At 64.4% G+C, this 40827-nt stretch carries 35 protein-coding genes (1 of these 35 running past the window's edge); 17 read left to right on the top strand and 18 right to left on the bottom strand.

The annotated features are described in order from the left end of the window. Window positions 1-187: 187 nt before the first annotated feature. A complete protein-coding gene (gene metH, locus Q2M23_RS14865) occupies window positions 188-4042 on the bottom strand; it encodes a methionine synthase (RefSeq protein ID WP_316395969.1) in 3855 nt (1284 codons plus the stop codon). A 3-nt stretch (window positions 4043-4045) separates the two neighbouring features. Continuing rightward, window positions 4046-4960 (bottom strand): methylenetetrahydrofolate reductase [NAD(P)H], encoded by a 915-nt coding sequence (gene metF, locus Q2M23_RS14860; protein ID WP_057016102.1) that lies wholly within the window; start codon window positions 4958-4960, stop codon window positions 4046-4048. 391 nt (window positions 4961-5351) lie between these two features. Between metF and Q2M23_RS14855 the strand changes: the two genes are divergently transcribed. Then, window positions 5352-6371: an LLM class flavin-dependent oxidoreductase gene (locus Q2M23_RS14855; RefSeq protein WP_316395968.1), complete on the top strand. Its 1020-nt coding sequence runs from the start codon at window positions 5352-5354 to the stop codon at window positions 6369-6371. An 86-nt stretch (window positions 6372-6457) separates the two neighbouring features. Here Q2M23_RS14855 and Q2M23_RS14850 read toward each other — a convergent pair whose 3' ends face one another. After that, window positions 6458-7318, bottom strand: a complete 861-nt coding sequence (locus Q2M23_RS14850) for a prephenate dehydratase (protein WP_316395967.1) — start codon at window positions 7316-7318, stop codon at window positions 6458-6460. 21 nt (window positions 7319-7339) lie between these two features. Next, window positions 7340-8080, bottom strand: a complete 741-nt coding sequence (locus tag Q2M23_RS14845) for a 3-deoxy-manno-octulosonate cytidylyltransferase (protein ID WP_316395965.1) — start codon at window positions 8078-8080, stop codon at window positions 7340-7342. Window positions 8081-8280: 200 nt separating this feature from the next. On the opposite strand from Q2M23_RS14845, the gene Q2M23_RS14840 reads away from it, so the two are divergent. The 6 genes from Q2M23_RS14840 to Q2M23_RS14815 all read left to right on the top strand — a co-directional run bounded on the left by Q2M23_RS14840 (window position 8281) and on the right by Q2M23_RS14815 (window position 16772). Continuing rightward, a complete protein-coding gene (locus Q2M23_RS14840) occupies window positions 8281-8829 on the top strand; it encodes a c-type cytochrome (RefSeq protein ID WP_028342300.1) in 549 nt (182 codons plus the stop codon). 229 nt (window positions 8830-9058) lie between these two features. Continuing rightward, entirely contained in the window at window positions 9059-10960 is a 1902-nt protein-coding gene (locus tag Q2M23_RS14835) for an extracellular solute-binding protein (protein WP_316395964.1), read from the top strand. A 17-nt stretch (window positions 10961-10977) separates the two neighbouring features. Beyond that, window positions 10978-12846 carry an extracellular solute-binding protein gene (locus Q2M23_RS14830; protein ID WP_316395972.1) on the top strand — a complete coding sequence of 623 codons (1869 nt, stop codon included), beginning with the start codon at window positions 10978-10980 and terminating at the stop codon, window positions 12844-12846. Between the two features lie 3 nt (window positions 12847-12849). Then, window positions 12850-13959, top strand: a complete 1110-nt coding sequence (locus Q2M23_RS14825) for a microcin C ABC transporter permease YejB (protein ID WP_057016107.1) — start codon at window positions 12850-12852, stop codon at window positions 13957-13959. Continuing rightward, window positions 13959-15143 (top strand): ABC transporter permease, encoded by a 1185-nt coding sequence (locus Q2M23_RS14820; RefSeq protein ID WP_057016108.1) that lies wholly within the window; start codon window positions 13959-13961, stop codon window positions 15141-15143. Before Q2M23_RS14825 ends, Q2M23_RS14820 begins: the two co-directional genes overlap by 1 nt. Before the next feature lie 3 nt (window positions 15144-15146). Then, window positions 15147-16772, top strand: coding sequence for an ABC transporter ATP-binding protein (locus Q2M23_RS14815; RefSeq protein WP_316395963.1), 1626 nt, complete (start codon window positions 15147-15149; stop codon window positions 16770-16772). A 103-nt stretch (window positions 16773-16875) separates the two neighbouring features. Here the strand turns inward: Q2M23_RS14815 and Q2M23_RS14810 are convergent, their stop codons facing one another. Both Q2M23_RS14810 and Q2M23_RS14805 read right to left on the bottom strand, forming a co-directional pair. Then, window positions 16876-17718: a C40 family peptidase gene (locus Q2M23_RS14810; protein ID WP_316395962.1), complete on the bottom strand. Its 843-nt coding sequence runs from the start codon at window positions 17716-17718 to the stop codon at window positions 16876-16878. Further along, a complete protein-coding gene (locus tag Q2M23_RS14805) occupies window positions 17711-19087 on the bottom strand; it encodes a leucyl aminopeptidase family protein (protein ID WP_316395961.1) in 1377 nt (458 codons plus the stop codon). The genes Q2M23_RS14810 and Q2M23_RS14805 overlap by 8 nt, the downstream gene beginning before the upstream one ends. A gap of 203 nt (window positions 19088-19290) precedes the next feature. Here Q2M23_RS14805 and Q2M23_RS14800 point away from each other — a divergent pair, with 203 nt between their 5' ends. Next, window positions 19291-20088, top strand: coding sequence for a tetratricopeptide repeat protein (locus Q2M23_RS14800; RefSeq protein ID WP_057016112.1), 798 nt, complete (start codon window positions 19291-19293; stop codon window positions 20086-20088). Window positions 20089-20259: 171 nt separating this feature from the next. Here the strand turns inward: Q2M23_RS14800 and Q2M23_RS14795 are convergent, their stop codons facing one another. From Q2M23_RS14795 to Q2M23_RS14755, 9 genes are all read right to left on the bottom strand, one after another. Beyond that, a complete protein-coding gene (locus Q2M23_RS14795) occupies window positions 20260-21234 on the bottom strand; it encodes a type II secretion system F family protein (protein ID WP_038387579.1) in 975 nt (324 codons plus the stop codon). 9 nt (window positions 21235-21243) lie between these two features. Then, the gene (locus tag Q2M23_RS14790; RefSeq protein ID WP_057016113.1) at window positions 21244-22221 is read right to left on the bottom strand and encodes a type II secretion system F family protein; all 978 of its coding nucleotides are present in this window, start codon (window positions 22219-22221) and stop codon (window positions 21244-21246) included. Between the two features lie 11 nt (window positions 22222-22232). Continuing rightward, entirely contained in the window at window positions 22233-23696 is a 1464-nt protein-coding gene (locus Q2M23_RS14785; protein ID WP_057016114.1) for a CpaF family protein, read from the bottom strand. 24 nt (window positions 23697-23720) lie between these two features. Beyond that, on the bottom strand, window positions 23721-24989 hold the full coding sequence (locus Q2M23_RS14780) for a CpaE family protein (protein ID WP_018269598.1): 1269 nt from the start codon (window positions 24987-24989) through the stop codon (window positions 23721-23723). After that, window positions 24986-25738 carry a CpaD family pilus assembly protein gene (locus Q2M23_RS14775; protein ID WP_316395960.1) on the bottom strand — a complete coding sequence of 251 codons (753 nt, stop codon included), beginning with the start codon at window positions 25736-25738 and terminating at the stop codon, window positions 24986-24988. Before Q2M23_RS14775 ends, Q2M23_RS14780 begins: the two co-directional genes overlap by 4 nt. An 8-nt stretch (window positions 25739-25746) precedes the next feature. Next, complete coding sequence (locus Q2M23_RS14770) at window positions 25747-27225, bottom strand: type II and III secretion system protein family protein (RefSeq protein ID WP_141341582.1); 1479 nt, start codon at window positions 27223-27225, stop codon at window positions 25747-25749. A 2-nt stretch (window positions 27226-27227) separates the two neighbouring features. Continuing rightward, on the bottom strand, window positions 27228-28022 hold the full coding sequence (cpaB, locus tag Q2M23_RS14765) for a Flp pilus assembly protein CpaB (RefSeq protein WP_076824885.1): 795 nt from the start codon (window positions 28020-28022) through the stop codon (window positions 27228-27230). Between the two features lie 127 nt (window positions 28023-28149). Continuing rightward, window positions 28150-28674: a prepilin peptidase gene (locus tag Q2M23_RS14760; RefSeq protein WP_028334676.1), complete on the bottom strand. Its 525-nt coding sequence runs from the start codon at window positions 28672-28674 to the stop codon at window positions 28150-28152. Between the two features lie 172 nt (window positions 28675-28846). After that, window positions 28847-29011, bottom strand: a complete 165-nt coding sequence (locus Q2M23_RS14755; RefSeq protein WP_016842642.1) for a Flp family type IVb pilin — start codon at window positions 29009-29011, stop codon at window positions 28847-28849. Between the two features lie 280 nt (window positions 29012-29291). Between Q2M23_RS14755 and Q2M23_RS14750 the strand changes: the two genes are divergently transcribed. From Q2M23_RS14750 to Q2M23_RS14730, 5 genes are all read left to right on the top strand, one after another. After that, complete coding sequence (locus Q2M23_RS14750; RefSeq protein ID WP_316395959.1) at window positions 29292-30122, top strand: sterol desaturase family protein; 831 nt, start codon at window positions 29292-29294, stop codon at window positions 30120-30122. 15 nt (window positions 30123-30137) lie between these two features. Beyond that, window positions 30138-31583 carry a hypothetical protein gene (locus Q2M23_RS14745; RefSeq protein WP_316395958.1) on the top strand — a complete coding sequence of 482 codons (1446 nt, stop codon included), beginning with the start codon at window positions 30138-30140 and terminating at the stop codon, window positions 31581-31583. A 196-nt stretch (window positions 31584-31779) separates the two neighbouring features. Continuing rightward, window positions 31780-32286 carry a pilus assembly protein N-terminal domain-containing protein gene (locus tag Q2M23_RS14740; protein WP_057016118.1) on the top strand — a complete coding sequence of 169 codons (507 nt, stop codon included), beginning with the start codon at window positions 31780-31782 and terminating at the stop codon, window positions 32284-32286. A 171-nt stretch (window positions 32287-32457) separates the two neighbouring features. Continuing rightward, on the top strand, window positions 32458-33027 hold the full coding sequence (locus Q2M23_RS14735; protein WP_168858010.1) for a TadE/TadG family type IV pilus assembly protein: 570 nt from the start codon (window positions 32458-32460) through the stop codon (window positions 33025-33027). An 8-nt stretch (window positions 33028-33035) separates the two neighbouring features. Continuing rightward, on the top strand, window positions 33036-33665 hold the full coding sequence (locus Q2M23_RS14730) for a TadE/TadG family type IV pilus assembly protein (RefSeq protein ID WP_225645084.1): 630 nt from the start codon (window positions 33036-33038) through the stop codon (window positions 33663-33665). 119 nt (window positions 33666-33784) lie between these two features. On the opposite strand, the gene Q2M23_RS14725 is transcribed toward Q2M23_RS14730, so the two are convergent. The 3 genes from Q2M23_RS14725 to Q2M23_RS14715 all read right to left on the bottom strand — a co-directional run bounded on the left by Q2M23_RS14725 (window position 33785) and on the right by Q2M23_RS14715 (window position 36067). Continuing rightward, window positions 33785-33997 (bottom strand): cold-shock protein, encoded by a 213-nt coding sequence (locus tag Q2M23_RS14725; protein WP_016842648.1) that lies wholly within the window; start codon window positions 33995-33997, stop codon window positions 33785-33787. Window positions 33998-34276: 279 nt separating this feature from the next. Further along, entirely contained in the window at window positions 34277-34570 is a 294-nt protein-coding gene (gene infA, locus Q2M23_RS14720; RefSeq protein ID WP_016842649.1) for a translation initiation factor IF-1, read from the bottom strand. 24 nt (window positions 34571-34594) lie between these two features. Beyond that, a complete protein-coding gene (locus Q2M23_RS14715; protein WP_410469727.1) occupies window positions 34595-36067 on the bottom strand; it encodes a DEAD/DEAH box helicase in 1473 nt (490 codons plus the stop codon). A gap of 523 nt (window positions 36068-36590) precedes the next feature. Here Q2M23_RS14715 and urtA point away from each other — a divergent pair. The 4 genes from urtA to urtD form a co-directional block, all read left to right on the top strand. Next, window positions 36591-37886, top strand: a complete 1296-nt coding sequence (urtA, locus tag Q2M23_RS14710) for an urea ABC transporter substrate-binding protein (protein WP_371852088.1) — start codon at window positions 36591-36593, stop codon at window positions 37884-37886. A gap of 144 nt (window positions 37887-38030) precedes the next feature. After that, a complete protein-coding gene (gene urtB, locus Q2M23_RS14705) occupies window positions 38031-39629 on the top strand; it encodes an urea ABC transporter permease subunit UrtB (RefSeq protein WP_375167117.1) in 1599 nt (532 codons plus the stop codon). Then, window positions 39626-40795, top strand: a complete 1170-nt coding sequence (urtC, locus tag Q2M23_RS14700) for an urea ABC transporter permease subunit UrtC (RefSeq protein WP_310882011.1) — start codon at window positions 39626-39628, stop codon at window positions 40793-40795. The genes urtB and urtC overlap by 4 nt, the downstream gene beginning before the upstream one ends. 4 nt (window positions 40796-40799) lie before the next feature. Then, window positions 40800-40827: the 5' portion of an urea ABC transporter ATP-binding protein UrtD gene (gene urtD / locus Q2M23_RS14695; protein WP_016842654.1), read on the top strand. The gene runs 734 nt beyond the window's last position; only the first 28 of its 762 coding nucleotides appear in the window; the start codon lies at window positions 40800-40802; the stop codon falls past the right edge of the window.

Below are 40827 nucleotides of genomic sequence, written 5' to 3'. Positions count from 1 at the left end.
ACCAACAGGCCGCTCGCGAGCGCGCTTCCAAATTGCGCCGTAGCGAGCGGGCGGCCGGCCCGTTACCCCATCTACGGCACTCCAATACGTCATGCCCGGGCTTGACCCGGGCATCCATCAATCTTCGGAAGTGTTTTTGAAGATGGATCGCCGGGTCAACCCCGGCGATGACACGTGTCGAGGAGGCCTACCCAGCCCCCACCTTCTTCTTGCGCCAGGCGAGATGCACGGCGCAGGTGCAGCCCTGCGGATGCGAGGCCAGCTCCGCGTCGTTGGCGGGCGTCGCGGCGGGCGCGATCGCCGATCCCTTGGCGCCGTCCTGCGAGGGGATGTAGTTCAAGACCGGCGCCAGCCAGCGCTCGATCTCGGCGACCGTCATGGCCTTGCGCGTGGCGTAGTCCTCGACCTGGTCGCGCTCGATCTTGCCGACGCCGAAGTAGAAGCTTTCGGGATGCGAGAAGTAGAGGCCCGAGACCGACGAGCCCGGCCACATCGCAAAGCTCTCGGTCAGCTTCACGCCGGCGGTGTTCTCGGCATCGAGCAGCGCGAACAGCGTCCGCTTCTCGGTGTGGTCGGGCTGCGCCGGATAGCCCGGCGCCGGGCGGATGCCGTCATATTTCTCGAGGATCAGTTCGTCCGCCGACCAGGTCTCATCGGGCGCATAGGCCCAGAACTCCTTGCGCACGCGCTGGTGCATGCGTTCGGCGAAGGCTTCGGCCAGGCGATCGGCCAGCGCCTTGCACAGGATCGAGGAGTAGTCGTCATTGGCGTTCTTGAAGCGGTCGGCGACCGCATCCTCGCCGATCCCCGCGGTGACGACGAAGCCGCCGATATAGTCGGCGATGCCGGTTTCTTTCGGCGCGATGAAGTCGGACAGCGCGGCGTTGAAGCGGCCCTCGCGCTTCTCGAGCTGCTGGCGCAGCGTATGGAAGGTCGCGATCTTCTGCTTCCGCGTCTCGTCGGCATAGACCTCGATGTCGTCGCCGACGGCGTTCGCCGGCCAGAAGCCGACGGTGGCGCGGGCGGTGAACCACTTCTCCTTGATGATGGTGTTCAGCATCTTGCGCGCGTCGGCATAGAGCGAGCGCGCGACCTCGCCGACCTTGGGGTCGTCGAGGATCGCCGGGAAGCGGCCGGTCAGCTCCCAGGTCTGGAAGAACGGCGTCCAGTCGATGTAGTCGGCGAGCTCGGCAAGATCGTAGGCGTCGAAGCTCTTCAGCCCGAAGAAGGCCGGCTTTTTCGGCGGCGCCGCCGCAAAATCGATCGCGACCTTGTTGGCGCGGGCCTCGCCAAGCTTCAGCCGCTTCTTGTCGGCTTGGGCGCGGAAATGCGCCGTCGAGATTCTTGCGTATTCGGCGCGTACCTCGGCGGCGTAGGCCTGCCTCTTCTCGGCCGACAGCAGCGAGGAGGCAACGCCGACGGCACGGCTCGCGTCATTGACGTGCACGACCGGGCCGCCCGGATAGTTCGGGTCGATCTTCACGGCGGTGTGCACGCGGCTCGTGGTGGCGCCGCCGATCAAAAGCGGCAGGTTCATGCCCTGCCGTTGCAACTCGCCGGCGAGGAAGCTCATTTCGTCGAGCGAGGGCGTGATCAGGCCGGACAGGCCGATGATGTCGGCGCCTTCGGCCTTCGCGGTCTCGATGATCTTGTTGGCAGGCACCATGACGCCGAGGTCGATGACCTCGAAATTGTTGCATTGGAGCACGATGCCGACGATGTTCTTGCCGATGTCGTGGACGTCGCCCTTCACCGTCGCGAGCACGATCTTGCCCGCGGCGTTGCGGCCGCCGGTGATGCCGTTGGCGAGATTGCGGGCCTTCTCCTCCTCCATGAACGGCATCAGATAGGCGACCGCCTGCTTCATCACGCGGGCCGACTTCACGACTTGCGGCAGGAACATCTTGCCGTCGCCGAACAGGTCGCCGACCACGTTCATGCCGGCCATCAGCGGCCCCTCGATGACGTCGAGCGGACGGGACGCGTTCTGGCGGGCGGCCTCGGTGTCCTGCTCGATGAACTCGGTGATGCCGTGCACCAACGCGTGGGACAGCCGCTTCTCGACCGGCCATTCGCGCCAGGCGAGATCTTGCTCCTTGGTCTGCTTCTCCTTGCCGCGGAATTTCTCGGCCAGCGCCAAGAGCCGCTCGGAGGCGCCGGGATCGCGGTTGAGGATGACGTCCTCGCAGGTCTGGCGCAGCTCGGGATCGATGTCGTCGTAGACGATCATCTGCCCGGCATTGACGATGCCCATGTCCATGCCGGCATGGATCGCGTGATACAGGAACACCGAGTGCATCGCCTCGCGCACCGGTTCGTTGCCGCGGAACGAGAACGACAGGTTGGAGACGCCGCCGGAGATGTGGGCGCCCGGCAGGTTCGCCCGGATCCAGCGCGTCGCTTCGATGAAGTCGACGCCGTAATTGTTGTGCTCCTCGAGGCCGGTCGCGATCGCAAAAATATTTGGATCGAAGATGATGTCCTCGGGCGGGAAGTCGAGCCGGCCGACCAGGATGTCGTAGGCGCGCTTGCTGATCTCGGTCTTGCGCTTGAACGTGTCGGCCTGGCCGGTCTCGTCGAACGCCATCACCACCACGGCGGCGCCGTGGCGCTTGGCGACGGTCGCCTCATGGATGAACTTCTCCTCGCCTTCCTTGAGCGAGATCGAGTTCACGATCGGCTTGCCCTGGATGCATTTCAGGCCGGCCTCGATGACGTGGAATTTCGAGGAATCGACCATCACGGGCACGCGCGCGATGTCGGGCTCGGCGGCGACGAGGTTGAGGAACGTCACCATCGCCGCTTCGGAATCGAGCAGGCCCTCGTCCATGTTGACGTCGATGACCTGGGCGCCGTTCTCGACCTGGTCGCGCGCGACCTGCAGCGCGGCGGTGTAGTCGCCGGCGGTGATCAGCTTGCGGAAGCGCGCCGAGCCGGTGACGTTAGTGCGCTCGCCGACATTCACGAACGGGATCGCGTCGGTCAGCGTGAACGGCTCGAGGCCGGAGAGCCTGAGCCGCGGCGCGATCTCGGGCACCACGCGCGGCTTGTGCGGGGCGACCGCCTTGGCGATCGCCGCGATATGGTCGGGCGTGGTGCCGCAGCAGCCGCCGACGATGTTGACGAGGCCGGCGGCCGCGAATTCGCCGATCAGCCGCGCCATGTAGTCCGGCGTCTCGTCATACTGGCCGAATTCGTTGGGCAGGCCGGCGTTCGGGTATGCACACACGAGCGTGTCGGCGACGCGGCCGATATCGGCGATATGCGCGCGCAGATCCTCGGCGCCGAGCGCGCAGTTGAAGCCGATCGTGATCGGCCTTGCGTGCCGCACCGAATGCCAGAACGCCTCCGGCAACTGGCCGGAGAGCAGGCGGCCGGACTTGTCGGTGATGGTGCCGGAAATCATCACGGGCACGTCGATGCCGCGCTCCTCGATGATCTCGGAAATCGCGTACAGCGCCGCCTTGGCGTTCAGCGTGTCGAAGATGGTCTCGACCAGCAGCAGATCGGCGCCGCCGTCGAGCAGGCCCTTGGCCTGTTCGCCATAGGCCTTGCGCAGATCGTCGAAGGTCACCGCGCGATAGCCGGGATTGGAAACGTCGGGCGAGATCGAGGCGGTGCGGTTGGTCGGGCCGAGTGCGCCGGCGACAAAGCGCGGTTTGCCGTCCTCGGCGCTCACGCGCTCGGCGGCGGTGCGCGCCAGGCGGGCGCCCTGCAGGTTCAGCTCATAGGCGAGGTCCGACATGTCGTAGTCGGCCTGCGCGATCGAGGTCGAGGAGAAGGTGTTGGTCGCGACGATGTCGGCACCGGCGCGCAGATATGCGGCGTGGATGTCCGTGATCGCATCGGGCTGGGTCAGGATCAGCAGATCGTTGTTGCCCTTGATGTCGCGGTGGAAGTCCGCAAAGCGCGCGCCGCGGAACGCGGCTTCGTCGAACTGCAGGCCCTGGATCATCGTGCCCATGGCGCCGTCGAGCACCAGGATGCGCTCGCGGGCAGCCGCGAGCAAAGCGTTACGCTTGGGGGAAACGGGAACGGACATGTGTCAGGCAGCTTTCTGGGCACCGTTCGGCCGGATGCCGAGCAGGTGGCTGATCGCGAACACGAGGTCCGCGCGGTTCATGGTGTAGAAGTGGAAGGTGTCGACGCCGTGCTTGAACAGCTTCTGCACCTGGCCGGCGGCGACGGTGGCGGCAACCAGCTTGCGGGTCTCGGCGTCGTTGTCGAGGCCCTCGAACTTCTCGGCGAGCCAGTCCGGCACGCTGGTGCCGGCGCGCGTCACGAAATTGCGCGCCTGCTTGAAATTGTGCATCGGCATGATGCCCGGCACGATCGGAATCTCGATGCCGCGCGCGCGCACCCGGTCGACATAGCGGTGGTAGAGGTCGTTGTCGAAGAACACCTGGGTGATCGCGCGCGTCGCGCCGGCGTCGACCTTGGCCTTCAGCGTGTCGATGTCGGCATCGAAATCCTTCGCTTCCGGATGCTTCTCGGGATAGGCGGACACCGAGATCTCGATGTCGGCGTGGCGCCTCTTGATCCCGGTGACGAGTTCGGCCGAACTCTGGTAGCCGTCCGGATGGGTGAAGTAGGGCGTGCCGATGCCGCCGGGCGGATCGCCGCGCAGCGCGACGATGTGACGGACGCCGACCTCATGATAGCGGTCGACGATGTCGTCGATCTCGCCGCGCGAGGCGCTGACGCAGGTCAGATGCGCGGCCGGCAGCAGATCGGTCTCGCGCAGGATGCGGGTGATGGTCGAATGGGTGCGCTCGCGGGTCGAGCCGCCGGCGCCGTAGGTGACCGAGACGAAGTTCGGCGTCAGCGGCGCCAGGCGATTGATGGTCTCCCAGAGATTGCGCTCCATCTCCTCGGTCTTCGGCGGGAAGAACTCGAAGGAGATTTTCGGCGCTTTGGGCGCACGTGGTGCGTTCGGCACGGAGGAAATGGTCTCGGTCATGATACGCAAAGGCTCCGCAACTGGAGGGCAGACATCCGGCCTGGATATGAAGGCCCCAAGATAAGCCAAACGCGTCGGATCAAACAGCCCATCGGATATGGGAAATTGCCCATTCGTGGCGCAGATCCGGCAAAAATTGACTATCTGGAACGTTCGGTGGGCAGTCCGCCGACTTCGCCGAAAATGACATTAACATATTGAAAAGTATAAATAAAGGAAATGATTTGCAATTGATTGGAGAGCGAAATCGATTGTGGGTAGCGTGGTACGATGATGAATCATTGCATATCGTCCCAAAGCCGACGGCTACCGGCGCCGGCGTTCCGCCGCGGGACTGGTCTGCGCGGCCGGGGCCTTTGTCGCCTCGTGGCGCCACACTAGGTTGACGGCCATGATTCCGCTCTCCGTCCTCGACCTGTCCGTCGTCACCACCGGCACCAGGCCGGCCGCTGCGCTCCGCAACAGCATCGATCTGGCGCGCCATGTCGATGGCCTTGGCTACGTCCGCTACTGGCTCGCCGAGCACCACAACCTCGCTTCAGTCGCGAGCCCGGCGCCTGATCTGATGATCGGGCAGATCGCGGCGGTGACGGAGCATATCCGTGTCGGTTCCGGCGGTGTGATGCTGCCCAACCACGCGCCGCTGGTCGTCGCCGAGCGCTTCAAGATGCTGGAGGCGCTGTTTCCCGGCCGCATCGATCTCGGCCTCGGCCGCGCGCCCGGCACCGACGGCGCCACCGCCTACGCGCTGCGCAGCCGGCTCGATCGCCGCGAAGGCGATGATTTCCTCGAGCGGCTGCACGAGCTGACCTTGTGGGAGACGCGCGATTTCCCACCCGGCCATCCCTACAACAATGTGGTGGCGATGCCGGATGATTCGCCGCTGCCGCCGATCTGGCTGCTCGGCTCGAGCGACTATTCCGCCGAGCTCGCAGCCCAGGTCGGGATGGGCTTTGCATTCGCGCATCATTTTGCCACTCACGATGCAATTGCGGCGATGACGAACTACCGCGCGCATTTCAAGCCGTCGGGCTGGCGTGCGACGCCGCAGGCGATTCTGGCGGTTGCGGTTGTTGCGGCGGAGACCGACGCTGGAGCCGAGCGGCTTGCGCTGTCGATGGATCTCAACCGGCTGCGCCGCGACCGCGGCCAGTATCTGCCGCTGCCGAGCGTCGAGGAGGCAGAGGCCTATCCCTACACCGACGCCGAGCGCGCCTCGATCGCGCGCAACCGCACCCGCCTCTTCGTCGGCAGCCCCGCAACCGTGATGACGAAGCTGGAGCCGCTGATCGCGGCGACCCAGGCCGACGAGCTGATGGTGATATCAGCGGTCTACGACCATGCCGCGCGGAAGAAGTCGTACAGCCTGCTCGCCGAGGCGTTCGGGCTTGCCAAGACGGCGGCGGCTTGACCCCGTCATTCCGGGGCGATGCGCAGCATCGAACCCGGAATTTCGAGATTCCGGGTTCACGCTTTGCGTGCCCCGGAATGACTGCGTCAATCCTGCGTCTCGCTGAAAGTCGCGCGGAACGGATGGCCGGGATAGACGCCGACGATGCGGAATTCGCGCGAGAAGAATTTCAATTCCTCGATCGCGAACGCGAGGCTGCGCTCATCGGGGTGACCGTCGACATCGGCATAGAATTGCGTGGCGAAGAAATTGCCGTCGACCATGTAGCTTTCGAGCTTGGTCATGTTGACGCCGTTGGTGGCAAAGCCGCCCAGCGCCTTGTACAGCGCGGCGGGCAAATTGCGCACCCGGAACACGAAAGTCGTGACCAGCGGCCCCGAACCCTGCGTGGCCCACTTGGCCTCGCGCGCCAGCACCACGAAGCGGGTGGTGTTGTGGGCCTCGTCCTCGATGTCCTCGGCGAGAATGTCGAGACCGTAGATGTCGGCGGCGAGGCGGGAGGCGATCGCCGCCACGCTCTTGTCGCCGCGCTCGGAGATGTCGCGGGCGCTGCCGGCGGTGTCGGCGGCGACGATCGGCTTGATGCCGAGCTTGCGGATGACGCGGCGGCACTGGCCGAGCGCGTGGACATGGCTCTCCACACTCTTGATGTCGGCGAGCTTGGTGCCCTTGATCGCCATCAGCTGGTGGCGGATCGGCAAGAACCATTCGCCGACGATGAACAGGCCCGAGGCGGGCAACAGATGATGGATGTCGGCGACGCGGCCGGCGACCGAATTCTCGATCGGGATCATGCCGAGATCGGCCTCGCCCGAGGAAATCGCGGCCAGCGCGTCCTCGAAGGTCGGGCAGGGCATCGGCTCGGCATCGGGATAGGCCTCGACGATCGCGATATGGGAATTGGCGCCAGGCTCGCCCTGGAACGCGATTTTCAGCTTCTTGGTCATGGGTGGCCTTTTACCAGCCGGTCAGGCTTTGGAAAGTATTCTGCGGGCGGTTTCGAGATCGGCCGGGGTGTCGACGCCGCGCGGGACGGTATCGACGATGGTGACGTCGATCCGCATCCCGGCCTCCAGCGCGCGGAGTTGCTCGAGCTTTTCCTGCTGCTCCAGCGGCGAGGGCGGCAGCGCCACGAACCGCTCCAGCGCGGCGCGGCGGTAGGCGTAGAGGCCGATATGATGGTAGCGCGGCCCGTCGCCATAAGGCGCGGTGGCGCGGGTGAAATACAGCGCGCGCAACCGGTTCGGCCCGATCGGCGAGCCGACTGCCTTGACGACGCTGGGGGCCTGATCCTCCTCCTCGGTATGGATGGGCGAGGCCAGGGTCGAGATGTCGACTGCGGGATCGTCGAGCGCCGGCATCACGCTGCGGATGGTCTCGGGGCTGATGGTCGGGAAATCGCCCTGCAGATTGACCACGATCTCGGCATGGCCGTCGGGGTCGAGGGTCGTCATCGCTTCATAAATCCGGTCCGAGCCGGACGGATGGTCGGGACGGGTCATTACGACCTCGCCGCCCGCAGCCTTCACCGCTGCAGCGATCTCGGCCGTGTCGGTCGCAACCGCAACCCGGCCGATGCCCGCCGCCTCGGCCCGCCGCAGCACATGGACGATCATCGGCAGGCCGGCGATCTCGAGCAGCGGCTTTCCCGGAAGGCGAGTGGCGGCCATGCGGGCCGGAATCAGCACCAAGGTACGGGGTTGGGTCATTCGTGTCGGAGCCCGTCCGGCCTGCGGAAATTGCCGGGGAGGAGGTTGAATTCGGCGCGTTTATACGGGTTGCCAGAGCGCGGGCAAACCGATATCTCAACCCTGCTTGGGGCGGTGCGATAAGGCCGATTCCCAGGTCTTTCCCCGCGGCCGTATTCCCGGCCTGAAGTCGACATTCAAGGCCCGGAGCCTGACCCAAAATGGACTCCTTCGAACTCAACAAAATCCTCGGTGCGGTTCTCGGCACCTGCATCGTCGTCCTGGTGATGAGCTTTGCCGCCAGCGCGAAATTCGCGCCGAAGCTGCCGGAGAAGCCGGGTTTTGAGATCGCTGTGAAGGAAGAGTCCCATGGCGGCGGCGGCGAGGCCGCTGCGGCCGCATCCGAGCCGATCGAGAAGCTGCTGCAGACCGCTTCCGTCGAGAAGGGCGCCGCGGCCGCCAAGAAGTGCCAGGCCTGCCACACCTTCGAGAAGGGCGGTCCCAACCGCGTCGGTCCGAACCTGTTCGGCGTCGTCGGCGAGAAGAAGGGCGAGGGCCGTGGCTTCAATTTCTCGGCCGCGATGAAGGGCAAGGGCGGCGAATGGTCCTTCGACGACCTCAACAAGTTCCTGACCAACCCGAAGGGCTTCATCCCCGGCACCGCGATGGGCTTTGCCGGCGTGCCGAAGGACAGCGAGCGCGCCGACATCATCGCCTATCTGAATTCGAACTCGGAGCACCCGGCCCCGCTCCCGACCGCCTCGAAGTAGCGATTTGCTTCGCGCAAGCATGCGGATGAAACGGCCAGGCAATGCCTGGCCGTTTTCGCATGGGGAACGGTCGTCCCCCTTTTGGGGTTGCAGGGGTTGTTATCGAGACGTTTCGCCGCAGCGGATCGGTTCCGGACCGGCTATCATTAGGAAAAAGCAACGTAAGTGGTCGAACCGTTGCCGTATATTGAGGTCCATCTAGGCGGGGTCAGCAACAGGAATTCCGGATTTGGCAATCACCCGACGACACCTCCTTCAGGGCAGCGCACTGGCAGCAGTGGCTCCGGCACTCGGATTGAACTCTGGCGTGTCAGCGATAACGCCGGTACTCGCCGATAACGTCCCCAGTGGGCTCAAGTGGCGGCACGGCCTGTCGCTCTTCGGTAACGTCAAATACCCGGCTGACTTCAAGCGATTTGACTACGTCAATCCGGATGCACCGAAGGGGGGCCTTGTTCGGCAAATCGCAATCGGCACTTTCGATAATTTCAACATTGTTGTCTCGGGTGTGAAAGGCTCCATCGCGGGCGCTGTCGCCTTGATTTATGAATCGCTGACGACGCCATCGCTCGACGAAGTCTCAACGGAGTACGGATCGCTGGCGGAGGCCGCAAGTTACCCGGACGACTTCTCCTCTGTCGTTTACCGTCTGCGCCCTCAGGCAAAGTGGCATGACGGAGCACCGGTTACTCCAGAAGACGTGATCTTCTCGCTCGACGCCTTCAAGACGCATCACCCGATGTTTTCCGCCTATTACAGCCATGTCGTGAGGGCGGAGAAGCTTAGTGATCGCGAAGTGAAATTTGTCTTCGATATGCCGGGCAACCGCGAACTGCCACAGATCGTAGGCCAGCTTACGATCTTGCCCAAGCATTGGTGGGAAGGCACCGATAGCCAAGGACGCAAACGCGATATCTCCGCGACAACGCTGGAGCAGCCGCTAGGGTCGGGACCGTATCGGATCAAGGAATTTGTCGCAGGGCGGACTGTGACTTTGGAGCGCGTCAAGGACCATTGGGCGCGGGATCTCGCGATCAATGTGGGGCGCAATAACTTCGACGAACTTCGCTACGAATACTTCAGGGATCCGACGGTTGCGATCGAGGCATTCAAGGGCGATCAGATCGATTGGCGTTTGGAGAACAGCGCGAAGGCATGGGCGACCGCCTATAATTTTCCGGCTGTCACCGACAAGCGCGTGGTGCTGGAAGAGTTTCCGAACCGCAGTTCGGGCATCATGCAGGCCTTTGTCCCGAACCAGCGGCGCGCCAAATTCAAGGATCCGCGTGTTCGCCGCGCCCTGAACTATGCGTTCGACTTCGAGGAGGTCAACAAGCTGCTCTTCTTCGGCCAATATAAGCGCATCATTAGCTACTTTGATGGCGCCGAGGAGTTGATGGCGACTGGGCTGCCGCAAGGCAAGGAACTCGCGATTCTTGAATCCATGCGTGATCAAGTGCCTGCCGAAGTGTTCACGACGGTCTATGCGAATCCGGTCGGCGGCAATCCAGAAGCAGTGCGCGAAAATCTCCGTGAAGCATCTCGTCTGCTCAAGGAGGCTGGGTACGAGGTACGAGACAGGAAGCTCGTGGATCCAAAGAGCGGAGAGCCGTTCTCCGTCGAATTGTTGAGCGAGGATCCGAATTTCGAAAGGATCATGCTGGCTTACAAGCCAGCACTCGAGCGGCTCGGATTTTCGGTCACGGTACGCACGATCGATCCAATCCAATACGAGAACCGGATTCGCAATTGGGATTTTGACGTCGTCATCGGGTCCTGGGGGGAATCCTTGTCACCCGGAAACGAGCAGCGTGAATACTGGGGATCGAAAGCTGCGGATACGGCCGGATCGCGCAATCTTGCCGGCATCAAGAACCCGATAATCGACAAGCTGATCGAGCGGGTGATTTTTGCGACGGATCGCGAAGATCTCGTCGCGGCGACGAAAGCGCTCGATCGCGTGTTATTGTGGAACCATTACGTCGTCCCGCAATGGAACTACCCGAAGGTCCGCACAGCCCGCTGGGATCGCTTCGGCCGTCCGGCCGAGTTGCCCAAATATGGACAATCGGGGTTCCCAGCGATTTGGTGGTACGACGCCGACAAGGCGGCCAAGCTCAAGCGTTCATAAAACTCAAGGATTCGCGCATGGCGCTATTCTCCCGTCGGCACGCACTCGGCCTCGGCATCGGTGCGTTGAGTGCTGCAGGCTTGCGTGCTGCGCCGGCAGTGGCCGACAACGGAACCGAGATGCACGGCATGTCGGTGTTCGGCGACCTGAAATATCCGGCGGATTTCAAGATCTTCGACTACGTCAATCCGAAGGCGCCGAAGGGCGGGGCGTTCTCAATGATCCCTTCGACCCGTGCCTACAACCAGTCCTTCTTTACGTTCAGTTCGTTCAACGCGTTCATCCTCAAGGGTGAAGGCGCGAAGGGCATGGAGATGACCTTCGATTCGTTGATGGCACGCGCGGGCGATGAACCTGACGCGATGTACGGCCTGGCCGCAAGATCGGTCTCGATTTCTCCCGACAAGCTCACCTACCGCTTCACGATGCGGCCCGAGGCTCGCTTTCACGACGGCTCGAAGCTGACTGCGCAGGATGTCGCGTTCTCGCTCAATACGCTGAAGGAGAAGGGGCATCCGTTGATCGTGGTGCAACTGCGCGATTTCGTGAAGGCCGAGGCGCCCGACGACGGCACCGTGATCGTGACCTTCGCGCCTAATCGCGCGCGCGACGTGCCGCTTTATGTTGCGGGTCTGCCGATCTTCTCGAAGGCCTATTACGCGAAGCGGCAGTTTGATGAGTCCACGCTCGAAGTTCCGCTGGGCTCCGGGCCGTACATGGTCGGCAAGTTCGAGGTCAATCGTTACGTCGAGTATAACCGCCTCAAGGATTGGTGGGCAGCCGACTTGCCGGTCAATCGCGGCAGTTACAATTTCGACACCGTGCGCTACGAGTTCTACCGTGATCGCGATGTCGCGTTCGAAGGCTTCACAGGCAAAAATTATCTGTTTCGCGAGGAATTCACGTCCCGTGTCTGGGCGACGCGGTACGATTTCCCGGCTATCAAGGACGGGCGGGTCAAGCGCGAGACATTGCCGGACGAAACACCGTCCGGTGGGCAGGGTTGGTTCATTAACACCCGTCTCGACAAGTTCAAAGACCCGCGCGTTCGCGAAGCGCTAATCTATGCCTTCGATTTCGAATGGACCAACAAGACCATCATGTACGACGCTTACGCGCGCAGCGTCTCGCCTTTCCAGAATTCGGACATGGTGGCTAGTGGACTACCTTCGCCCGAGGAATTGAAACTGCTCGAACCATTCCGCGGCCAAGTGCCGGATGAGGTGTTCGGCGAGCCCTTTGTGCCGCCGGTGTCGGATGGATCGGGACAGGACCGCGCACTGCTGCGAAAGGCGACGCAGTTGCTCAACGATGCAGGATGCGTCGTCAAGGATGGCAAGCGGCGATTGCCTAACGGCGACCCGCTTACGATCGAGTTCCTGCTAGATGAGCCGACTTTCCAGCCGCATCACGCCAGCTTCATCAAGAATCTCAAGCCGCTTGGCATCGATGCCAACATCAGGCAGATCGACGCAGTGCAGTATCGTGCGCGTGTTGAGGCTTTCGATTTTGAGGTGACGACCCAGCGTATATCCATGTCGGCGACGCCGGGTGACAGCCTGAGGCCTTACTTCTCGTCCCAGGCTGCGACCACCAGGGGCTCCTACAATCTGGCGGGCGTTGCCAACCCGGCGATCGACGCATTGATCGAAAAAGCTATCGCTGCCGAGACGCGGGCGGACTTAACCTTTGCCTGCCGCGCGCTCGATCGCGTCTTCCGTGCCGGCCGCTATTGGGTGCCACAATGGTATTCTAACAAGCACCGTGTCGCCTATTGGGACCAGTTCGGGCATCCGGAGAAGCCGGCGAAATATGCGGGCGTCGGCGCCCCGGAGAACTGGTGGTATGATGCGGCCAAGGCCGCGAAGCTCGAGCAGGCGAAGTAGCCGATGAGCGCCTATATCGCCCGACGTATCTTCCTGATGCTGCCGACGCTGCTTGGCATCCTGTTCGTCTCCTTCGTGGTCGTGCAGTTTGCTCCCGGCGGTCCGGTCGAGCGCGTCATCGCGCAGATCAACGGCGCCGACACCGGCGGCACATCGCGCGTGTCGGGAGGCGGCGGCGATTTCGGCGCGCAGCGCGGCCAGGGCGCGGGCGCAGGCGCGGCCATCAATTCGAAATACCGCGGCGCGCAGGGGCTCGACCCGGATTTCATCAAGAAGCTCGAGGTGCAGTTCGGCTTCGACAAGCCGGCGCCCGAGCGGTTCGCGTTGATGGTCTGGAATTTCGCGCGGTTCGATTTCGGCAACAGCTATTTCCGCAGTGTCAGCGTGCTGCAGTTAATCAAGGAGAAGCTGCCGGTCTCGATGTCGCTCGGCATCTGGATGACGCTGCTGACCTATCTTATCTCGATCCCGCTCGGCATCCGCAAGGCGGTGCAGGACGGCTCGCGTTTCGATACCTGGACCTCGGCGGTGATCATCATCGGCTTTGCGATCCCGGGCTTCCTGTTCGCGATCCTCCTGATCGTGCTGTTTGCCGGCGGCTCGTTCCTCAACATCTTCCCGCTGCGCGGCCTGACCTCGGACGGCTGGTCGCAATTCCCCTGGTACTGGAAGATTATCGACTATTTCTGGCACCTGACGCTGCCGCTGGTGTCGATGGCGCTCGGCGCCTTCGCCACCATGACCCTGCTGACCAAGAATTCGTTTCTCGACGAGATACGCAAGCAATATGTGATGACCGCGCGCGCCAAGGGTTGCAGCGAGCGCCAGGTGCTGTACGGCCACATCTTCCGCAACGCCATGCTGATCGTGATCGCAGGCTTCCCGGGCGCGTTCATTCACGCGTTCTTCTCCGGCTCGCTCTTGATCGAAACCATCTTCTCGCTCGACGGGCTCGGCCTGCTCGGCTTCGAGAGCGTGTTGAACCGCGACTATCCGGTGGTGTTCGGGACGTTGTTCATCTTCTCGCTGGTCGGACTGGTGGTCAATCTGCTCTCCGATCTCGCCTATATGTGGATCGATCCCAGGATCGACTTCGAAGCGCGGGAGGTCTGATGACGATGCTCGCGCCCCAGCCGGTCGAGACCACGACGCAATCGCCGCTCGGCGAAACGGTGCCCGCCACGCACCACGCCTTTTCGCCGTCGCCGCTGAACAAGCGACGCTGGCAGAACTTCAAGGCCAATCGCCGCGGCTACTGGTCGTTCTGGATCTTCCTCGTGCTGTTCGTGGCGTCGCTGTTTGCCAATTTCATCGCCAACGACAAGCCGCTGGTCGTCAAATATGACGGCCGTCTCTACTGGCCGGTGGTGTTCACCTATGCCGAGACCACATTCGGCGGCGACTTCGAGACCGCGGCCGATTATCGGGATCCCTACCTGCAAAAGCAGATCGCCGCCAAGGGCGGCAGCATGATCTGGCCGCCGATCCGCTACTCCTACGACAGCCGCAACCTCGACCCGCCGACGGCGGTGCCGTCGAAGCCGACCTGGCTCTTGACCGAAGAGCAGTGCAAGGACGTGGTCAAGCGCAAGGGCCTGACCGGCTGCCGCGACCTCGAATACAACTGGCTCGGCACCGACGATCAGGGCCGCGACGTGGTCGCGCGGCTGATCTACGGCTTCCGCATCTCGGTGCTGTTCGGCCTGACGCTGACCATCCTGTCCTCGATCATCGGCATCGCCGCGGGCGGCGTGCAGGGCTATTTCGGCGGCTGGACCGATCTCATCTTCCAGCGGCTGATCGAGATCTGGACCGCGATCCCCTCGCTCTATCTGCTGCTGATCATCTCGGCGGTGCTGCCGCCGGGCTTCTTCATCCTGCTCGGCATCCTCCTGCTATTCTCCTGGGTCTCGCTGGTCGGGCTGGTGCGCGCCGAGTTCCTGCGCGGCCGCAATTTCGAATACATCCAGGCGGCGCGCGCGCTTGGCGTCTCCAACGGCGTGATCATGTTCCGCCATCTGCTGCCGAACGCGATGGTCGCGACCATGACCTTCCTGCCCTTCATCGTCTCGTCCTCGGTGATGACGCTGACGGCGCTGGATTTCCTCGGCTTCGGCCTGCCGCCCGGCTCGCCCTCGCTCGGCGAGTTGCTGTCGCAGGGCAAGGCCAACGTGCAGGCGCCGTGGCTCGGCCTCACCGGCTTCTTCTCGGTCGCGATCATGCTGTCGCTGCTGATCTTCATCGGCGAAGCCGCGCGCGACGCCTTCGATCCACGCAAGACGTTCTCGAAGGGCTGAGGCATGGACGCGATCAACCAGCCTTTGCTCGATGTCCGCGACCTCTCGGTCGCCTTCGGCCGCTCGCTTGCGGTCGACGGCATCTCGTTCTCGATCAAGCGCGGCGAGTGCGTCGCGCTGGTCGGCGAATCCGGCTCGGGAAAATCCGTCAGCGCGCTGTCGGTGCTGAAGCTGCTGCCCTATCCGACGGCCTCGCATCCCTCAGGCGCGATCCGCTTCCGCGGCCGCGACCTCCTGACCGCGTCCGACCAGGAGATGCGCAAGGTTCGCGGCAACGACATCTCGATCATCTTCCAGGAGCCGATGACCTCGCTCAATCCGCTCCAGACCATCGAGACCCAGATCGGCGAGATCCTGTCCCTGCACAGGGGCGTCAGTGGCGCGGCGGCGCGGGCGCGGACGCTGGAGCTATTGGGCCAGGTCGGCATCCCCGAGCCGGAGACCCGGCTCAAGAGCTATCCGCACCAATTGTCCGGCGGCCAGCGCCAACGCGTGATGATCGCGATGGCGCTCGCCAACGAGCCCGATCTGTTGATCGCGGACGAGCCGACCACCGCGCTTGACGTCACCGTGCAGGCGCAGATCCTGGCGCTGCTGGCCGAGATCCGCGCGCGGCTCGGCATGAGCCTGTTGTTCATCACCCACGACCTCGGCATCGTCCGCCGCATCGCCGACACGGTCTGCGTGATGAACAACGGCAAGATCGTCGAGCAGGGGCCGGTCGAGCAGGTCTTCACCGCGCCGAAGCACGCCTATACCCAGGCGCTGCTCGCGGCCGAGCCGAAGCCCGATCCGGCGCCGCCGCAGCCAGGCGCAGCGGTCGTGATGTCGGCGGACAATCTCAAGGTCTGGTTTCCGATCAAGCGCGGGCTGTTGCGCTCGACCGTCGGCCACATCAAGGCGGTCGATGGCGTCAGCCTCGCGGTGCGCAAGGGCGAGACGCTCGGCGTGGTCGGCGAATCCGGCTCCGGCAAGACCACACTCGGGCTCGCGCTGCTCCGGCTGATTTCGTCAGATGGTCCGATCGTTTTCCTCGGCAACGACATCCAGGGCCTGCGCTTCAAGCCGATGCGGCCGTTCCGCCGCGACATGCAGATCGTGTTCCAGGACCCGTTCGGCTCGCTCAGCCCGCGCATGTCGGTGGCCGACATCATTGCCGAGGGCCTTGAGGTGCACCAGAAGCAGCTGTCGCGCGAGGAGCGCGAGGCGCGGGTGATCAAGGCAATGAAGGATGTCGGGCTCGATCCGGACTGGCGCTTCCGCTATCCGCACGAATTCTCCGGCGGCCAGCGCCAGCGCATCTCGATCGCGCGCGCGGTCGTGCTGGAGCCGAACTTCGTCGTGCTGGACGAGCCGACCAGCGCGCTCGACATGCTGCTGCAGGCTCAGATGGTCGACCTGTTGCGCGACCTGCAGCGCAAGCGCGATCTCACCTACATGTTCATCTCGCACGATCTGCGCGTGGTCGCCTCGCTGGCGAGCCATCTGATCGTGATGAAATCGGGCAAGGTGGAGGAGGAGGGACCGGCCTCTGAGCTGTTCAAGAATCCGAAGAGCGACTACACCCGCGCGCTGTTCGCCGCCGCGTTTCGCATCGAAGCGGCCGGCGACGGGGCGGTGGCGACGTAACGAGCTTCGTAGGATGGGTAGAGCGCAGCGAAACCCATCATTTTTTTCCGCGCGGTAGCAGCTTGATGGGTTTCGCTTCGCTCTACCCATCCTACAAGATGGGCTAAAGCCGCTTAATCGCCAGGACTTCGCTGCCGGCCGCTCTGATCCTCGCGATCGCGGCCTGCGTGTTCTCCACCACCGTTGCCATGTGATGCGCGTTGGCGTGCACGATCGTGGTCGCGTCGCGCACGATGGCGACATGGCCCTTCCAGAAGATCAGGTCGCCGCGCTGCAGCTGCTTGGATTCCGCCGCCGTCAATTCGCGGCCGAGGCCTTCCTGCTGCATGTCGCTGTCGCGCGGGCAGCCGGTGCCGGCGGCGGTCAGCGCGATCTGCACCAGGCCTGAGCAATCGATCCCGAGGCTCGATTTGCCGCCCCACAGATAGGGTGAGCCGACGAATTGCTCGGCGATGGCAACGAAATCGCCTGCCATCGTGTCGAGCGGCGCGAGATGCCGGCGTGGCAGGTGCCAGCCCTCGCGGGTCACCGCGAGCGCACCGTCCTCACGGACGATGGCGAGCTTCGTCCCCATCGCCAGCGCCTCGACCGGCGGCAGCTTGATCGACGGGCCCGGAAACGCGAGCGTGCGCAGCGCCGTCACCTTGTGCGTCGGCGTGGCGCCGGGCTTGGCCAGCGCGGCCTCGGGAATCCAGCCGACATAGCCGTCATCGGCGAGCTGGCCCCAGGCCCAGCCTTCGCCGTTGCGATCGTACACCGTGACGCGCTCGCCCCGGAGCGCCTGCGTCATCTGTTCGGCATCGCTTGCCGGCGCCTGGCGTAGCGGCGCGATGGCGTCGCCGACCTCGAGCACTTCGCCTTCGACGAAGCGCAACGCCTGGACCTTGCCCTCCAGATACTTCGCCGCGAGGTCGTCGCGGGCCGGTGTCAGACGGGGGTCATGCATAGCGCTGGCTCAGCAATTTGTAGATCGCGCGCGCCGCCTGGCACTCGCCACCTTCGGGACGGCCGGGCTTTGCCGACGGCGTCCAGCCGTAGATGTCGACGTGCAGCCAGCTTCTCGCGTGCTCGACGAAGCGCTGCAGGAACAGCGCGCAGGTGATCGAGCCCGCGAAACCGCCTGACGGTGCGTTGGTGATGTCGGCGGTCTTGGAGTCGAGCCAGGCGTCGTAGGCCGGCCACAGCGGCATCCGCCAGAGCGGGTCGTTCTCGCTCTTCGCACAAGATGCGACGTCGCCGGCGAGCGCCTCGTCATTGGTGTAGAACGGCGGCAGATCCGGGCCCAGCGCCACCCGCGCGGCGCCGGTCAGCGTGCCCAGATCGACCAAAAGATCGGGCGTCTCCTCGTCGGCGAGCGCTAGCGCGTCGGCGAGCACCAGCCGCCCTTCGGCGTCGGTGTTGCCGATCTCGACGGTGATGCCCTTGCGCGACTTGAAGATGTCGAGCGGGCGGAACGAGTTGCCGGCAACTGCGTTCTCGACCGCCGGGATCAGCACGCGCAGCCGCAGCTTGAGCTTCGCGTCCATCACCATCTGGGCCAGCGCCAGCACGTTGGCGGCGCCGCCCATGTCCTTCTTCATGATGAGCATGCCGCTCGAAGGCTTGAGATCGAGCCCGCCGGTGTCGAAGCAGACACCCTTGCCGACCAGCGTCACCTTCGGATGGGCGGGGTCGCCCCAGCTCAGCTCGATCAATCGCGGCGACCGCGTCGACGCCATGCCGACGGCGTGGATCAGCGGGAAGTTCTGGGCGAGCTCGTCGCCGTCGATGCAATTGAAGGCAGCGCCGAACCGCGTCGCGAGGTCGCGCGCCACCTCGGCGAGCTCGGCCGGTCCCATGTCGTTGGACGGCGTGTTGATGAGATCGCGCGCCAGCGCCGCGGCATCCGCCATCCGGGTGATCTCCGCCGTGTCGACGCCGTCGGGCGGCACCAGCCGGACTTCGGGAGCCTTGTTGGTGCGATACCGGCCGAAGCGGTAGCAGCCGAGCGCGAAGGCGAGCGCGGCAAGTCTGGTGTCGTGCGGCGCATTGGCGAAGCGGTAGACGCCGGGCGGCAGCAGGCCGGGCAGGGCGCCGGGCCGGAACGGATCGCGCGCCTTGTGGTCGGCGTCCTCGAGACCGAACAGCACCTGCGCGATGCCGCCGTCTGCCGCCGGCAGGACGAGCAATTTTCCCGCCTTGGCCACGAAGCCATTGGCCGCCGCGAACTGGCGCGCCGGCGCCGGCAGCTCGCCCTGAATCGCATCCCATGTCGCCTTGGTGACGAAAGTGATCGGCGTGGCGGCGGTCGTGGCGGTCTCGAACACGGATGGCATGCGGCTCTCGGTTCTGGCGTCGTTGGTGGGCTACTACACGCCTTTCGCCACGGATGGTAGCGCGCCAACGGTTCACGCGCCGTGCAGGCCGGAACCGGAGCGTCGGCTGCCGGCGCCGCCAGTTAACCAGACGTTAGGGTTAACAGTCTATTGCTGGCACGCTCGGCTGGAACCGTTCGCCCGATTTCGTGAGTCACAGTGCCATGTGTCGACAGTCCAATCTGACCCGGCATCTTGCTTCCGCAGCCCTTCTGGCGGTCCTGGCCGCAGGGCTTGGCGGTTGCCAGACCATGTCCGACGTGGCGGGATCGATCACGTCGCGGTCCGATCCCACGCCCGATGATCCGCGCCGGGCCGTCGAGGCCTATGGCGAGCGCTATCGCAAGAATCCCAAGGATGTCGCTGCCGCGGTCGCCTACGGCCAGGCCCTGCGTATGACCGGCCAGCGCTCGCAGGCCTGCGCCGTGCTCGAGCAGGCCACGATCGCCAACCCCGGCAACAAGGCGCTGCTCGCCGCCTATGGCCGCGCGCTGGCCGACAACGGCAATTCGCAGGCTGCATTCGACGTGCTGAGCCGCGCGCACAGCCCGGACAATCCGGACTGGCGGATCCTGTCCGTGCAGGGCACCACGCTCGACAAGATGAACCGGCACGAGGAGGCGCGGCGCTATTACGCCAGTGCGCTCAGGCTGGCTCCGGACGAGCCGTCGGTGCTGTCCAATCTAGGCTTGTCCTACATGCTGACCAAGGATTTGCCGAAAGCGGAAGAGACGCTGCGCCAGGCCTACGCCAGCGCTCGCGCCGACACCCGGATCCGGCAGAACCTTGCGCTGGTCGTCGGCCTGCAGGGCCGCTTCGCGGAGGCGGAAACGATCGTCAAGGCCGACCTGCCGTCGGATGAGGCCGCGGCCAACGTCGCTTATCTCCGCGACATGCTGAACCGCAAGGACGGCCCGCGGACCGCGTCGCGTGCGGCGCCGGTCGTCGCCAAGGACGACTAAACCAAACGCGGCAGCTCCACCTCCCCTTGAAAAGGGGAGGTCGCTTTGCTCGTGAGAGCAAAGCGGGTGGGGATCATCTCTCCACGAGGAGCGGTGTCTGCGGCTGACCCCCATCCCGGCCTTCCCCCTTTCAGAGGGAAGGAGAGAGGCAGCCGGCGCAGGCGAGGCAACTCAATGCATCGTGGCGATCTTGATGTAGGACGGGCCGAGGATCACGATGAACAGGCAGGGCAGGAAGAACAGGATCATCGGTACCGTCAGCTTGGGCGGCAGTGCCGCGGCCTTCTTCTCGGCCTCGTTCATCCGCATGTCGCGGTTTTCCTGCGCCATCACGCGGAGGCTTTGGCCGAGCGGCGTGCCGTAGCGTTCGGACTGCTGCAAGGCCATGCACACCGACTTCACGCCTTCGAGGCCGGTGCGGCGCGCCAGGTTCTCGTAGGCGGTCTTGCGATCCTGCAAATAGGACAGTTCTGCGGTCGTCAGCGCAAACTCCTCCGACAGCGCGACCGATTGCCCGGCGATCTCGTTGGCCACTTTCCGGAACGCGACCTCGACCGACATGCCCGACTCGATGCAGATCAGCAGCAGGTCGAGCGAATCCGGGAACGCGCGCTTGATCTGGAGCTGGCGCTTGGAGATCGCGTTCTTCAGGAACAGCATCGGCGCCTGCAGGCCGGCATAGGCCGCGCCGACGCAAATGCCGATCTTGAGCGTGAGCGACCAGTTCGCGCCGGCAATGAAGAACGTATAGATGATCGCGCCGATCAGCATCAGGATCGGCGTGACCGCCCGCGCTGCCAGGAAATAGACATACGGAGCGTGGCCGCGATAGCCCGCCATCACCAGCTTCTCGATCGCCGCTTCCTGGGCCAGCCATTTGGTGAGGTTCAGGTCATCCACCATCTTGGAGACGGCCTGCTTCGGCGTCTGGCGCAGCGTCACCTTTTCCGACTTGGAGAGACGGTCGCGCTCGCGCTGCCGCAGGCGCTCGCGCTCGCTGGCGACCGCCTTCATGCGCTTGTTGAGATCGCCGCCGGCGAGCAGCGGCATCACCAGCGTGTAGACCGTCGCGCTTGCCGCGAAGAAGGCAAGCAGCATGGTCATAAACCTGACGTCGTGGAGCTTGGCGACCAGAATATCAATCATGCTGCACCGTCAGAAATCGAAGTTGATCATCTTCTTCATCACCAGCACGCCCATCGACATCCAGATCGCGCAGGCCACCAGCATGAGCTGGCCCATCGAATTGGTCCACAGCAGGGCGATGTAGTCCGGCGTCGTCAGGAACACGAGGATCATCACGATCGGCGGCAGCGAGCCGATGATGGCGGCGGAGGCCTTCGCTTCCATCGACATCGCCTGGATCTTCTCGGCCATCTTCTTGCGGTCGCGCAGCACCCGCGACAGGTTGCCGAGCGCTTCCGACAAATTGCCGCCGGACTTCTGCTGGATCGCGATCACGATGCCGAAGAAGTTGGCCTCCGGCAGCGGCATCCGCTCGTAGAGCCGGGCACAGGCTTCGCCGAGCGGCATGCCGATCGCCTGGGTCTCGATGATGGCGAGAAATTCGCTGCGCAGCGGCTCCGGCGCGTCGTTGACGACCGCCTTGAGCGATTCGAACAGCGGCAGGCCGGCCTTGATGCCGCGCACGATGACGTCGACGGCGTCAGGCAGCGACTTCAGGAACGCCTTTTCCCGCCGCTTCTTCAGGAAGCCGAGCACCCAGCGCGGCAGGCCGAGACCCATGGCAAAGCCGATGCCGGCCGCGCCGAGCAGGCCTCCGCCAACCATGAAGGCCACGCCGAACCCGAACAGGCCAAGGGCGCCGGAGATCATCCAGAATTTCTGCTCCGACCACTCCAGTCCGGCCTGCGAGATGCGCACGCCGAGCGGGACTTTCTTGTCCTTCTGCCGACGCGCCTCGAGCTCCTTCAGCGATCCCTCTACCTGCTCGCGGCGGGAGCGTTGCGTGCGGTCGGCGTTTCGTGTCGTCGTGGGTTCGCTGCGCGCCACCGACGCGCGCCGCGACTCGGCCTTCTTCTCCCCCGAAAGGTAGGGGTACAGGAAGACCCAAGCGATGCCGCCGACCGTCGTGGCGGCGAGGAAGGCGAGAGCCAGAGTTTGCGCCTGCATCCTACGTTCCCCTAGACCGGCGCCGGGGCGTCGGAAGCGTCCAGCGCCGCCGCAAGCCGCTTCTCTTCATTGTAGTAGCGCGCACGCTCCCAGAAGCGCGGGCGGCCGATGCCGGTCGAGCGGTGCTTGCCGATGATCTTGCCGTTGGCGTCTTCCCCGACCACGTCGTAGAGGAAGATATCCTGGGTGATGATGGTGTCGCCTTCCATGCCCATCACCTCGGTGATGTGCGTGATGCGGCGCGAACCGTCGCGCAGGCGCGCCGCTTGCACGATGATGTCGACCGAGGCGCAGATCATCTCGCGAATGGTGCGTGACGGAAGCGAGAAGCCGCCCATGGTGATCATGGATTCGCAGCGCGACAGTGCCTCGCGCGGATTGTTGGCGTGCAGCGTGCCCATCGAGCCGTCGTGGCCGGTGTTCATGGCCTGCAACAGATCGAACGCTTCGGGTCCGCGGACTTCGCCGACGATGATGCGCTCCGGGCGCATACGCAGGCAGTTGCGGACCAGTTCGCGCATCGTCACCTGGCCCTCGCCCTCGATGTTCGGCGGCCGGGTTTCCAGCCGCACCACATGCGGCTGCTGCAGCTGAAGCTCGGCGGCGTCTTCGCAGGTGATGATGCGTTCGTCGTGCTCGATATAGTTGGTCAGGCAGTTCAGCAGCGTGGTCTTGCCCGAGCCGGTGCCGCCGGAAATGATCACGTTGCAGCGGACGCGGCCGATGATCTGCAGGATGGTCGCCCCTTCGGGGGTGATCGCGCCGAACTTGACGAGCTGCTCCAGCGTCAGCTTGTCCTTCTTGAATTTGCGGATGGTGAGCGCGGGCCCGTCGATCGCCAGCGGCGGCACGATGGCGTTGACGCGCGAACCGTCGGCGAGGCGGGCGTCGCAGATCGGCGAGGATTCGTCGACGCGCCGGCCGACCTGGCTGACGATGCGCTGGCAGATGTTGAGCAGCTGCTGGTTGTCGCGAAAGCGGATGCCGGTGCGCTGGATCTTGCCGGCGACTTCGATGAACACGGTGCCTGCGCCGTTGACCATGATGTCGGCGATGTCGTCGCGCGACAGCAGCGGCTCCAGCGGGCCGTAGCCGAGCACGTCGTTGCAGATGTCGTCGAGCAACTCCTCCTGCTCGGCGATCGACATCACGATGTTCTTGATCGCGATGATCTCGTTGACGATGTCGCGGATTTCCTCGCGCGCCGATTCGCTGTCCAGCTTGGCGAGCTGGGCAAGGTCGATCGCCTCGATCAGGGCGCCGAAGATCGTCGCCTTGACCTGGTAGTAGTTGTCGGAGCGGCGGGCTTCGACGGCGGGGGCAGGCGGTGGCTTGCTGGGTGCCAGCGGCGGCGACGAGATCGCCGGTGCGACGGACTCGCGCGACATCGCCGGCGCGCCGGCTGGCTCCGGCGCCTGAAACGCGGGCTTGGGTGCCCGCACGTCCCCATCGTTTCCGCTACGCTTACCAAACACGACGTCTTGACTCCACGCGGACCACTATTTGGACCGCAGCTTTTCGAGCAGGGGCGACAGGAAGGACCCCCTCGGCTTCTTGGTCTCGCCGCGGCCTGTCAGCCGCTGCGCCATCTGCAGAAACATCTCGACCGCGCGGTGGTTGGCGGAAATCTCGGCGATCATCTGGCCGTTGTTGGCCGCCGAACCGAAGATCTGCGGATCGAACGGGATGGCGGCGATCGGCTGGCTTTCGATCGCCTTGGCGAACTCGCCGGCCGCGATCTCGGGACGCTTCGGCACGCCGACCTGGTTCAGGCAGTACAGCGGCGCGCGGTCGTTGGGCCGCGAGGCCTTCAGCAGGTCGAACATGTTCTTGGCATTGCGCAGATTGGCGAGGTCGGGCGCCGCCACGATCAGGATGTCGTCGGCCGCGATCAATGCGCGCTTGGTCCAGCCGGACCATTGATGCGGCACGTCGAGCACGATGCAGGGCATCGTGGTCCGCAGCGTATCGAAGATCGCATCGAATGCCTCGGCGCCGAAATCGTAGACCTTGTCCAGTGTCGCCGGCGCCGCCAGCAGGCTCAGATGGTCGGTGCATTTTGACAGCAGGCGGTCGACGAAGGCGGTATCGACGCGGTCCGGCGAGAACACGGCGTCGGCGATGCCCTGCGCGGGATCCTGGTTGTAGTTGAGGCCGGCGGTGCCGAAGGCGAGGTCGAGGTCGGCGACTACGGAATCAAGCGCCAGATCGCGGGCAATCGCCCAGGCGACATTGTGGGCGATGGTCGAGGCGCCGACGCCGCCCTTGGCACCGACAACGGCGACGATGCGGCCGACCGCCTTGGCTTCCGGTGCCGAGAACAGGTTACAGACCGCGCGCACCACGTCGATCGCATGGGCCGGCGCGATCACGTAATCGCTGACGCCGCGGCGCACCAGCTCGCGATACAGGGTGACGTCGTTGACGCGGCCGATCACGACCACACGAGTGCCGGCGTCGCACACTGTTGCGAGCTGATCGAGGCCAGCCAGGATGTCGCCGCGGCCCTCGGTCTCGAGGATGATGACGTTGGGCGTCGGCGCCGAGCGATAGGCCTCGATGGCGGCCGCCATGCCGCCCATCTGGATCTTGAGGTGAGCCTTGGCCAGCCGGCGATCTTCGCCCGCCGACTGCACGGCGGCAGCGGTCTCGACCGTTTCGCAGAACGCCTGGACCGAAACCCTTGGCGCCGGAGCAATATGGTCGTCCACGGCCTGCGGCGGGGCGTCCGTCTGCTCTTCGGAGTTTTGCTGCGCGTAGGTGATCATTTTCCTGTGTCGCTTAGCTTGGCCCTGTCGGACTCGGGATAACTCGTGGCGGTGGTGGTGCCCTTGCGATACTTGTCGAAGGCGATGTTACGACGCGACGTATAGGCAGGGGTCTCCGCGCGCGGCTGCACGAGGTCGGTCGGATCTTCGACCATGGCTGCGAGGTTGCGCTGATTGGCGCAGCCGAAATTGTAGTACTGCTTGTTCTCGATGTAGGACCCGTTGTGGATCGACGGGCCGAGATCTTCCGGCCAGAGGCCGCACGGCGCGGCGACCGCTTTCATCTTTGGATAGTTCACGCGGATCGCGGGCATCTGGCGCGGATCCTCGGGATGGTATTTTCGAACGAGGATCCCGCGCGGCGGCACGCCGGCGGCGGTGAACGTGGCCTGGATCTCGCGCAGCGATTCCTGGGCGGTCCGTGCGTTCGGCGTGTCGGCGGGAACGTCGATGGTGACGGCGCCGGTCCCCTCGCGCATCCAGTCCTGCGCCATCCCCATCACCTCGGCGCGCTGCTCCGCAGTCAGGCCGCCGCGGCTGCGGCCGACGAAGACCACGATCGAGCGATCAGCCTCGGTGACCGCGATCGGATGGCGCTGGCGATAGTCGGCCGGTGCGTTCACCATCGCGAAACTGTTGTCGGCGGCGTGCTGGCAGGCGCCGAGCGTCATCGCGAGGCTGACGAGCGCTCCGGCGAGAGCGATGCCGCGCTGGTAACCGGCGGATGTCCTGGATGTGGTCTGTGTCATCGTCCGCCTCAGTCCGTAATGAAGCCGTAAGTGCCGCGGTAATTCCGCGCCGGCTCGGTGCGGCCGGGCACGCCGTAGACGCGATTGATGCTGCCGAGCAGGTCGGCCTGCGGATCGGACGCGTTGGCGAAGCCGTCATCCGGACGCGACAGGTCCTTCTGTGCCACCGCGCGAACAACATAGGGCGTCACCAGCACCATCATCTCGGTCTGGTTGTTGACGAAGTCCCGGCTGCGGAACAGCGTTCCGAGCACCGGCAGCGACGCCAGTCCGGGAAGGCCGTTGATCGCCTGCTTGGTCTGGTCCTGGATCAGGCCGGCCATCGCCATCGAGCCGCCCGAAGGAATTTCCAGCGTGGTCTCGGCGCGCCGGGTCTTGATCGAGGGGATCGTCGTTCCGCCGGCGCCGCCGGTCAGCGAATTCTCGGTCGAGACTTCCGACACTTCCGTCATCACGCGCAGGCTGATCCGTCCCTCGGTCAGCACCACGGGCGTGAAGTTGAGCGAAATGCCGAATTTCTTGAAGCTGACGGTCTGAACGCAATTCCCGATCGCGCCTCCCGTCGTCGTCTGACAGGTCACGCCGGTCGGAATTGGAAACTCGCCGCCCGAGATGAAGGTCGCCGATTCGCCGGAGATCGCGGTCAGGTTCGGCTCGGCGAGTGTCCGCACCACGCCTGCGCTTTCCATGGCGCGGAGCGTCGCCGACACCGATGGGGCCGCGCCGAACGAAGTGGTGAGGGCGTTGCCGGGCACCAGCGGTGCGTTGTTCGCCGTGAACGGGTTGTTGTTGGTGAACTTCACCACGGTGGTGCCGTAGTTGAGGTTCGCGGTGAGGTCGATGCCGAGCTGCTTGATCAGGCTGCGCGAGACTTCGGCGACCGTCACCTTCAGCATCACCTGGTCGCGGCCGCGAACCGTGATGGAGTTCACGACCTTGTCAGCGCTGCCGACCAGCCGCGTGGCGATCTCGCCGGCCTGCTGCGCTTCGATCGGGCTCGCCGCGCTTCCGGTCAGCATGACGCCCTCGCCGACACCCTCGATCTGGATATCGGCGTTCGGCAGGGCTGCACGCAGGGCCGCGCGCACGCCGTTGAGGTCGCGCTTGACCGCGATGTCATAGGCCGCGATCTGCTGGCCGGCGGCGTCGAAGAACACGATGTTGGTCTGGCCGACCGTCGCGCCGATGATGTAGGCGCGTTGCGCCGAGCGGACCACGGCATTGGCGATCTTGGGATCGGCGACCAGCACGTCCTTGATGTCCCTCGGCAGATCGATCACCACCGATTTGCCGACGCCGAGTGAGAGGAAGCGGGCATTCATCTGGCCGTCGGCCGCGGCGGGAGCGGCGCGGTAGTCGCCCGCCACCACCGGCGTCAGTGCCGGGTTGAGCGTGAGCGCCGCGACGGCCGAGAACGACAATGCGCGGACCATGAAGGCCCGCATCGTCCGTTGAGTTGCCCCGCCCTTCATCACCTGTGTCCTCATGGTCACTTCTGCATCGTTGCCTGGTTGGCAACGCCAAAGCGGATGACGTTGATCGTCTCACCGCGTCTCTGGTGGTTGTCCTCGATCCTGACGTCGGTCCCGTTGTTATCGGCGATGCTGCGCAGCGCCAGCGACAGGACGCCGCTCTGGCGCGCCCGCGCCAGCGTCTCGGTCTGGTCAGGCTTCAGCTCCAGCGTCACTGTCTTGCCGATCAGTGCGTTGGTGCCGTCCTTCTCCTTCGGCGCCTGGTCGATCGCAAGGACGCGGATATTGGTCAGGATGACCTCGGAATTGACGATGTCGGCGCCGTTGCGGTCGGGATTCTTGTCCCGCTTCGACAGCAGGACGTCGACCCGGTCATTCGGCAGGATGAAGCCGCCGGCACCGGTCTCGGGAGAGATTTCGGTCGATACCGCCCGCATGCCCGTCGGCAGGATCGCGGCCATGAAGCCGCTTCCGTCGGCCTTGACGAGCTTCTGCTCGCGGATCGGCTCGCCCTGGATGAACGGGGCGCGCGCGATCGAGCCGGTGACGTCCTTGATGGCGTCGGCGTGGCTGTCCTTGCGCATGAAGCTGGCGCTGGCGGTCGCCGCCGGCCAGGTCTGCCACTGCAGGTCTTCGGCCTTCACTGCCTGGCCGAGGCCGATGTCGGAGCGCGCGACCAGGATGTCGACGGTCGGCAGCTGCGCAACTGGCGGAGGAGCCGCCGGCTTGTCGTCGCTTCCGCTCGCCAAATAAAGCGCCGCAAGGCCGGCGCAGCCTGCAATTGCCAGGACCAGAATGCGGGCCTTATCCATTACGCTTCACTTTCCACATGACGCCGCGACGCTGCCGCCGCCGTGATGGGAGTTGACCAGCTATTCGTCAAAGCATGGTTAATGAGGCGTATCTAAATCGCCTTAACGGGCGGTTACCGCTGCTTTCTCAGCGCATGGCGAAGTGCGCGAGATCGATCGTCTTGATCCAGTCCGTCTCGGGATAAATCAGGAGGGCGCCGAGAGCGAGTGCGATGCCGTAGGGAATTCCGGTCTGCTTGTCGTGCAGGCGGCTGAGCCAGGCCTGGGACGCGAGCGGGTAGGGCAATGGCCATTGCCGCAGCTGCAGCAAGAGCACGGTCAGCGCACCGCCGAACAGCGAGGCAAAGACCAGATAGGGCAGCAGGTGCTCGAACCCGAACCACAGGCTGGCCGCGGCCGCGACCTTGGCGTCTCCGCCGCCGACCCAGCCCATCGCGAACATGCCGAACGCCACCACCAGAACCAGCGCGCCTGCGCCGGCATGGGTGAGGATCTCGTGGACGCCCATCCCGGTCAGCGGCGCCAGGACAAAGAAGCCCGCCACCAGCGCCAGCGAAATCCGGTTCGGGATCGTCATGGTCAGGAGATCGCTCGCCGCCGCAAAGGCCATCAGGGCCGGAAACAGCATCAAGCGTGCGATGTCGAGGATCATGAATTCATGCCGTCAAGCTGGAGCTGCGGTCGAGACCCGACGCTAGCGGCCAATGGTGAACAATCGGAAAAGGATTACCGGCACCTTCAACAGAGGCTGCCGATCGGCCCCCGACAAATAGCAAAGGTCCCGGGATTGCCGGGACCTTTGATGCGAATTCGTCGAAGCCGGCTTACTTCAGCGAGCCCGAGATCGAGTTGAAGGTACCCGAGAGCTTCGTGCCGACGCCGTTGACTGCAGCGATGATCGCGATGGCGATACCGGTGGCGATCAGGCCGTACTCGATGGCGGTCGCGCCCGATTCGTCCTTCACGAAGCGCGAAACGAGGTTCTTCATAAAATCACTCCTGTGTACACGTGGCTGGTCGAACTAGATTTGGTCTCGCCGGCGTTCTCAGCACCGTGACCATTGCGGCACCCTAGTGTTGGACGATTTCGGCGCAGTTAATTTGATCGCATAAACTCTGCGGGAACCCGCTGATGTTGCGCACAGTAAATTTGGCATTAAACGGTCCGCGAAAATTGCGGATTGTTGCTGCGACCAGACATCCGGCGCCTATTCACGGCTCCTTAAGCGCACATCTATACCCATGGGGCTTCCGTAGTATGAGGCTGCCATGTCCACCCTCCCGATCGAAGTCATCGAGATGCTCGGCCAGACGATGATGAGGGTGGTGCCGATCACGATCGGCCTCGCGCTGTTCTTCACGGTGCTGACCCACTTCTGGGCCTGCAATCCCGGCAAGCCGTGGTGGCAGAAGCGCGAGCTGGTCACGGACATCTGCTACTGGTTCTTCGTGCCGGTATTCGCCCGCGTGCTGCGGATCGGGCTGCTGGTGGTGGGCGCGGCCGCGGTGTTCGATGTGCACGGTGCCGACGAGCTGATCTCGTTCTACGAGAACGGACACGGCCCGCTGGCGCAGCTGCCGCTCTGGCTGCAATCGATCATCTTCCTGGTCGCTTCCGACTTCATGCTGTACTGGCTGCACCGGATGTTTCACGGCGGCGGATTCTGGAAGTACCACGCCATTCATCATTCCTCCGAGGATCTCGAATGGATCTCGGCGGCGCGCTTCCATCCCGTCAATCTGCTGATCGGCACGATTTCGGTCGACGTGATCCTGTTGATGGCCGGCATCTCGCCGAACATCATGCTGTGGGTCGGTCCCTTCACCACATTCCATTCCGCCTTCGTGCACGCCAACCTGAACTGGACGCTCGGCCCGTTCAAATATGTGATCGCCACGCCGGTGTTCCATCGCTGGCATCACACCGCGCTCGAGGAGGGTGGCGACACCAATTTCGCCGGCACGTTTCCGCTCTGGGACATTCTGTTCGGGACATTCCGCATGCCCGAAGGCAAGCTTCCGGATGATTACGGCGTCGACGCCGAGGAGGGCGTGCCGGCCGAAATCGGCGGACAGCTGGCCTATCCGTTCCGTCATTGACCGGACTGCGCGCGCATGAGTGCTGAGACCGCAACCGTCCCACAGGCGCGGGCCTCGGTGTTCGCCGAAGTCCCGGCCTGGTTCTGGATGGCGTGCGGCGTCTATGCGTTGCTGCTGGTCGTCGGCGACAGGCTGCTCGCCGATTCCGACACCTACTGGCAGATTGCCGTCGGCCGGTGGATCCTCGACCACCGCGCATTGCCGTCGGTCGATATCTATTCCTTCACCAAAGCGGGTGAGCCTTGGGTGTCGTCGTCGTGGCTGGCGCAGGTCCTGTTCGCGAAGGCCTACGACCTTGCCGGGTGGACCGGGCCTGCGGTGCTGGCCGCGGCCTGCGGTGCCGCCACCTTCGCGCTGCTCACCGCCATCCTCGGCCGTGCGCTGCCGGCAATCCATGCGAGCCTGATCGCGCTGGCGGCGCTAGTGTTGACCTGCGGGCATCTGCTGGCCCGTCCGCATTTGCTTGCGCTGCCGATCATGATGGTCTGGGCGAACGGCCTGATGGTCGCCAGCGAACGCCGCGAGGCCCCCTCGTTCTGGCTGCTGCCGCTGATCGCGCTCTGGGCCAATCTGCATGGCGGCTTTCTGTTTGGCCTGGTGCTGGCCGGCGCCTTCGCGCTCGATGCGCTGTGGAACGCCGCGCCGGCGCAAAGATTGCCGCTGGCGCTGCGCTGGGCCGCATTCGGCTTCGGCGCGCTGGCCGCGTGCAGCGTGACGCCCTATGGCTGGGGGACGATCCTCGCCTCGCTGAAGATTCTCAGCCTCGGTGAACTGCTGCATCTCATCACGGAGTGGATGCCGGCGAGTTTCAGCCACGTCGATGCGTTCGAGCTGGCCATTCTCGGCCTGATCGGCGGGGCGCTCTATTGCGGGGTGAAGCTGCCGCTGCCGCGGATCGCCCTGGCGCTGGGCCTGCTGCACATGGCGCTATCCCATGTCAGGAATCTCGAGCTCTTCGCCCTGCTGTTGCCGCTGGCTGTGCTGACGCCGGTGGCAACCCAGTTCGGCCTGCGTGCCGCAAGCGTGGTCCGGCTGAAGGCCACGCCGGCCGTGATGCTGATCGCCGTGCTCTGCGCCGCGACCTGGTTCATCGCGGCGCGTCGGGACATGTCGCCGCCGACGATCCATTCGCCCGCTGCCGCCGTCGACGCGCTGAAGGCGCACAACGTGCAGCGCGTGCTCAATGATCTGCAGTTCGGCGGCTATCTGATCTGGCGCCAGGTGCCGGTGTTCGTCGACGGCCGTGCCGAGCTTTACGGCGAGAAATTCGAGATGGCCTATTATCGTGCGCTCCAGCTCAAGGACGTCAACGGCTTCCTCGACCTGCTCAAGACCTACAGGATCGATGCGGTGATGCTCGATCCGGCAACGCCCGCCTCCAAGTTTCTCGATCACATCGATGGATGGCAGCGCCTCTACGCCGACGATCGCGTGGTGGTGCATGTGCGTGGTGCTGGCTAGGCGGCGGTCCCCGCCGGGACGTTTTTCCGCGGGATCACCGGGCCGTTGGTCGATCCGTTCCAGAAGTCGTGACATCCGCGCAATTCAGCGGTCGATTTTTGCTCTTCTTAAATGAATTGCCGTCAGATTTGCCTGCGTCGGGCGCCGGTCCGCTGCGTATCGCTTTTGCCGGCTTGTTAACGTCCCGGGGTAAGGTATGTCGTTTCAATTCCAGCGTATTGGCGCCGTCGCGCGCATTGGATTCATCTCGCTGGCCGCAGCCGTTCTGCTGTGGCCCGCATTCGCAACGGCCGCGCCGGATCCGGACCGGATTGCGGTCAATGTCGATCAGGCCAAGCTCGTCAAGCTGCCCGGCGGCATTTCCACCATCGTGGTCGGCAACCCGCTGATCGCCGACGTCACCCTGCAGAATGGCGGCGTTGTCGTCGTGACCGGCAAGGGCTACGGCGCGACCAACTTCATCGCACTCGACCGCACCGGCCAGGTGCTGGTGGATCGCCAGATCCAGGTCGAAGGTCCGACCGACCAGCTTGTCACCGTCTATCGCGGCGTCGATCGCGAGACCTACAGCTGCATGCCGGTCTGCCAGCGTCGCATCACCCTCGGCGACGGCGAGACCTACTTCAAGTCGACCATGGACCAGGCAGGCTCGCTCAACAGCCAGGCCTCCGGCTCGGGCGCGGCCGCGAAGCCGCAGAACTAGCGCGTGTCCGCGCCGGCGCTTCGCACGCCGGGGCAGCCGCCTGCCGCAGGCGGTTCATCCGACATGGTTAAGAAAGGCCTGACGGATCGGGTGGCCCTGTCTCGATCCGGCGAAATACTTCGACAATGAGTCTTGGGTAGTTGTTGCCGCCATGTTGATCCGGGGTCGTTGATGCCGCTACCCGCTCATTCTTTCACGCGCCTCCTCCATCGCTTTCGCAGAAACCGCCGTGGCGCGACCGCGGTCGAATTCGCGATGGTCGCGCCGCTGTTTTTCGGACTGCTGTTTGCGATCATCGAAGTGGCGATGATCTTCTTCGCGAGCCAGGTGCTGGAGACGGTGACGCAGGATTCTGCGCGCATGATCATGACCGGTCAGGCGCAGGGCGCAAGCTATACCCAGCAGCAGTTCAAGAACTACGTCTGCGGCCAGGTCAACCCGCTGTTCGATTGCGCCAATGGCATATCGGTCGACGTGCGCAGCTACCCCGCGGCGACGGGCTTCAGCAGCGTCAACATCGCGCCTCCAATCGATTCCAACAACGCATTCATTCCGGCCATGAAATGGTGTCCCGGCAAGGACGGCGACGTCGTGGTGGTCCGGCTGTTCTATCAGTGGCCGCTGTTCGTCACCAAGCTTGGCTTCAATGTCGCCAACCTCGCCAATGGCAAGCGGCTGCTGACCGCGACCGCGACATTCAAGAATGAGCCATCCGGGACTGCCGGGGCGACATGCTCATGAGCAACGTCATGAAAACCCAGGCAGCGGCCTTGCTGCGCTCCGTCGTGGCCCTGTGCAATGACCGCCGGGGCCTTGCCGCCGTCGAGTTCGCTTTCGTCCTGCCGCTGATGCTGGTGCTGTTCTTCGGCACCGTCGAGTTTTCATCCGGTGTCGCGGTCGACCGCAAGGTCACGCTTATGGCGCGCGCCGCGTCGGACCTGACCTCGCAGTCGACGCAGGTGGTGGATGCCGACCTGCAGAACTTCTTCAGTGCCAGCGTCGGCATCATGACGCCGTACGATCCGACGCCGACCAAGGTCACGTTGTCGGAGATCTACGTCGATGCCTCGAAGGTCGCGCGGATCCAGTGGAGCAAGGCGGGGGTGATGGCCACGGGCGCCACGCAGGCCACATTGACGGCCTCGAGCCGCAGCCAGGGTGATGTCGTGACCAGCGTCGTTCCGGCGGCGCTGCTGGTTGCGGGCACCTATCTGATCTTCAGCGAAGTCAGCTACAAATACGTTCCGACGGTCGGCTATGTGATGGCCAAGAGCGGCATCAATCTCACCGATGTCGCCTTCACAAGGCCGCGGCAGTCGGTTTGCGTGTTCTACGCCCCGACGTCCGCCACCATGCCGACGACCTGCTCGACCTATTAGAGCTTTCGAACGACGCGGACGCCGGTTGGCAATCCGGACAAAAAGGGCCGCACCCGAAGGTGCGGCCCTTGATGCTTTAGCGACAATTTCCTGGAGCTTCGCGCTCCCGGGAAATCGGCTTATCCGGCGGCGCGCAGATTGTCGGCCGAGGATTTGCCGGAACGGCGGTCAGCCACGATCTCGTAGGAGATCTTCTGGCCTTCACGCAGAGTGCCAAGGCCGGCGCGCTCGACTGCACTGATGTGCACGAACACGTCGTTCCCGCCTTCATCCGGCTGGATGAAGCCGTAGCCCTTGGTCGCGTTAAACCACTTCACGGTTCCCATGCTCACGTGGGTAGTCCCTTCTCAGATATACAAGTTCAAGACCCGCTGATCGGCGGGGTGGTGAGATCGAATTTTTGGAAGGGTCGTCAGCGTCTGAACCGGCTGTACCGGTATTGGCTAATGTCGTCCGGCCGAAAATCGATGGGTAGGATATTATTCGATAGAAGGCTTCAAAACAATCCTGAAAACAATCCTGACGTGCGCGATTTTTTGGCCGGCGCAGCCGCCGGCCAATTGTGCGCAGGACATCAGGACGTCATGCCCGCAGCGGTTGCAACACCCCGCTTATCGGCGGCGGAACTGGCCGCCGCGCTGGGCTCCGCCCCGCGGCGGGCCGCCGGGCGCGCCGCTCGGACGTTCGTCCTTGTGCCGGAAGATCAGGCGCCCCTTTTCGAGATCGTAGGGCGACATTTCGATCGTAACGCGGTCGCCGGCCAGCGTCTTGATGCGGTTTTTCTTCATCTTGCCGGCGGTGTAGGCGACGATCTCGTGCCCGGCATCGAGTTGCACCCGGTAACGAGCGTCGGGGAGGATTTCGGTCACCAGTCCTTCGAACTGGATCAGCTCTTCCTTAGCCATATGTTTCTCCAGATCGAGCGACGGCTAGTGCTTCGGTCGGTTGTTGCGGTTGGATTGCGGATTCGGCCGGCTCTCGCGATGCAAGAAGGCGACGCCCTGAATGCCTTCGCTGTTGCCGGCCTGCGACGGACGCGGCGACTCGCCCCGGCTCGTCTGCGGCGCGCCATTATTACCACCTCGACGGCGGCGGCGGCGAGGGCCTTTTGCGCCCGGAGCGGCCTCATTCCCACGGACATTATGCGCACGGGGCGCAGAGCGGCCGCCCCGGTGCGGGTGGGTGGCCTGCGCCGGCGCGGCGGCCTCGCGGCCGCCAGAGGAGCTGCCTTGCGTGCGGCGGTCTTCCCGCGGCACGGTAATCCGGATCAGCCGCTCGATATCGCGCAGATAGCCCATCTCCTCGGCACCGGCGATCAGCGAGATCGCGACGCCGTCGGCGCCGGCGCGCGCCGTGCGGCCGATGCGGTGGACGTAGGTCTCCGGGATATTGGGCAGGTCGAAATTCACCACGTGGCTGACGCCGTCGACGTCGATGCCGCGGGCGGCGATATCGGTCGCCACCAGCGTGCGGATCTCGCCGGAACGGAACGCCGCCAGCGTGCGCTCGCGGTGGTTCTGCGACTTGTTGCCGTGGATCGCATTGGCCTCGATGCCGGCCTTGGCAAGGCTTTTCACCACCTTGTCGGCGCCGTGCTTGGTGCGGGTGAAGACCAGGGCGCGGTTGACCGGCTCCTGCTTCAGCAACTGGGCGAGAACCGTCGGCTTGGCCGCGAAATCGACCTGGATCGCGCGCTGGGCGATGCGATCCACCGTCGAGGCCACCGGCGTCACCGCCACGCGGGCCGGGTCGCGCAGCATCGCCTCGGCGAGCTCGGCGATGTCCTTGGGCATGGTGGCCGAGAAGAACAGCGTCTGGCGCCGGATCGGCAGCTTGGCGACGATTTTCCGGATGTCGTTGATGAACCCCATGTCGAGCATGCGGTCGGCTTCATCGAGCACCAGGAACTCGACCTGGTTGAGCTTCAGCCCGTTGCTCTGCACGAGATCGAGCAGGCGGCCGGGGGTGGCGACCAGCACCTCGACGCCCTGCATCAGGGAACGGACCTGGCGGCCCATCGGCACGCCGCCGATGGCGAGCGTCGAGGACAGCCGGATGTGGCGGCCATAGGTGTTGAAACTGTCGAGGATCTGGCCGGACAGTTCACGGGTCGGCGAGAGCACCAGCACGCGGCAGCTCTTGGGCTGCGGGCGGACGCGGTTCTCCAGCAGCCGGTGCAGGATTGGCAGCGCGAAGGAGGCGGTCTTGCCGGTGCCGGTCTGGGCGATGCCGACGACGTCGCGGCCGGCAAGGGCTAGCGGGATGGTCTGGGCCTGGATGGGGGTCGGCGTGAGATAATTTTCTTCTCGGAGCGCGCGGGCGATGGGATCGGCGAGGCCGAAATCCTGAAAGGAGGTCAAAAGGTGGTTCTTTCCATAAAAGCCGTCGTCGTCCCGGCCCATATCGGCCGGAAGCGTGTGAAGGCATTCGGGGACACCCGCGTGTCTGGGGCGTCAAGCTGGGTTAGCTGAAAGGCGAGCCAGAAGCCGCTTGGGGCAGCTTGAACACGCAGCTCGCGAAGGCACCGCGACTCTCGCGGGCATGGCGAGGATATGGACCAGGAACTGGGCGGTTTCAAGATGAGATTGCCGTCTTTGGTGCCCGGAGTTCGCTGAACCATCGCGCAAACTGTCACAAATCGATGCCGGAAATTTAGCCAAGGCGGCGATTTTGCCTACAGAATAATCTGATTGCTCTTTCGGCAGTCAAGTTGGCGGCTCAATGATTGAGCAGTCGGCTTCCGTATTTGCCCGGAACCGATGAAATTATCCAGCCGGTTCATCGGCTTACGGTGCCCGCGCACCGTGGCACAGTTCTTGCGATTCCATTAACCGCAGGCGGCCAAGCGGCCGTTCGCAGCGTTCCACGCCTGCGTCAGGGAGACGACATTTCATGCTTACTCAGCTTTCTCACAAAATAACGACGATGACCCGCCGCCGCGCGCTCGCGGCGACGGCCGGCCTGGTTTTGGGTCTGGCTGCGTCCTCGTCCCTCGCGCCCGCGCAAGCGGCCGACGACACCATCAAGGTTGGCATCCTTCACTCGCTGTCGGGCACCATGGCCATCAGCGAAACCACGCTGAAGGACACGATCCTTTTCCTGATCGACGAGCAGAACAAGAAGGGCGGCGTGCTCGGCAAGAAGCTCGAGCCCGTCGTGGTCGACCCCGCCTCGAACTGGCCGCTGTTCGCCGAAAAGGCCCGCGAGTTGATCACCAAGGACAAGGTCGCGGTCGTGTTCGGCTGCTGGACCTCGGTGTCGCGTAAATCCGTGCTCCCGGTGTTCAAGGAGCTGAACAACATCCTGTTCTACCCGGTACAGTATGAGGGCGAGGAGTCCGAGCGCAACGTGTTCTACACCGGCGCGGCGCCGAACCAGCAGGCGATCCCGGCGGTCGACTATCTGATGAAGGAAGAGAAGGTGAAGCGCTGGGTGCTGGCCGGCACCGACTACGTCTATCCGCGCACCACCAACAAGATCCTGGAAGCCTATCTGAAGTCGAAGGGCGTCGCCCAGGACGACATCATGATCAACTACACGCCGTTCGGTCACTCCGACTGGCAGACGATCGTGGCCGACATCAAGAAGTTCGGCTCGGCCGGCAAGAAGACCGCGGTGGTCTCCACCATCAACGGCGACGCCAACGTTCCGTTCTACAAGGAACTCGGCAACCAGGGTATCAAGGCGACCGAGATCCCGGTGGTCGCGTTCTCGGTCGGCGAGGAAGAGCTCGCCGGCATCGACACCAAGCCGCTGCTCGGCCATCTCGCCGCCTGGAACTACTTCGAGTCGATCAAGACCCCGGCGAACGAGAAGTTCATCAAGGAGTGGCAGGCCTACACCAAGAACCCGAAGCGCGTGACCAACGATCCGATGGAAGCGCACTACATCGGCTTCAACATGTGGGTGAAGGCGGTCGAGAAGGTGAAGTCGACCGATCCGGACAAGGTGATCGATGCGCTTCCCGGCATCGAGGCGCCGAACCTGACCGGCGGCGTGTCGCAGATGCTGCCGAACCACCACATCACCAAGCCGGTGTTCATCGGCGAGATCAAGGGCAACGGCCAGTTCGACGTGGTCTGGAAGACCCCGGGCCTGGTGGCCGGCGACGCCTGGTCGAAGGAGCTCGAGGGCTCCAAGGACCTGATCGGCGATTGGGTCGGCAAGAAGTGCGGCAACTTCAACACCAAGACCAACAAGTGCGGCGGCCAGGGCTCCTGACAATAGGGCTCCTGACAACAGGGCTCCTGAGCTCCTGACCTGATCGACGACACAACACAACCATCCAAGAACCTGGAGAAGGCGGCACAGCTCGCCGCCTTCTCCTCACACTCCTGCCGGGGTACTGACGTGTTCGCCAATTGTATTGATCGTTTTCGTGCGCTGTTTCTCTCGATCCTGCTGCTGAGCTGCCTTGCTGTGCCGGCGCTGGCTGGTCCGTTCGAGGATTCGGTCGCCAAATTCGCCAATGACGAGTTCTCCGACACCGAGGCTGCGATCGGTGAGGTCGCCGCGTCGGGCAATGCGCTGGCCTCGCCCATCATCAGCGCGCTGCAGGACGGCCGGCTCTCGGCCGATCCCGACAGCAAGAAGGTCTTCATCACGCGGACCGACGGCAAGATTGTCGACGCCGCCACGGGTGCTGCCGTCGACAAGCTGCCCGACAACGCCGCCGCCGTCCGCCTCAACAACCGCCTGCGCCGCACCGTGGAGGCTGCGCTCGGCGGCCTGACGCTGCTGTCGCCGGATCCGGCCAAACGCCTCGCCGCCGCGCAGTCGGTGTTCAAGAGCCACGAGGAGAATTTGCTGCCGACGGTGGAGGCTGCGCTCGCCAAGGAGAACGTCAAGTCGGTCAAGCAGGCCTTCGCCGAGGCGCGCGCCGCCATCATCCTGTTCAAGTCGGACGCATCCGACAGCGACAAGCTCGACGCCGTCGCCGTGGTCAAGGCGCGCGGCGATCAGGAGGCGCTGGCGCTGCTCACCGGCCTCGGCGCCGACCAGCCGCCGCTGGTCGCCAACGCGGCCGCAAGCGCGGTGTCCTCGATCCAGAGCAATCTGGCGATGTGGTCGATGGTGCAGAATGCCTGGTACGGCCTGTCGCTCGGCTCGGTGCTGCTGCTCGCCGCGATCGGGCTTGCCATCACCTTCGGCGTGATGGGCGTCATCAACATGGCGCATGGCGAGATGGTGATGCTCGGGGCCTACACCACCTTCGTGGTGCAGGAGGTGATCCGCAGCCGCTATCCTGCGCTGTTCGACTATTCGCTGCTGATCGCGGTGCCGCTCGCCTTCCTGGTCGCCGGCTTAATCGGTGTCGTGATCGAGCGCACCATCATCCGCTTCCTCTATGGCCGTCCGCTGGAGACGCTGCTCGCGACCTGGGGCCTGTCGCTGGTGTTGCAGCAGGCGGTGCGCACCGCGTTCGGCCCGACCAACCGCGAGGTCGGCAACCCCTCCTGGATGAGCGGTGCCTTTGAGCTCGGCCAGATCACCATCACCTATAACCGGCTGTGGATCCTCTGCTTCACGCTCGCGGTGTTTGCCATCCTGCTGGCGATGCTGCGCTACACCGCGCTTGGCCTGGAGATGCGCGCGGTGACCCAGAACCGCCGCATGGCGGCCTCGATGGGGATCGCCACCTCGCGCGTCGACGCGCTGACCTTCGGCCTCGGCTCGGGGATCGCCGGCATTGCCGGCGTGGCGCTGTCGCAGATCGACAATGTCAGCCCGAATCTCGGCCAGAGCTACATCATCGACAGCTTCATGGTCGTGGTGTTCGGCGGCGTCGGCAATCTCTGGGGCACGCTGGTCGGCGCCTTCACGCTCGGCATCGCCAACAAGTTCCTCGAGCCTGTCGCGGGCGCGGTGCTCGGCAAGATCGCGATCCTGGTGCTGATCATCCTGTTCATCCAGAAGCGGCCGCGCGGCCTGTTCGCGCTCAAGGGTCGGGCGGTGGAAGCATGACGCCGCACATCCTCACCCGTTCGCTCGACCGCGCGGCGACCGCGTTCGTCCTGATCGTCGCCGCGATCGGCGTGCTGATCCCGCTATCGAACCTGCTGCTGCCGCAGGGCTCGATGTTCCAGGTGCCGACCTATCTGGTCGCGCTGTGGGGCAAATATGTCTGCTACGCCATCCTCGCGCTCTCGATCGATCTGATCTGGGGCTATTGCGGCATCCTCTCGCTCGGCCACGGTGCGTTCTTCGCGCTGGGCGGCTACGCGATGGGGATGTACCTGATGCGCCAGATCGGCAGCCGCGGCGTCTACGGCAATCCGATCCTGCCCGACTTCATGGTGTTCCTGAACTGGAGCAAGCTGCCCTGGTACTGGTACGGCTTCGACCAGTTCTGGTTCGCCGCACTGATGGTGCTGCTGGTGCCGGGTCTGCTCGCCTTCTGCTTCGGCTGGCTCGCCTTCCGCTCGCGCGTCACCGGCGTGTATTTGTCGATCATCACGCAGGCGATGACCTATGCGCTGCTGCTGGCGTTCTTCCGCAACGATTTCGGCTTCGGCGGCAATAACGGGCTGACCGACTTCAAGGACATCATCGGCTTCAACGTGCAGGCCGAAGGCACCCGCGCGGCGCTGTTCCTGCTGAGCTGCCTTGCGCTGATCATCGCGTTCCTGATCTGCCGCGCGATCGTGACCTCGAAGCTCGGCAAGGTCCTGATCGCAGTGCGTGACGCCGAAAGCCGGACCCGTTTCCTTGGCTATCGTGTCGAATCCTACAAGCTGTTCGTGTTCACGCTGTCGGCCTGCATGGCCGGCGTCGCCGGTGCGCTGTACGTGCCGCAGGTCGGCATCATCAATCCGAGCGAGTTCGCGCCCGCCAACTCGATCGAGGCGGTGATCTGGGTCGCGGTCGGCGGCCGCGGCACGCTGATCGGCGCGGCGCTCGGCGCCGTCGTCGTCAACTATGCCAAGACGTTCTTCACCTCGGGGCCGCTTGCACCGTACTGGCTGTTCATGCTGGGCGCGCTGTTCATCCTGGTCACGCTGCTGTTGCCCAAGGGCATCGTCGGTACCTTCAACGCCTGGTGGGAGCCGCTGAAAGCGCGGCGCAACTCACCCGACGCCGAGAGTGCCGCGCGCGAAGACGGCATCGGCGCACCGAACCCGGCGGAGTAGGCAGATGAACGTCATGGACACCCGCGCCACCT

This window comes from Bradyrhizobium sp. 33ap4, from assembly GCF_032654765.1.
GTDB classification, from domain to species: Bacteria; Pseudomonadota; Alphaproteobacteria; order Rhizobiales; family Xanthobacteraceae; genus Bradyrhizobium; species Bradyrhizobium australafricanum.
This window is presented reverse-complemented; position numbering and strand designations above follow the sequence as displayed.

What these genes read in the sequence shown, in the direction of transcription:
- metH (WP_316395969.1), bottom strand. Translation starts at nt 4,042, where the DNA reads ATGTCCGTTCCCGTTTCCCCCAAGCGTAACGCTTTGCTCGCGGCTGCC.
- metF (WP_057016102.1), bottom strand. Translation starts at nt 4,960, where the DNA reads ATGACCGAGACCATTTCCTCCGTGCCGAACGCACCACGTGCGCCCAAA.
- Q2M23_RS14855 (WP_316395968.1), top strand. Translation starts at nt 5,352, where the DNA reads ATGATTCCGCTCTCCGTCCTCGACCTGTCCGTCGTCACCACCGGCACC.
- Q2M23_RS14850 (WP_316395967.1), bottom strand. Translation starts at nt 7,318, where the DNA reads ATGACCAAGAAGCTGAAAATCGCGTTCCAGGGCGAGCCTGGCGCCAAT.
- Q2M23_RS14845 (WP_316395965.1), bottom strand. Translation starts at nt 8,080, where the DNA reads ATGACCCAACCCCGTACCTTGGTGCTGATTCCGGCCCGCATGGCCGCC.
- Q2M23_RS14840 (WP_028342300.1), top strand. Translation starts at nt 8,281, where the DNA reads ATGGACTCCTTCGAACTCAACAAAATCCTCGGTGCGGTTCTCGGCACC.
- Q2M23_RS14830 (WP_316395972.1), top strand. Translation starts at nt 10,978, where the DNA reads ATGGCGCTATTCTCCCGTCGGCACGCACTCGGCCTCGGCATCGGTGCG.
- Q2M23_RS14825 (WP_057016107.1), top strand. Translation starts at nt 12,850, where the DNA reads ATGAGCGCCTATATCGCCCGACGTATCTTCCTGATGCTGCCGACGCTG.
- Q2M23_RS14820 (WP_057016108.1), top strand. Translation starts at nt 13,959, where the DNA reads ATGACGATGCTCGCGCCCCAGCCGGTCGAGACCACGACGCAATCGCCG.
- Q2M23_RS14815 (WP_316395963.1), top strand. Translation starts at nt 15,147, where the DNA reads ATGGACGCGATCAACCAGCCTTTGCTCGATGTCCGCGACCTCTCGGTC.
- Q2M23_RS14810 (WP_316395962.1), bottom strand. Translation starts at nt 17,718, where the DNA reads ATGCATGACCCCCGTCTGACACCGGCCCGCGACGACCTCGCGGCGAAG.
- Q2M23_RS14805 (WP_316395961.1), bottom strand. Translation starts at nt 19,087, where the DNA reads ATGCCATCCGTGTTCGAGACCGCCACGACCGCCGCCACGCCGATCACT.
- Q2M23_RS14800 (WP_057016112.1), top strand. Translation starts at nt 19,291, where the DNA reads ATGTGTCGACAGTCCAATCTGACCCGGCATCTTGCTTCCGCAGCCCTT.
- Q2M23_RS14795 (WP_038387579.1), bottom strand. Translation starts at nt 21,234, where the DNA reads ATGATTGATATTCTGGTCGCCAAGCTCCACGACGTCAGGTTTATGACC.
- Q2M23_RS14790 (WP_057016113.1), bottom strand. Translation starts at nt 22,221, where the DNA reads ATGCAGGCGCAAACTCTGGCTCTCGCCTTCCTCGCCGCCACGACGGTC.
- Q2M23_RS14780 (WP_018269598.1), bottom strand. Translation starts at nt 24,989, where the DNA reads ATGATCACCTACGCGCAGCAAAACTCCGAAGAGCAGACGGACGCCCCG.
- Q2M23_RS14775 (WP_316395960.1), bottom strand. Translation starts at nt 25,738, where the DNA reads ATGACACAGACCACATCCAGGACATCCGCCGGTTACCAGCGCGGCATC.
- Q2M23_RS14770 (WP_141341582.1), bottom strand. Translation starts at nt 27,225, where the DNA reads ATGAGGACACAGGTGATGAAGGGCGGGGCAACTCAACGGACGATGCGG.
- cpaB (WP_076824885.1), bottom strand. Translation starts at nt 28,022, where the DNA reads ATGGATAAGGCCCGCATTCTGGTCCTGGCAATTGCAGGCTGCGCCGGC.
- Q2M23_RS14760 (WP_028334676.1), bottom strand. Translation starts at nt 28,674, where the DNA reads ATGATCCTCGACATCGCACGCTTGATGCTGTTTCCGGCCCTGATGGCC.
- Q2M23_RS14755 (WP_016842642.1), bottom strand. Translation starts at nt 29,011, where the DNA reads ATGAAGAACCTCGTTTCGCGCTTCGTGAAGGACGAATCGGGCGCGACC.
- Q2M23_RS14750 (WP_316395959.1), top strand. Translation starts at nt 29,292, where the DNA reads ATGTCCACCCTCCCGATCGAAGTCATCGAGATGCTCGGCCAGACGATG.
- Q2M23_RS14745 (WP_316395958.1), top strand. Translation starts at nt 30,138, where the DNA reads ATGAGTGCTGAGACCGCAACCGTCCCACAGGCGCGGGCCTCGGTGTTC.
- Q2M23_RS14740 (WP_057016118.1), top strand. Translation starts at nt 31,780, where the DNA reads ATGTCGTTTCAATTCCAGCGTATTGGCGCCGTCGCGCGCATTGGATTC.
- Q2M23_RS14735 (WP_168858010.1), top strand. Translation starts at nt 32,458, where the DNA reads ATGCCGCTACCCGCTCATTCTTTCACGCGCCTCCTCCATCGCTTTCGC.
- Q2M23_RS14730 (WP_225645084.1), top strand. Translation starts at nt 33,036, where the DNA reads ATGAAAACCCAGGCAGCGGCCTTGCTGCGCTCCGTCGTGGCCCTGTGC.
- infA (WP_016842649.1), bottom strand. Translation starts at nt 34,570, where the DNA reads ATGGCTAAGGAAGAGCTGATCCAGTTCGAAGGACTGGTGACCGAAATC.
- Q2M23_RS14715 (WP_410469727.1), bottom strand. Translation starts at nt 36,067, where the DNA reads ATGGGCCGGGACGACGACGGCTTTTATGGAAAGAACCACCTTTTGACC.
- urtA (WP_371852088.1), top strand. Translation starts at nt 36,591, where the DNA reads ATGACCCGCCGCCGCGCGCTCGCGGCGACGGCCGGCCTGGTTTTGGGT.
- urtC (WP_310882011.1), top strand. Translation starts at nt 39,626, where the DNA reads ATGACGCCGCACATCCTCACCCGTTCGCTCGACCGCGCGGCGACCGCG.